40 protein-coding genes and 1 pseudogene are annotated in these 45,855 nt (G+C 69.5%); 10 read left to right on the top strand and 31 right to left on the bottom strand.

The genetic code is table 11. The features are described 5' to 3' along the window. From StrepF001_RS41260 to StrepF001_RS41210, 11 genes are all read right to left on the bottom strand, one after another. Positions 1-916: FAD-dependent monooxygenase (locus StrepF001_RS41260; protein WP_129803213.1), on the bottom strand; the 916-nt coding region annotated here is incomplete at its 3' end. 41 nt (positions 917-957) lie between these two features. Beyond that, positions 958-2,880: an anthranilate synthase family protein gene (locus tag StrepF001_RS41255; protein WP_129803212.1), complete on the bottom strand. Its 1,923-nt coding sequence runs from the start codon at positions 2,878-2,880 to the stop codon at positions 958-960. Further along, entirely contained in the window at positions 2,877-3,539 is a 663-nt protein-coding gene (locus StrepF001_RS41250) for an isochorismatase family protein (protein ID WP_129803211.1), read from the bottom strand. Before StrepF001_RS41250 ends, StrepF001_RS41255 begins: the two co-directional genes overlap by 4 nt. A gap of 48 nt (positions 3,540-3,587) precedes the next feature. Then, entirely contained in the window at positions 3,588-4,364 is a 777-nt protein-coding gene (locus StrepF001_RS41245) for a 2,3-dihydro-2,3-dihydroxybenzoate dehydrogenase (RefSeq protein ID WP_129803210.1), read from the bottom strand. A 4-nt stretch (positions 4,365-4,368) separates the two neighbouring features. Beyond that, positions 4,369-5,790, bottom strand: coding sequence for an FAD-dependent oxidoreductase (locus StrepF001_RS41240; RefSeq protein ID WP_129803209.1), 1,422 nt, complete (start codon positions 5,788-5,790; stop codon positions 4,369-4,371). Further along, entirely contained in the window at positions 5,787-7,673 is a 1,887-nt protein-coding gene (shc, locus tag StrepF001_RS41235; protein ID WP_129803208.1) for a squalene--hopene cyclase, read from the bottom strand. Before shc ends, StrepF001_RS41240 begins: the two co-directional genes overlap by 4 nt. Further along, positions 7,670-8,104: a DUF2834 domain-containing protein gene (locus StrepF001_RS41230; protein ID WP_240797939.1), complete on the bottom strand. Its 435-nt coding sequence runs from the start codon at positions 8,102-8,104 to the stop codon at positions 7,670-7,672. Before StrepF001_RS41230 ends, shc begins: the two co-directional genes overlap by 4 nt. After that, positions 8,091-9,644, bottom strand: coding sequence for an NAD(P)/FAD-dependent oxidoreductase (locus StrepF001_RS41225; protein WP_129803206.1), 1,554 nt, complete (start codon positions 9,642-9,644; stop codon positions 8,091-8,093). The genes StrepF001_RS41230 and StrepF001_RS41225 overlap by 14 nt, the downstream gene beginning before the upstream one ends. Before the next feature lie 26 nt (positions 9,645-9,670). Further along, a complete protein-coding gene (locus tag StrepF001_RS41220) occupies positions 9,671-10,564 on the bottom strand; it encodes a 1,4-dihydroxy-2-naphthoate polyprenyltransferase (protein WP_129803205.1) in 894 nt (297 codons plus the stop codon). Then, positions 10,558-11,268: a bifunctional 2-polyprenyl-6-hydroxyphenol methylase/3-demethylubiquinol 3-O-methyltransferase UbiG gene (ubiG, locus tag StrepF001_RS41215; RefSeq protein WP_129803204.1), complete on the bottom strand. Its 711-nt coding sequence runs from the start codon at positions 11,266-11,268 to the stop codon at positions 10,558-10,560. Before ubiG ends, StrepF001_RS41220 begins: the two co-directional genes overlap by 7 nt. 71 nt (positions 11,269-11,339) lie before the next feature. Next, a complete protein-coding gene (locus StrepF001_RS41210; RefSeq protein WP_129803203.1) occupies positions 11,340-12,428 on the bottom strand; it encodes a polyprenyl synthetase family protein in 1,089 nt (362 codons plus the stop codon). Positions 12,429-12,879: 451 nt separating this feature from the next. On the opposite strand from StrepF001_RS41210, the gene StrepF001_RS41205 reads away from it, so the two are divergent. Next, the gene (locus StrepF001_RS41205; protein ID WP_129803202.1) at positions 12,880-14,283 is read left to right on the top strand and encodes a cytochrome P450; all 1,404 of its coding nucleotides are present in this window, start codon (positions 12,880-12,882) and stop codon (positions 14,281-14,283) included. Here StrepF001_RS41205 and StrepF001_RS41200 read toward each other — a convergent pair. Both StrepF001_RS41200 and StrepF001_RS41195 read right to left on the bottom strand, forming a co-directional pair. Next, entirely contained in the window at positions 14,267-15,823 is a 1,557-nt protein-coding gene (locus StrepF001_RS41200) for a DUF1254 domain-containing protein (protein WP_165396545.1), read from the bottom strand. The two genes, StrepF001_RS41205 and StrepF001_RS41200, sit on opposite strands and share 17 nt — an antisense overlap. 119 nt (positions 15,824-15,942) lie before the next feature. After that, positions 15,943-16,179 carry a hypothetical protein gene (locus StrepF001_RS41195; RefSeq protein WP_129803200.1) on the bottom strand — a complete coding sequence of 79 codons (237 nt, stop codon included), beginning with the start codon at positions 16,177-16,179 and terminating at the stop codon, positions 15,943-15,945. Positions 16,180-16,415: 236 nt separating this feature from the next. Between StrepF001_RS41195 and helR the strand changes: the two genes are divergently transcribed. Continuing rightward, complete coding sequence (gene helR, locus StrepF001_RS41190; RefSeq protein ID WP_129803199.1) at positions 16,416-18,563, top strand: RNA polymerase recycling motor ATPase HelR; 2,148 nt, start codon at positions 16,416-16,418, stop codon at positions 18,561-18,563. A 25-nt stretch (positions 18,564-18,588) separates the two neighbouring features. Here helR and StrepF001_RS41185 read toward each other — a convergent pair whose 3' ends face one another. Continuing rightward, a complete protein-coding gene (locus tag StrepF001_RS41185) occupies positions 18,589-18,936 on the bottom strand; it encodes a VOC family protein (protein ID WP_129803198.1) in 348 nt (115 codons plus the stop codon). A 217-nt stretch (positions 18,937-19,153) separates the two neighbouring features. Between StrepF001_RS41185 and StrepF001_RS41180 the strand changes: the two genes are divergently transcribed. Beyond that, positions 19,154-21,082 (top strand): maleylacetate reductase and hydroxyquinol 1,2-dioxygenase domain-containing protein, encoded by a 1,929-nt coding sequence (locus tag StrepF001_RS41180; RefSeq protein WP_129803197.1) that lies wholly within the window; start codon positions 19,154-19,156, stop codon positions 21,080-21,082. Between the two features lie 17 nt (positions 21,083-21,099). Continuing rightward, on the top strand, positions 21,100-22,863 hold the full coding sequence (locus tag StrepF001_RS41175) for an FAD-dependent monooxygenase (protein WP_129803196.1): 1,764 nt from the start codon (positions 21,100-21,102) through the stop codon (positions 22,861-22,863). 260 nt (positions 22,864-23,123) lie between these two features. Here StrepF001_RS41175 and StrepF001_RS41170 read toward each other — a convergent pair whose 3' ends face one another. The 5 genes from StrepF001_RS41170 to StrepF001_RS41150 all read right to left on the bottom strand — a co-directional run bounded on the left by StrepF001_RS41170 (position 23,124) and on the right by StrepF001_RS41150 (position 28,554). Continuing rightward, positions 23,124-24,428 (bottom strand): AraC family transcriptional regulator, encoded by a 1,305-nt coding sequence (locus tag StrepF001_RS41170; RefSeq protein WP_129803195.1) that lies wholly within the window; start codon positions 24,426-24,428, stop codon positions 23,124-23,126. Between the two features lie 88 nt (positions 24,429-24,516). Continuing rightward, entirely contained in the window at positions 24,517-26,904 is a 2,388-nt protein-coding gene (locus tag StrepF001_RS41165; RefSeq protein WP_129803194.1) for an excinuclease ABC subunit UvrA, read from the bottom strand. A gap of 163 nt (positions 26,905-27,067) precedes the next feature. Beyond that, entirely contained in the window at positions 27,068-27,475 is a 408-nt protein-coding gene (locus StrepF001_RS41160) for a VOC family protein (protein WP_129803193.1), read from the bottom strand. Positions 27,476-27,485: 10 nt separating this feature from the next. Further along, the gene (locus tag StrepF001_RS41155) at positions 27,486-27,929 is read right to left on the bottom strand and encodes a helix-turn-helix transcriptional regulator (RefSeq protein WP_129803192.1); all 444 of its coding nucleotides are present in this window, start codon (positions 27,927-27,929) and stop codon (positions 27,486-27,488) included. 145 nt (positions 27,930-28,074) lie between these two features. Next, entirely contained in the window at positions 28,075-28,554 is a 480-nt protein-coding gene (locus StrepF001_RS41150) for a MarR family winged helix-turn-helix transcriptional regulator (protein WP_240797938.1), read from the bottom strand. 233 nt (positions 28,555-28,787) lie between these two features. Between StrepF001_RS41150 and StrepF001_RS41145 the strand changes: the two genes are divergently transcribed. The 3 genes from StrepF001_RS41145 to StrepF001_RS41135 all read left to right on the top strand — a co-directional run bounded on the left by StrepF001_RS41145 (position 28,788) and on the right by StrepF001_RS41135 (position 31,682). After that, positions 28,788-29,732, top strand: coding sequence for a hypothetical protein (locus StrepF001_RS41145; RefSeq protein WP_129803191.1), 945 nt, complete (start codon positions 28,788-28,790; stop codon positions 29,730-29,732). Positions 29,733-30,013: 281 nt separating this feature from the next. Further along, entirely contained in the window at positions 30,014-30,349 is a 336-nt protein-coding gene (locus StrepF001_RS41140; protein ID WP_129803190.1) for a hypothetical protein, read from the top strand. 169 nt (positions 30,350-30,518) lie between these two features. Next, positions 30,519-31,682 carry an NAD-dependent formate dehydrogenase gene (locus StrepF001_RS41135; protein ID WP_129803189.1) on the top strand — a complete coding sequence of 388 codons (1,164 nt, stop codon included), beginning with the start codon at positions 30,519-30,521 and terminating at the stop codon, positions 31,680-31,682. Here the strand turns inward: StrepF001_RS41135 and StrepF001_RS49075 are convergent. Next, positions 31,664-32,156 (bottom strand): annotated as a pseudogene (locus StrepF001_RS49075) (polysaccharide pyruvyl transferase family protein); the annotation flags it as partial. The gene StrepF001_RS41135 and the pseudogene StrepF001_RS49075 sit on opposite strands and share 19 nt — an antisense overlap. A gap of 130 nt (positions 32,157-32,286) precedes the next feature. On the opposite strand from StrepF001_RS49075, the gene StrepF001_RS41125 reads away from it, so the two are divergent. Then, positions 32,287-33,765 carry a glutamate-cysteine ligase family protein gene (locus StrepF001_RS41125; RefSeq protein WP_129803188.1) on the top strand — a complete coding sequence of 493 codons (1,479 nt, stop codon included), beginning with the start codon at positions 32,287-32,289 and terminating at the stop codon, positions 33,763-33,765. Between the two features lie 173 nt (positions 33,766-33,938). Here StrepF001_RS41125 and StrepF001_RS41120 read toward each other — a convergent pair whose 3' ends face one another. Next, positions 33,939-35,072 (bottom strand): glutathione-independent formaldehyde dehydrogenase, encoded by a 1,134-nt coding sequence (locus StrepF001_RS41120; RefSeq protein WP_129803214.1) that lies wholly within the window; start codon positions 35,070-35,072, stop codon positions 33,939-33,941. Positions 35,073-35,262: 190 nt separating this feature from the next. Between StrepF001_RS41120 and StrepF001_RS41115 the strand changes: the two genes are divergently transcribed. After that, on the top strand, positions 35,263-35,454 hold the full coding sequence (locus StrepF001_RS41115) for a hypothetical protein (RefSeq protein ID WP_129803187.1): 192 nt from the start codon (positions 35,263-35,265) through the stop codon (positions 35,452-35,454). A 39-nt stretch (positions 35,455-35,493) separates the two neighbouring features. On the opposite strand, the gene StrepF001_RS41110 is transcribed toward StrepF001_RS41115, so the two are convergent. The 5 genes from StrepF001_RS41110 to StrepF001_RS49070 form a co-directional block, all read right to left on the bottom strand. After that, entirely contained in the window at positions 35,494-36,108 is a 615-nt protein-coding gene (locus StrepF001_RS41110; RefSeq protein WP_129803186.1) for a GPP34 family phosphoprotein, read from the bottom strand. A 44-nt stretch (positions 36,109-36,152) separates the two neighbouring features. Beyond that, positions 36,153-37,178: an alcohol dehydrogenase gene (locus tag StrepF001_RS41105; RefSeq protein WP_129803185.1), complete on the bottom strand. Its 1,026-nt coding sequence runs from the start codon at positions 37,176-37,178 to the stop codon at positions 36,153-36,155. A gap of 311 nt (positions 37,179-37,489) precedes the next feature. Then, positions 37,490-37,813 (bottom strand): hypothetical protein, encoded by a 324-nt coding sequence (locus StrepF001_RS41100; RefSeq protein WP_129803184.1) that lies wholly within the window; start codon positions 37,811-37,813, stop codon positions 37,490-37,492. 509 nt (positions 37,814-38,322) lie between these two features. Continuing rightward, on the bottom strand, positions 38,323-38,472 hold the full coding sequence (locus StrepF001_RS46040; protein WP_165396543.1) for a hypothetical protein: 150 nt from the start codon (positions 38,470-38,472) through the stop codon (positions 38,323-38,325). Positions 38,473-38,773: 301 nt separating this feature from the next. Beyond that, positions 38,774-38,971: a hypothetical protein gene (locus StrepF001_RS49070; protein WP_240797937.1), complete on the bottom strand. Its 198-nt coding sequence runs from the start codon at positions 38,969-38,971 to the stop codon at positions 38,774-38,776. A gap of 469 nt (positions 38,972-39,440) precedes the next feature. Here StrepF001_RS49070 and StrepF001_RS41090 point away from each other — a divergent pair, with 469 nt between their 5' ends. Next, positions 39,441-40,757 carry a PP2C family protein-serine/threonine phosphatase gene (locus tag StrepF001_RS41090; RefSeq protein WP_346657014.1) on the top strand — a complete coding sequence of 439 codons (1,317 nt, stop codon included), beginning with the start codon at positions 39,441-39,443 and terminating at the stop codon, positions 40,755-40,757. Here StrepF001_RS41090 and StrepF001_RS41085 read toward each other — a convergent pair. From StrepF001_RS41085 to StrepF001_RS41065, 5 genes are all read right to left on the bottom strand, one after another. Further along, complete coding sequence (locus StrepF001_RS41085) at positions 40,724-41,437, bottom strand: CAP domain-containing protein (protein ID WP_129803182.1); 714 nt, start codon at positions 41,435-41,437, stop codon at positions 40,724-40,726. The genes StrepF001_RS41090 and StrepF001_RS41085 overlap by 34 nt on opposite strands. A 492-nt stretch (positions 41,438-41,929) precedes the next feature. Then, positions 41,930-43,171 (bottom strand): cytochrome P450, encoded by a 1,242-nt coding sequence (locus StrepF001_RS41080; RefSeq protein ID WP_129803181.1) that lies wholly within the window; start codon positions 43,169-43,171, stop codon positions 41,930-41,932. Next, a complete protein-coding gene (locus StrepF001_RS41075; RefSeq protein WP_129803180.1) occupies positions 43,168-44,139 on the bottom strand; it encodes an amidohydrolase family protein in 972 nt (323 codons plus the stop codon). Before StrepF001_RS41075 ends, StrepF001_RS41080 begins: the two co-directional genes overlap by 4 nt. After that, positions 44,136-45,023 (bottom strand): NAD(P)-dependent oxidoreductase, encoded by an 888-nt coding sequence (locus StrepF001_RS41070; protein WP_129803179.1) that lies wholly within the window; start codon positions 45,021-45,023, stop codon positions 44,136-44,138. Before StrepF001_RS41070 ends, StrepF001_RS41075 begins: the two co-directional genes overlap by 4 nt. Beyond that, positions 45,020-45,358: an antibiotic biosynthesis monooxygenase family protein gene (locus StrepF001_RS41065; protein WP_129803178.1), complete on the bottom strand. Its 339-nt coding sequence runs from the start codon at positions 45,356-45,358 to the stop codon at positions 45,020-45,022. Before StrepF001_RS41065 ends, StrepF001_RS41070 begins: the two co-directional genes overlap by 4 nt. Positions 45,359-45,855 lie beyond the last annotated feature (497 nt).

Genomic DNA, 45,855 nt, shown 5'->3' with positions numbered 1-45,855 from the left:
GGCAGGCGCCCTGGGCGGCGTACTGGAGCATCGGGTGGGCTGCGTCGCCCATGAGCGCCACCCGGCCGTCCGTCCAGACGTCGACCGGATCGCGGTCGCACAGCACCCATTGCCGCCAGTGCTCACCCAACTCCAGCAGCAGCCGGGCGGTTTCCCCCAGCTCCTGGAAGCGGCTCAGCACGACGGCCCGCCGCACCGGGCGTCCGGAGACGGACTCGTGGGCGCCGTCGTCGAGGGTCGCGGCGAGGTTGAGGTACTCGCCACGGCCGATGATGTAGTGGACGAAGTGCCAGGCGGGGCCCGCCCACAGGGTCACCACGTTCCAGCGCAGTCGCCGCGGCACCTTCTCGATCGGTATCACCGAGCGGTAGATGGTGTGTCCGCAGACCCGGGGAGCGCCGTCGCGCACCAGGTGTGCGCGAACGGCCGAGCGGATGCCGTCGGCTCCCACGAGGAGGTCGCCGGTGAAGGTCCGGCCGTCCGCCGTGGTCACCGTCACGGTTGCCGGGTTCTGTACGTACCGTTGCACGGCGGCGCTCGCGACGAGCTCGATGCCCTCGCTCGCCCGGCATGCCGAGAGCAGAGGGCCGTGGAGATCCCGGCGGTGCACCACGGCGTAGGGGTTGCCGAAGCGCTGTCGGTACCGCTCCCTGACCGGCATGCCGGCGATCTTCTCGCTCGTCAGGCCGTCCATCAGGCGGAGTTCGTCGACGAACACCGCCCGGTCACGCACGTCCTGCCCCACACCGAGCAGGTTGAGGGCGTGGAAGCCGTTCGGAGCGAGCTGGATGCCCGAGCCGATCTCGGCGAAGGTATTCTCGCGTTCGAGGACGGTGACGCGGTGACCGCAGCGCGCAAGCGCCACAGCGGTGGCGAGGCCGCCTATGCCGCCGCCCGCGATGAGTGCGTGTGCCATGTCGCTGCCTGTGTCCCTTCTCGGCTGATGCCGCGGCCGGCCTAGGGGGTGCGCGGCCGCACCAGTCGGGTGAGCAGCGAACCGATGATCCGCGGTCCGTCCTGGGTCAGGACGGACTCCGCGTGGAACTGCACCGAGGCGAAGGACCGTCCGCGCAGGGCATGCACCTCGCCGCTGTCGCGGTCCCTGCTCACCGTCACCCGGCCGACGCCCGGGTGCTCGATGACGTCGGCCGCCGCGCATGCCGTGTACGTGTTGTAGAAGCCCACCCGTTCGCGCCGTCCGAACAGGTCGATCTCGTGCTGCACACCCTGGTTGGGGACCCGGCGGGGTACCAGAGAGAGGCCGAGCAGCGCGCTCAGCACCTGGTGGCTCAGGCACACCGCGAGGAAGGGATGCCTCGCGGCCAGGAGCCGGGACATCGTCGACCTGAGATGTGCGATCTTCGGGTGCCCCAGTTGTCCCGGGTCACCGGGTCCCGGCCCCAGGACCAGCAGGTCGTACGCCGCCGTGTCGTAGGCCTCGTCGAACCGGCACACGGTCGCCTCCACCCCGAGGGAGCGGATCTGGTGGGCGAGCATCGCCGTGAAGGTGTCCTCGGCGTCGACGACGAGTACCCGACGTCCTGCCAACTCGGCCGACGCATGGGCCCTGTCCTCCGGCTCGTCCAGCCAGAATCCCGCGACGGTGGCATTGCGGCCCGCCAGCGCGGCCTGGACGTCGGGATGGGTGGCGAAGCGGCTGGGTGCGGGCTCGGCGAGCGCGGCGAGCAGCCCCGACACCTTGGCCCGGGTCTCTCGGGCCTCGGACTCGGGGTCGGAGTGACGCACCAGAGTTGCTCCCACGCCGATCCGCAGGCGGCCGTCGGCTGTGATGTCGGCCGTGCGGATCAGGATGGACGAATCCAGGGCGCGGTTGCCGCCCGCGTCCCGCCCGATGAGTGCGGCGATCCCGCTGTAGTAGCCGCGCCCGGTCGGCTCGTGGCGGCTGATCACCTTGGTGGCGTTCTCCAGCGGCGATCCGGTCACCGTCGGGGCGAACAGGGTCTCCCGGAGGATGTCGCGTACGTCGCGGTCGGTGTGTCCCTCGATGAGGTACTCGGTGTGTGCGACGCGGGCCATCTCCTTGAGGTAGGGGCCCGTCAGGCGTCCACCGAAGGGGCAGACCCGGGCCATCATCTTCAGTTCCTCGTCGACCACCATGTACAGCTCGTCGGTTTCCTTGCGGTCCGTCAGGAAGGCCAGCACGCCGTCGAGCGTGGGGCCGCCGGGGGGATAGCAGTACGTGCCGCTGATGGGGTTCATGACGGCCCTGCCGTCGCGCACGCTGATGTGCCGCTCGGGGGTCGCACCCACCAGGACGCGGTCGCCCGTGTGGACGAGGAACGTCCAGTAGGCGCCCCTTTCCCGCTCCAGCAGCCGGCGGTAGACCGAGAGGGCTCCGGCAGTCGAGAAGCCCGGTAGCCACGCCGTGAAGGTGCGCTTGATCACGAAGTTCGCGCCCTGGCCGGTGCCGATCTCGTCGGCGATCACGCGACGTACGATGTCCGCGTACGCCTGGTCGGAGACGTCGAACCCGTCCTGGTCGATCTTGACCGGCTCGTTCGGCAGCCGCAGCCGGACATCGGCGAGCGGCAGGGTCTGCTGGGCGGTGACCGTCATCGCGATCAGGGGCTCGCTGTCGTCGTGGGCGGTGAATCCGCGCTCGGTGATCTGCCGGTAGGGGACCAGGGCGAGCAGTTCGTGGCCGCCTTCCGGGGCGGCTTCCCCTGGCAGCGGCAGGTCGGCCAGGGCGGCGCAGTGAGCCGTTTCGGTCAGCAGGACCTCTATGGTCTCCGGGCCGGTGGCCTGCGGGCGGTGCAGCAGGGCGAAGGCGGGCGCGGAGCCGTCCAGAACGCGGGCGAGGAGGTCGCGGGCGTCCTGGGTGTGGGCCGGTCCGGCCGTGGGCGGGTGTTTCCCGGTCACCGCGTTTCCTCCGCCACGGCCGCCATGAGGGTGTCGCACAGGGCCGCCGTGGTGACGACGGCGGCACACCGCTGGGCGGCGTACCGGAGGGCCAGCCGGTGGTGTTCGGCGGAGAAGTCGGCAACGGCGTCGGCGACCAGGAACGGCTGGATGTCGTGGCTGAACGCGTCCATCGCGGTCATCAGCACACCGACGTGCGCGTAGACGCCACACAGGAGGAGTTGGTCACGGCCGGTGGCCCGTATCCGTGCCAGCAGGTCGGTGTTGAAGAAGGCGCTGTAGCGCCACTTCGTGAACGTCCAGTCACCCGGGGCGGGTTGGAGGGGCGCGACGATCCGGCGGTGCTCGGGTGCTGTGCGCATGCCGGGTCCCCAGAAGTCGGCCAGCAGGCCGCGTTGGTGCGGTGTCATCCCACCGGGCTGGGCGGTGTAGGCGACGGGGACGCCGAGGGCGGCGCAGCGCTGCCGCAGCAGTGCCGCGTTACGGATGAGCGGGGTGCGGGGTGAGGAGTCCTGCGGGAACGGTGTGAGGAAGTAGTCCTGCATGTCGTGGACGAGCAGCACGGCACGCCGCGGGTCGGCCCGCCAGTCGACGACCGGTGCGGGGAGGTCGTCCGGCAGCGGCAGCGGATAGGGCTCGATCGGTGGTATGCCGGACATGCAGTGGTTCGTCCTTTCGTGCTGTACGGAGAGGGAAGCGCGGGTCCGCTACGTCGGAGCGCCCAGGGTCGCCCCTCCGTCGACGGTGAGCGTGTGCATCGTGATGTGAGCCGCCTCGTCCGACAGCAGGAAGCGCACGGCGTGGGCGACGTCCTGCGGACGTGCCACCTTGCCCAACGGGATGCCGGTACGGTGTGCGGCCGGGTTCCCGGCGACGGAGGCGGCGACCGCGGCCCCGTCGGTGTGCATGCCGTGCAGCATCGGGGTGTCCGTGGAGCCGGGAGCGACAAGGTTGCAGCGGATGTTGTGCCGGGCGACCTCCAGGCCCAGGCACTTGGTGAAGGCGGTGGCCGCCGCCTTGGACGCGGCGTACGCGGACATCTGCGTACGGGCGGTGCCCGCCGCGTTCGACGCGACGGTGACGAGGGAGCCGCGCCGACGCGGAATCATGCGGTTGACGACCGCCCGGGACATGTAGAAGACGCCGGTGCTGTTGACCGCGAAGGTGGCGTTCCAGTCCTCGTCGCTGAGCTGTCCGGCTTCGGCGAGGCGCAGCACCCCGGCGGCGTTGACCAGGTAGTCGATCGGTCCCGACTCCCCTTCCACCGCGGCCACCACGGCCTCGACCTCGGCGGACGACGTGACGTCCGCCGGCCGGCCCTGCACCAACAGCCCGTCGGCGGTGAGCTTTTCGACCGTGGCGGACAGCCGGCCGCGGTCCAGGTCCACGCCGACGACCGTGGCGCCCTGTTCGGCGAGCAGCCGGGCCACGGCCGTACCGATGCCGCCCCCGGCTCCCGTCACGAGGGCGATCCTGCCGTTCATGCGGTCACCTCCGTCGTCGTGCGCGGCCGGCCAGCGACCGGACGGCCGCGGCGAAGGGGGCGAGCGCCATCCGCAGACCGCGAGCGGCCGACGGGCTGATGTCGCCGATACGATCGATCCGTACCGGGGGCAGTTCGGGCCGCAGTGCTCTGCGGACCGACTCGGCGGCCGTCAGTCCCGACCGCACGGCGCTCTCCATACCGGCCACGCCCGGCGGGGCCGCGCAGAAGTCGCCGGCGATGTGCACGTTGGCCAGTGCGGTGGTGCTCTGCGGCCGGTAGCGACCCGATCCGGGTCCCGGCGCGAAGAACGGTGCCGCGAAGTGCGGCTGGTAGCAGACGTGTTCGATGTCGTCCCAGGTGAGCTCCGGAAGGAAGGTCATGAGCTCGTCCACCAGGATTTTGACCGCGTCCGCCTCGGACAGTTCCGCGAGCCGGGCGGCACGGCCGACCACGCAGTTGAGCACGCTGGTGCGGTGTCGTCCCCATGCCTGGCCCACATCGATGAGCGTGATCGCGTGCGGCGACCCGACCAGGCGGATGTGCTCGTCGGGCAGTCCCGGCAGCCGCCTTCGCAGGTACAGGTGGAGTGCTCCGAGCGGACGGGACGTCAACTCGTCGACACCGTACGGTGGTCGAAGTGCTCCGGTGAGGTCGCCGCCCAGGGCGGACAGGCGTCCGTGCGGGACGGCGAGGACGACATGTCCGGTGACGTCTTCGGTCACGGCGGTGCCGTCGTCGCCGCGTACGGTGAGGGCCTGCAGCCGGTCGGCGTGCACCGACACCTCGATGAGCTCTCTCCCGGTGCGCACCTCCACGCCGTCGGCTTCCAGCCGCTGCCGGAAGGGGCCGATGAACCACTGCTGGAGGTCGCCTCGCGGCATCCGCACCCGGCCGGGGTGCCGGGCGAACGCTGCGATGCTGCCGCGGAAGCCCGCCGCCGACACGGCATCGCTCTCCGCCGCGCTCGAGGCGACGAAGAGGTGCTCGATGTCGGCGATCGCCGCCTCGGTCAGATACCGGCGGCTGCGCAGGAAGTCGTGGAGGGACTCGTCGCGGGCACCGTACTCCTGGGCGAGCAGGTCGATCACGCCGTAGTGGAACAGCAGCCTATCGGCGGCCGGGGTGACCGCGGTGCGGAAGGCGGGGAACTCGCCCGGCAGCAGCTGGTGGAAGTTCTTGGTCTCGCGCAGGTTGCCGGCGATGCCGAGTTCCGCCACGAGCCGCAGGGTGTTGCGGTACCAGGCGGGGAAGATGTGCACCCCGTGATCCTCGACCCGGCCGTCGATCACCCGTGATCCGGCCATCCCGCCGAGCTCGGGCCCGGCTTCGAGCAGCCGTACCGGGAGGCCGAGGCCGCGGATCGTCCACGCCGCCGTCATCCCGGCGAGGCCGCCTCCCACCACGGTCACGCCGGCGCCGGTCATCGCAACTCCGTTCCGTCGACGGCGGCCCGGTAGGCCGACATCGCCATGACGGGATAGATCAGGCGCAGCAGGCTGTCGCGCCAGTACAGGCCGTCGTGGTGCACCACCCAGGTGTGCCAGGGCTCGGCCCAGTCGCCGTCGGCCTGCTGGGTGCGGATCAGAAAGTCCAGGCCCGCGCGCACCGGCCCGCTGTCGGCGCGGCCGCCGGCGATGAGGGCGAGCAGGGCCCAGGCCGTCTGCGAGGGAGTGCTGTCGCCCCGCCCGATCCATGCCGGGTCGTGCAGCGCGCGGATGTCCTCACCCCAGCCGCCGTCGCTCTGCTGGTGTGCGACGATCCAGTCACACGCCCGGGCCATGGCAGGGTCGCTGCCCGGCACCCCGCACGCGGCCATGCCGGTGACGGCGGCGCTGGTGCCGTGCAGGTGGTAGCAGGCCCACCAGCCGGGCCACGACCCGTTCGGCTGCTGGGTGCGGCGCAGCCATTCGATGCCGCGGCGGGCCGCGGGAGTGTGAGCCTGGCCGTCGGCGCCCAGCGCCTCCAGGACGTGCCCGGTGATGTCGGCCGACGGCGCCTCCAGGAATCCGATTCTGGCCAGTTTGTCGCGTCCCGGCAGCCGCCAGCGCAGCGGTTCGAAGGCCGCCCAGCCACCGTCCTCGCCCTGCTGGGACAGCAGCCACCGGCGGGCCCGTTCGCAGGCGGCGTCGACGGCCGGGTCGGTGCCGCGCGGGTGGACGCGGCGCAGTGCGGCGACGGCGAACGCCGTGTCGTCGGCGTCGGGGTTGGCGTTGTTGGTGAACTCGTACGGCCAGCCGCCGGGAACGGGGTTGTCGGTCAGCACCGCCCAGTCGCCCAGTTCGGTGACCTGGTTGGCGAGCAGCCAGCGCACCGCCGGTTCGGCCGCGGCCTTCTCCTCGGGGCCGCCGGCCATGGCGTTCGCGGACAGCGCCAGGGCGGTGTCCATGACCACGGAGGTCCACATCTCGATGCGGCGCTGCCCGTCCTTCTCGACCACGTATCGGTCGAGCCCGGCCATCGCCGCCGTGACGACTGGATGGTCCTGGGGGAAGCCGATCGCGTCCAGACCCATGACGACGTTGGCGGTCTGCGGCCAGTTGCCGCCCCAGCTGCCGTCCTTCTCCTGGGTGCGGATGAGCCACCTCGATTCCTTTCGGATCGCCCGGCGGCGCAGCGGACCGATCGGACGGCGGGCGTACCAGTGGCTGAGGGTGGTCGCGCACCGTACCGCGAAGGACCTCGGCAGCCGCCGGGCGCCGGGCTCGGCGAACAGCTCGCGAATGCCGAATCCTGCGGGGACGACGGGGCGGCGTGCCATGAACAGGCTGTTGGCGACGACGATGCCGCGGGCGGCGGCACCGATCTGGTAGATGTTCCCGGGGCACCAGGTGGGCAGCAGGACGATCTCCGGCGGGATGAGCGGGATGTCGCGCCAGGGCCACAGCCCGATCAGGGCCAGCCACGCCAGCATGATCAGGTTGTCGACCGACTCGATACCGCCGTTGCCGCGGACCGAGGCGGCCGCCGCGCGCATCTCCGGTTCGTCGGGGTCATGACCGGCCAGGCGCAGGGCGACGTAGCAGAAGACGGAGAGCAGCAGCTCGTCAGGGCCCTGGTGGTACGACGCCCAGCCGCCCGTGGGTGTCTGCTCGCTGAGGATCGTCCGCGCGGCGGCGGCCACCGTCTCGTCCTTCGGCAAGCGCAGGTAATGCCGCAGGATGACCTCACCGGACTCACCGATCAGGCTGGTCTCGAAATCGCCCTTCCAGTACCCGGTGGGGTCCTGGCGCTCGCGGAGCGCTTGGACGGCCAGGGCCAGGGAGCGCTCGACTCCCGGGACGAACGCGCCGGCGTCGGTGGTCGTCATCGCTGGGTCCCCCTCGTCGTCGCGTGGGTGGTCATGGCGGTGGATGTGGGCTCGGCGTGTGCGTCGTTCAGGGCCGCGATCTTCAGCTGGCGGACGTACATGAAGACGGAGAAACTCACCACGAGCGCCAGTGCCGGGGCTCCGACGATGTACGCCCACACGTGGCGGATGCCGAGCCGGCGCGCCTCGATGATCATGAATGCCGCCAGCGCCGCCCAGATCAACGCCAGGTCCGCGTAGATGAACTGGGATGCCAGATTCCGTGTCGCGTCGCGCAGGAAGTTCTCGATGACACCGAGCGGTCCCGCGTCGGCGTTGCGCACGACGAAGACGATGGCCAACGTCCCCATGACCAGGCAGCCGCCGACGGCGAACAGCCCGTAGAGGGTGCACAGTGCCCGGTCCCTTCCCTGCACATCACCCAGTCGCATGCCATCGGCCTCCGAAGTGGTGGGGCTCCGTCCGGTCATGTGGCAGCACCGGATCGGCCCGGTCGTAGCGGTAGTCGTCGAGGTCGAAGTGCCTGGCTCGCCAGGCCGCCTCGTAGGTCGACGACGGGCGGACGGCGGGTGCGTCGCCGCGCTCGTCGAAGTAGTAGCTGTGCGTGCCGCGGCAACTGCCGTGGAGGAACACCGTGTTCCGCTGCCGGCGCAGCACCTGGTGAAAGGACCTGTCGTGCTTCTCGGGCCGGACGACGGCCTGTGTGGCACGCCGTCGCCGGGCCTCTCCGATCACCCGCAGGGCATGGGTGACCTGATAGTCGATCATGCCGAACCAGGATCCGCCGGTGAAGGAGTACGGCCCGACGATGAACCAGAGGTTCGGGAAACCCTTGACCGAACTGCCCTCGTACGTCTGGAAGCGCTCCGCTCTCCAGAACTCCTTCAACTCCCGGCCGCCCAGCCCGTACAGGGGAAAGGGCGGCAGGTTGTCCAGGACGTGGAACCCGGTGGCGAGGATCAGCACGTCGAACTTCTGCTCGTCGCCGTCCGCCATGCTGATGCCGGTCTCGGTGATGCGCTCGATGCGTTCGGTGACGAGCTGGACGTTGTCGCGGGTGAAGGCGCGCCAGTAGCCCTTGCCGAAGGACGGCCGCTTGCAGCCCAGTCGGTAGGCGGGCGCGAGCCGGTCCATCAGATCGCGGTCACCTTTGACCTGGCTGCGCAGGTACAGCCGGGAGACCGCTTCCCCGGCCCGCACCAGGAAGGGGAACCGCCGGTAGTGGATCATGGCGATGACGAAACTGAGTTCCGTCACGGTGTCCGTGAGGAGCCGGACGGTGCGCTGAGTCCACGGAGCCGTTCCGAACACCTTGCGGACGGCCCTCGGCACCGGAACGTCCGGCTTCGGGAAGACCCAGGTGGGCGTCCGCTGGTAGACGTGGAGCTGCTGCACCAACGGGGCGATCTCGGGGACCAGTTGGATCGCCGATGCGCCGGTGCCGATCAGGCCCACGCGACGTCCGGTGAGATCCAGTGACGGGTCCCATCGAGCCGTGTGCACCACGTCGCCCGTGAACCGGTCGAGTCCTTCGATGTCGGGTGCCTTCGGCTTGGTGAGCCATCCGGTGGCGCAGATGACGAACCGCGTCGTCATCGAGGTTCCGTCCGCCAGGAAGACCTCCCAGACGTGCTCCGCCTCGTGGTACTCGGCGCGTACGACCCGGGCGTTCAGACGGAGATGGGGCCGCAGGCCGTACTTGTGGACGCAGTGGTCCGCGTAGGCCTTGAGTTCCTCGCCGGGAGGGAAGGCCCTCGACCAGGACGCGAAGGGTTCGAAGGTGAAGGAGTAGGAGAAGGCGCTGATGTCCACGGCGATGCCGGGGTACCGGTTGGCGTGCCAGGAGCCGCCGGCATCGTCCTGCTCGTCCAGCACCACGAAGTCGTCGATGCCGGCCCGCAGCAGCCCGATCGCCGTGCCGATCCCGGAGAACCCGGCGCCGATCACCAGCACTTCGTGCTCCGGAGTCACCTGCACTCCCCTCCTCCCCCGGCCGGTCACAGCGCCAGGCCGATCGCCAGGAGGGTCCCGAACGCCAGCAGCAGCAGGCAGGTGTGCTCGAGGGCCGGTATCAGGTCGCTGCCGCGCGCCCCGCCGAGCACCCGGCGCAGCGGGAAGACGGCGAACGGGACGGCGCCGAGCACCAGCAGCGCCCCAGGGCGGGAGGCTGCCAGGAGCAGTGCGGACGCGAAGGCGAGGGCGAGGCAGAGCACGTAGTACACGCGGGTGCGCCGGTCGCCCAGGCGCACGGCGATGGTGATCTTGCCGGCGGCCGTGTCGGTCGGGATGTCGCGCAGATTGTTCGTCGTCAGCAGCGCGCAGGCGAGCAGACCGATGGACACGGACGCGGCGAGGGCCAGCAGGGGGACCCGGCCGAGCTGGATGTACGCCGTGGCGCACACGGCGATGACCCCGTGGAAGAGGAAGATGCCGACGTCGCCCAGCGAGCGGTAGCCGTACGGCCGGGAGCCGCCGGTGTAGAACCACCCGCCGAGCGCACACACCACCGCGAGCGCCAGCAGCCACCAGGAGATCGTCACCGCCATGACCACTCCGGCCAGGGCGGCCATGCCGTACAGGACCAGGCCGCAGCGCAGCACCTGCCGGGGTGACGCCCGCCCGGAGCCGACCAGCCGGACGGGACCCACCCGGTGGTCGTCGGCGCCCCGCACCCCGTCGCTGTAGTCGTTGAAGAAGTTCGTGCCGAGGACGAAGCCCAGCGCGAACAACAGGGTCAGGGCGGCCCGCCACCCGCTGAAGTGGCCCAGCGAGGAGGCGATCGCCGTGCCGACGGCGATCGGTGCCATGGTGACGGGCAGGGTCTTCAACCGGGCGCCGACCAACCAGGTGCGCACCGCGCTCCCGGCCGGCCACTGAGTACTGGTCACCATTTCTTGCCCACTCCGAGATAGAGAACGCCGGTGGAACCGGTGGGGATCATGCGAACGTCCTCGCGCCGCCCGGCGAGGTACCGCATCCCGTCACGAAGGTGCGGACGCAGGCCGAGCAGTCTGAGCTCCACCCCCTGCGACCGCGCGGTCCGGGTCAGCCGGGCCCGGTTGACGAAGAGCCGGTGGTCATGGGTGCCGCGCGGTGGCCGGCCGGGTAGGGGCGCGTTCTCGGCCAGGGTGATGGCGACCAGCCGGGCCAGCCGGGTGTCGGCGATCGTGTCCACGATCAGCGTGCCCCCGGGGCGCAGCACCCGGCATGCCTCCCTCACCACCACGAAGGGGTCCGGTACGTGTTCGAGGCACTGCCCCGCCGTGACGACGTCGAACGACCCCCGGGCGAACGGGAGTCGGGCGATGTCGGCCCGGACGACCTCGTCGAACCTGTGCTTGCGTGCTTCGTTCAGCGACAGCGCCGACAGGTCCACGCCGACCACGCGATAGCCCTTGCCGGCCAGGTGGGGACCGAACAGCCCGCCCCCGCAGGCGACATCCAGCAGCCGCGCCCCGGTGCGCTCGGCAACGGGGACGAAGCCGGCGCGGGCGCGCGCGATCCAGCCCAGCGGGGCGAGTGGCCCGCGGGGGTCCCACCATGTGTCGGCGAGAACATCGTAATCGGTGATGAAATCGCTTCGCAGCGCTGACACAGACACCCTCCGGAATACACCCGAGTCCAGTTCACTTTCCGGCTAGTGACCAGCCGTGTTTCGCGTTTCGGTCACGTCGCCGAATGCAGGCCTTCAGGTGTCGGTTGCGCGGTGTCCCGCAGTGCCTGGAGGGCGGGATGCTGAGACGCGAAGGTGTCGACGAGATCACGCAGGCACTGCCGTACGACCGGGGCGTGCTTCGCGGTGGCCGGATGGGACTCCACGGCGTACAGGGCATCCGACACATATCGCTGGGCCACGTCAGCGGCCCTGCCGATCCCACCGGACTCGTGCACCAGGGAAATCACTTCCTGACACTGTTCGTCGGAAAGCTGCTGCAGGCGCAGCAGGGATTGCAGGCGATCCCGGAAATCCTTGACGGCGTAGATCACCGGGAGCGTGTACACGCCGTTGAGAATATCTTTCGCCGCTTGCTTTCCCGTTTCCCGGCTGCAGATGTCGAGGATGTCGTCCCAGATCTGGAACGCCATGCCGAGGTTGTGCCCAAAACTCTCCAGCGCCGCCTGGGCGTCCTCGCTCGCTCCCGACTGCAGGGCGCCCATCGCGGCGGCCGTCCGCAGGAGGCGTGCGGTCTTGCCCGAGATGGCGGCAAAGTACTCCTCTTCGGTACGAAAGGGATTGTAGAGCTGGCTGGACTCGAGCATCTGCCCCACGCACACGTCGATCAGCGTGTCCGCCATCGCCGTCATACGGGACATGCCGAGGGACGCGGCGGTCTGCATACAGCGCGCGAGCAGGTAATCGCCGGTGAGCAACGCGACGGCTTCACCGTATTTCGCGTTCGCACTGGGCCTCCCCCGCCGCACCTGCGCGCCATCGATCACATCGTCATGACACAGGGTGGCCAAATGCAGGATTTCGACAGCAGCGGCTCCGTCAATCACCTGCGGGGGCGTGGCCCCCTGCCATCCGTCCTCCAGCAGATACGAGGAAAGCAGTACGAGAGTGGGCCGCAGCAGACGCCCCGTATTCTCCACGGCGTACATGATGGGACCCTGAATCCGGTGATTCGGTGGAACCACAAGAGAGCAGAGCGATTTCCGGACTCTGGACAGGTCTTCCTGGAGTCGCTCCCGGACCTCGGCGATTGCTTCATCGTGCGGAGATTGGTTCCCGACAACAGTTGAAGCTTCCTTCATTCAGGCTTCCTTCCCCCGTGCCCTTGAAGGTCCCCAACAGGCTAGGGCGTCGACCAAGCCACACCAGGGCGCAAATTCAGTCAATCAACAAAGGAGGGGGAATTTCCGGATCCACTCTCACCGAGCGCACGCCAAATTCCGACATAGGGGACGAAAGGCGTAACCACTTGCACGGTCCGCAACTCGGATCAACCATTGGATGTGACTCATGTCACACACAGTGCATCATGTCTCGGCGTGGCGGACAGTGCGTGTCCGGAACGCGGCGTGGACGGGCCGCCATGTGCTCCCTACAGTGAGGCACCGCCGATCACACCAGAGGGCACGAGTGTGTTCCTCGCGGCCGCGGCGGAGGCACTGCACGACCTCCCCGCACCGCTGTTCCCCCCGACCTCACCCCTTCGCCCGGGAGCGGACGCACTCCAGCTGAGAACGAGGAGGAGTTGGTGACATGGAGAGCGTTTCCCCGGTGCCTCGGGCACCTGGCGCCAAACCTGTCGTGGGCCACCTCGCGGCATTCCTGCGCGCCCCGCTGGCTTTCCTGCGCAGCCTGCCCGCGCACGGTCCGCTGGTGGAGATACGACTCGCCAGGAAATCCGTTGTCGTGGTGTGTGACCCCGAACTGACCTCCACGATGCTGGTGCACGACCGGGTCTTCGACAAGGGCGGCCCCCTCTTCGAGCGGCTGCGTGAAGCAGGCGGGCAGGGCCTCGCCACCTGCCCGGCCGCCGAGCACCGTCGCCAGCGCCGGCTCATCCAACCGGCCTTCCACCAGGCGCGCTTCCCCGACTACGCCCGCATCATGACCGAGCGGATGGACGCCGTCATCGGCACCTGGCGCGACGGCCAGACGCTCGACCTGGCCGTGGCATCCCGCAACATCACCGCCGACGTGGTCCTCTCCGCGGTCTTCGGCACCCGCCTGGACCACGGCGTCCATGTGCGCCTGGCCACCGACTTCGACACCCTCCTGGCGGGCTTCACCCGGCACAGTCTCCTGCCGAAACCACTGCGCAAGGTGCCCACACCGGGCAACGTCCGCTACCAGCGGGCCACGCGGCGGGTGCGGCAGTCCATGGCGGACCTCACCACCCAGTACCGAGAGAGCGGCAACACCGGGGAGACGAATCTCCTGTCGATGCTCATCGCCGCCCGCGCCCCGGAGAGCGACGTTCCCGCCCTGACCGACGACGAACTCGTGGACCAGGCTGTGACCATGTACTCCGCCGGGACGGAGACGACGGCAGGCGCGGTGAACTGGAGCCTGTACCTGGCCGCCACACACCCCGCCGTCCGCGCCCGTCTGACGGCCGAGGTCAGCACGGTGCTCGACGGCCGGACCGCGGGCTGGGACGATCTTCCCCGACTCCGCTACACCCGGCAGGTGTTCACCGAGGCCTTGCGGATGTACCCGCCGGGATGGTTCCTCACCCGGCAGACACAGCAGGACACCCACCTGGGGACGTACGCCCTCCCCAAAGGCACGACCATCGCGTACAGCCCCTACCTCATCAGCCACCTGCCGGCCCGCTACCCGGATCCGCAACGCTTCGACCCCGACCGCTGGGATCCCCAGGGAGGCCAACCCCAGGTACCCGCCCTCGTCTTCGGCGGTGGTGCCCGCAAATGCATCGGTGACGAGTTCTCCCTCATGGAAGGCGTCCTGCTGCTCGCATCCCTGCTCAGCCACTGGCACATCGACCTGCACCGCGACAGTCTCACCGCTCCCCGGCTGCCCCGACTGACCCTCAACCCGGGCAGGTTGAGGGCCGCCCTCACCGCACACAACCGGCTGGGAGGCGTGTCGGAGAAGAGTCGGGGCCGGCGCCTGGGACAGGTCAGTCGACGCGGGTGAGCGGAGGGCACTCCCACGCCGCGTCCACGACCTCGCGGTGCGGCCGGTACATGCGAAGGACCACGAACCAGGTGCCGCTTTCGGGCGTGGGCAGCCAGTTGGACTCGCGGCCCTCTCCCGGTGATGCGGGCTGCAGGTGGATCGTCAGGCCACCGTCGGGGTCCATGACGAGCCCGGGTGTGCGGTCCCCGACCGAGTAGCGGCCGGCCGGGTTGGGGATCAGGTTCATGTCGCCGCCGTACGCGGACAGGGACCAGAAGGCATCGACGGGTGGCATCGAGCCCGCGCTGAAGCGCAGTTCGTACCGGCCGGACGACAGCATGTTCCCGTCCGCGTCGTGGTAGTTGAGCAGATAGACCGCTTCGTCGGGATCGTTGGCCATGATGCCCAACAATGACTGGTCGGCAGCGCGCTTGAGGAAGTCGTCGCCGAAGCGGCCCATCTGCGGTGGCGGGTAACGCCACCCGTTCACCGGACGTGCCCACTCCCCGCTGATCATCTGCTGCTTGAGCACCGGCAGACCGACAGCCACAGCCCGGACGAGGTTCTGCTTGACCGCCTCCGGCTGGGCCTCGACATCGAGACCGGGTCCGATCCCGACCTCGGCGAACTGCTTGAGCAGGATCGCGTGGTGCGCCGGTGGCGGGTTCTCGGCCAGCATGGCGTTGAGCGTCTTCCAGGGCCCGAGCGGATCCTGCGCGGGGTCCACCGGCGCGAGCACGTCGCGGCTCGCCGGGAGCTGCGCCGGGTCGACGGGAGCGCCGCCGCTGCGGAAGAAGCTGAGCGGAGTGATCCGGTACTGGGCTTGGAGCGCCTGTACGTTCGGCACGTCGCCCTCGCCGTCGACCAGCGTCCTGCCGAGGATCAGGATCCAGGGGCTCGGCGCGATCGCTACGCGCCGCACACCCTCGGGAAGCTCTCCGCTCCAGTCCGGACCGACGATCGCGAAATGGCCGGCCTTCGATCCCGTGGAGCGCTGACCTATGTAGTCGAAGTTGTCGGAGGTGATGCCCATCAGCTCGAAGGCGAAATAGCGATCACCCATGTCCGGGTGCGAGAGGACAACGGGCTCGCTGCGCAGGTCCACCCATGCGGTCGAGTACAGGGTGTCGTTGTTCGGACATCCGCCGTCCCGGTACGAGGCGTCCAGCAGCCGCTGAGCGTGCCAGAAATGGTTGACCGGGGCGTACGGCACCGTCGCCGGGTCACGCGGCTGTGTCACCCACTGGTGACGCAGCCGGGCGTTGTAGATGTACGGAAAACCGTAGACGAATGCCTGCTCACCCAGCGTGTAGGCGTACTCCCCACGCCAGTCGCGCACCCGTCCGGTCAGGATGGGTGCCACCGCCTGCTGGACCAGCGGCAGCGCCTGAGGCAGCTGCCGGAACCTCTCCACCACGGCCTGGGGGTGCCGTACCGCATCCGCCGCGGCCCGGCCCGCCGCGCCGGCGGCGCTCGCTGCCCGGTTGATGGTGGCCGTGACGCCTGCGGCACCGTCGTGCCTGCGCCGATGCGGACGGTGACGGGTGGCCTGGGACATGATCATGTCCTTCCGCTCATGAACTGCTCGCGGGAAAAGCCTGCGCACCCCTTCTCACCATAGGACTCGTCCGAAGGAGCGCCAACGCGGGCAGCATCCGGTGAACCGCGAGGTTCCCTTCACGGACCGTCGGCGTGCCGATCGGTACTCCATTCATCGGGCTCACCGCCACGCCATTCGACCAGCCCGGACTGTCGCAACCATCCCTCGTCGACATCCTCCAGGCCCCCAAGGCGCAGGAACTCGATGATGTCCAGCAGCCCGTACGCCATCCCGACGAACCGGTCGTTCACACGGACCCGCCGCCCGCCGTCCCCGGCGGGCGGGTAGATGACGATGGGCTGTACGACGGCCATGTCACCAGCGTGCGGTCTGGGACGTCTGGCTGCACGCGGGGCGGTCTTGGCATTCACAGACGTGGCGGGTCATCGGGCGACAAAAACAAAGGCAAGGAGTCATCCACTCCTTGCCACTCTCAAGTTATAGCGCACAGGGGGGCTTGCGGCAAGGCCCCGGTCGTGCCGCAGAATCGCTGGCCGAGGCCAGACGCCGCCGGACTTCGCGGGCGCGGCCTCGGATCGGAGCTGATGACGTGAACCCCCTGACCACCAGTGCGTTCGACCTTCCCGACCAACTCTCCCCGAAGGCCGACCCGACGCTGATCGCCGACGACGAGCAGCACTTCGCGGCCATCGCGGAGAGCCTCGAGCAGGCGATCGCCGAGTTGTCCGACCTCCTCGATGCCGAGCGCAGGGCGCCCGGCGGCGTGGGCCGGCAGGCGATGGACCGGGACGTGGAGATCCACCGGCTGACCGCTCGCCTGCGCGCGCTGCGTCGCTTCGGTCTGGACCTGTGCCTCGGACACATGGTGAGCGCGGACAACCCCGAGCCCGTGTACGTCGGACGACTCGGCCTTACGGACAGCGCGGGCCGTCGGCTGCTGCTCGACTGGCGCTCCCCCGCCGCCGAGCCGTTCTTCGGAGCCACCCACGCCAACCCGATGGGTCTGGCAAGCCGCCGTAGGTATCGCTGGACCCGCGGCCGGATCAGCGACTACTGGGACGAAGTGTTCACCGCCGACGGGCTCGAACGGCACGCCGCGCTCGACGACCAGTCCGCCTTCATCGCCAGCCTGGGCAGCAACAGGTCGGCAAAGATGCGAGACGTGCTCGGCACCATCCAGGCCGACCAGGACGCCATCATCCGCGCGGGATCCCGCGGCGCTCTCGTCGTCGACGGCGGACCGGGTACGGGAAAGACCGTCGTCGCTCTGCACCGCTCCGCCTACCTCCTCTACTCCGACCCTCGCCTCGGTCACCGCCGGGGCGGCGTGCTGTTCGTCGGTCCGCACCGGCCCTACCTGGACTACGTCGCCGACGTCCTCCCCAGCCTCGGAGAGGAGGGCGTGCAGACCTGCATCCTGCGGGACCTCGTCGCCGAGGGAGCCGCAGCTTCGATCGAGGCCGACCCGGACGTGGCCCTTCTGAAGTCGTCCGCGGACCTGGTGAAGGCGATCGAAACGGCCGTCAGGTTCTACGAGGAGCCGCCCGCCGAGGGGATGACGGTCGCGACCCACTGGTCCGACATCTGGCTGAGCGCCGACGACTGGGCCGTGGCGTTCGAAGCGGCAGAACCCGGTACTCCGCACAACGATGCGCGCGACCAGGTCTGGGAGGAACTGCTCACGATCCTGGTGGACAGCCACGACGGCGACGTCTCGCCCGACCTGCTCCGCAAGTCGCTGCGGCAGAACAGGGAGCTGCTCACGGCCTTCAACCGCGCATGGCCGTTGCTCGAAGCGGCCGACCTCGTGGGAGACCTGTGGTCGGTGCCCGCCTACCTGCGGATGTGCGCTCCCTGGCTCAGCCGCGATGACGTGTCGAAGCTGCAACGCGAGGACCCCCAGGCCTGGACGGTGTCCGACCTGCCGCTCCTGGACGCGGCACGGCAGCGGCTCGGCGACCCGGAGGCGTCGCGACGCAAGCGTCGGCACAAGGCCTCTGTCGCCGCCGAACGAGAGCGCATGGCCGGCGTCATCGACAACATCATCGCGGCCGATGCCGACGGTGAGGGCGCGGTGACGATGCTGCGCGGACAGGACCTGCGGGACAGCCTGATCGACGAGAGCGCACTGCCCAGCACCGAACCGGACCTGCTCGCGGGTCCGTTCGCGCACATCGTCGTGGACGAGGCTCAGGAACTGACCGACGCGGAGTGGCAGATGCTGCTGCTCCGGTGCCCGTCCCGGAGCTTCACCATCGTCGGGGACCGCGCCCAGGCCAGGCACGGGTTCACGGAGTCGTGGCAGGAACGGCTCGAGCGGATCGGGCTCGACCGGATCGACCTGGCCTCCCTGAGCATCAACTACCGGACGCCGCAAGAAGTCATGGCGGAAGCCGAGCCGGTCATCCGGGCCGTGCTCCCGGACGCCAACGTGCCGACCTCCATCCGCAGCAGCGGCGTCCCCGTCGTCCACGGATCCGTGTCGGATCTGGACTCGATCCTCGACACCTGGCTCGCCGCACATGCCGAGGGGACCGCCTGCGTCATCGGCGACCCCGCGTTCCGGGCGACATCCCAGGTCCGGTCGCTGACCCCGGAGCTGTCGAAGGGGCTCGAGTTCGACCTGGTCGTCCTCATCGGCCCGGAGGCGTTCGGCGAGGGCATCGAAGGAGCGGTCGACCACTATGTCGCGATGACCCGAGCGACCCAGCAGCTCGTCGTCCTCACCAGCTCCTGACGTCAGCGCGGGAATCGGGGACGGGTCATCGGTGGCTCAGCACGTTGACCACCCGGCCGTTGGGGTCACGGACGAAGAACCGGCGCACTCCCCACTCCTCGTCCTGCAAGGGGCGCACGATCTCCGCGCCGCTGTCTCGCATCACTGCATGGGCGGCATCCACATCGTCCACCTCGACGCTCATGTCGGGCACGACGGGAGCGGTCTTGTCGTGGCTCATGAAGGTGACTTGCGCCGTGGGGTTGGAGGGAGAGGCGAGCGTCATGACCCAGCCAAGGTTCATGACCTCCTCGAACCCCAGGAGGCCGTAGAAGTCCCGGCTCTCCTCCATGGCCTCTGATCGGATGTCGGGCATGACCCGGCGGATGGACACAGGCGACTCCTGGTGGCAGGCGGGAGCAGACGTGTCTCTGATTCTCTCCAGGGGCACCGAGGCGTACCCGTCGCACCTGGAGCGGCAGCCGCCTGGCCCCGATGCGTCATTCGTGCAGCGGAATGCATCGATCGTGCAGGAGTTCACCCGCACGTAACCCGCAGACTCGGTGGCCAGACACAACCGCAGCCCTACCGACACGCGGAGGCGATGCTCCATGCGGACGTTCGTGCACACATCTCATCCCGCACGGGTGGTCTTCGGTTCCGGTACCGTCGGCCGGCTCGCCGAGGAGGTGAGGCGGCTGGGTGGCTCCCGGGTGCTGCTGCTGTCCAGCCCTCCGCTCGCGGAGGCGTCCGCGCGGGTCCGGGACGCACTGGGCGGCCTGGTGGCCGCGGAGTTCGACGGCGCCGTCATGCACACGCCGGTGGAGGTGACGGAACGGGCCCTCGCCGTACTGCGGGAGGCGGGCGCCGACTGCCTCGTGTCCGTGGGCGGCGGTTCGACGACGGGTCTGTCGAAGGCGCTGGCCCTGCGCACGGACCTGCCCCAGGTGGTCGTGCCGACCACGTACGCTGGCTCCGAGGTGACCCCCGTCCTCGGGGAGACACGCGACGGGCGCAAGGTCACTCGGTCCTCGGCCAAGATCCTGCCCGAGACCGTCGTCTACGACGTCGACTTCACGCTTTCCCTGCCACTGCCCATGTCGGTCACCAGCGGTGTGAACGCGATGGCGCATGCCGTGGAGGCGCTGTACTCCGCGGACGCCGATCCGGTCACCGACGGCCAGGCCCTCGACGCGATCTCCCGCATCGCGCGGGCGCTGCCCCGTCTGGCTGCCGACCCGGCCGACCGGGCGGCGCGGGCCGACCTGCTGCAGGCCGCCTGGCTCGCCGGGACGTGCCTGGCCACGGTCGGCATGGGCCTGCACCACAAGCTGTGCCACACCCTGGGCGGCAGCTTCGACCTGCCGCACGCCGAGACGCACACCGTGATCCTGCCGCACGCCATGGCCTACAACGCGCCCGCGGCTCCGGACGCGATGCGCCGCATCGCCCGGGCACTGGACGTGCCCGACGCCGCGAGCGGCGTGTACGACCTGATCGCCTCGCTGGGCGGGCCGACCTCGCTGCGCGACCTGGGCATGCCGGAGTCCGGCCTGGCTCGCGCGGCCGAGCTGGCCGTGGCGACGCCGTACCCGAACCCGCGGGAGCTGACCGCCGAGGGCATCGAGGGCCTGCTGGCCGACGCCTGGCACGGGCGCCGCCCCGAGGGCCCCGCCACCACCGAGTCCACGCTGGCCGAGCTCACCGAGCGCGTCGTGGCGAGCTTCGCGCAGGCGTCCGACGGCCGCGTCCGCACCCTGCTCACCGGCCTCGTACGGCACCTGCACTCCTTCGTGGCCGAGCAGGACGTCACCGACGGGGAGTGGCAATACGCGATCGACTTCCTCACCCGGACGGGACAGCTGTGCGGCCCGACCCGGCAGGAGTTCGTGCTGCTCTCGGACGTCCTGGGTGTCTCCAGTGCCGTGGATCTGCTGACCAACTCCCGCAGCCCCGACACCACCCCGTCCGCCGTCCTGGGCCCCTTCTACGTGGACGGCCCGCCCGAGGCCGCGCATGGCAGCGACATCTCCGGCGGCCTGCCCGGCACCCCGCTGTGGGTGGACGTGACGATCACCGACACGGCCGGTGAGCCCGTGAAGGACACGGTCGTCGACGTCTGGCAGTCCAACGAGGACGGCTTCTACGACGTCCAGCTCCCCGATCTGGACGGCCCCGTCCTGCGGGCGCGGCTGCGCACCGACTCCGAGGGGCGGCTCACGTTCTGGTCGATCCTGCCCTCTGAGTACCCCGTCCCCGACGACGGCCCCGTGGGACAGATGCTCACCGCGGTCGGCCGCCACCCCTACCGCGCACCGCACCTCCACTTCATGATCGACGCGCCCGGCCACCGCCGTCTCATCACGCAGCTGTTCGTTGCGGGCGGCGCCTTCCTCGACAGCGACACGGTCTTCGGCGTCAAGGACCGGCTGATCGTCGACTTCGCCCCGCAGACCGGGCCCGCCCCCGACGGCCGCACCGTCGACGGGGAGTGGCGCCGCCTGGACCACACCTTCCGCATCGCCCGCCTGGCCGACTGACCGAGGAGCAGCCCACCATGCCCCGTACGCATTCCTACGACACCGACGTCCTCGTCGTCGGCAGCGGTCCGGCCGGCGGAGCAGCTGCCCTGCTGCTGGCCACCTACGGCATCCGTACCCTCCAGGTCACCAAATACGGCTGGCTCGCCAACACCCCCAGAGCGCACATCACCAACCAGCGCACCATGGAGGTGCTGCGCGACCTCGGCGTCGAGGCCGAGGCGCTGGCGCAGGGCAGCCCGTCCCACCTCATGGGAGACACGGTGCTGTGTACCGCGCTCGCGGGCGAGGAGATAGCACGGATCCGCACCTGGGGCACAGGACCGCACTCCCTGACCGAGTACACGTCCACCAGCCCCTGCCAGATGATCGACCTGCCGCAGACCTACCTGGAGCCGATCCTCACCACCAACGCAGCGGCGCGCGGCGCCAAAGTCCGCTTCGACACCGAGTTCCTGAGCCTCACACAGGACGAGGACGGCGTCACGGCCCGGCTGCGCGACCGGGTCCGCGGCGACGAGTTCACCGTACGGGCCCGCTATCTGATCGGCGCCGACGGCGGACGCAGCACCGTCGCCGAGCAGATCGGCCTGCCGATGGACGGACGCATGGGCAAGGCCGGCAGCATGAACATCGTCTTCAAGGCCGACCTCGCCCAGTACTGCGCCCACCGTCCCAGCGTCCTGTACTGGGTGCTGCGGCCCGGCGCGGCAACCGGCGGTATCGGCATGGGTCTGGTCCGCATGGTCCGGCCGTGGAACGAGTGGCTGCTGGTGTGGGGCTACGACATCGAGCAGCCGCCGCCCGCGGTCGACGAGGAGGAGGCACGCAGGATCGTACGCGACCTCGTCGGCGCCCCGGACCTGCCGGTGGAGATCACGTCCACCTCCCTGTGGACCGTCAACCACACCTACGCCTCCGCCTACTCGTCCGGGCGGGTCTACTGCATGGGCGACGCCGTTCACCGCCACCCGCCGTCCAACGGTCTCGGCTCCAACACCTCCGTCCAGGACGCCTACAACCTGGCCTGGAAGCTCGCCATGGTGATCCGCGGCGAGGCCGGAGAGGCGCTGCTGGACAGTTACACGGCCGAACGCGCCCCGGTGGGACGGCAGATCGTCGAGCGCGCCAACCTCAGCCGTGACCAGTTCGGCCCCATCTTCGAAACGCTCGGCGTCGGCGCCGACAGCGACGAGCAGACCATCGCCGACGGGCTCGCCGCGCTGCGGGCCGGTACCACCGAGGGTGCCAAGCAGCGCCGCCTGCTGGAGGAGGCCGTCCAGCTCAAGAACTACGAGTTCAACGCGCACGGTGTCGAGATGAACCAGCGCTACGTCTCCGGGGCGGTCCTTCCGGACGACTGTCCTGCCGAGGTCTGGGAGGAGGACCCGGAGTTGGTGGCCCGGCCGACGACCCGGCCGGGCGCCAAACTTCCGCACGCGTGGCTCGTGGACGGCAGCGGCGAGCGGATCTCCACGCTCGACGTCGTCGGCAAGGGCGAGTTCACCGTGCTGACGGGACTGTCGGGCGGGGTCTGGGACACGGCAGCGGACGCATGCCGCGACGAACTCGGCGTACCGCTGCGGTCCGTGCGCATCGGCGACGACAACTCCCGTGACACCTATGGCGAATGGAGCAGGGTGAGCGAGATCGCCGAGGACGGCGTTCTGCTGGTGCGCCCGGACGGCTACGTGGCCTGGCGCCGCTCCACCGCTCCCGAGACCGCGCAGGCGGCGCACGACGCACTGCTCACCGCCCTGCGCCGGGTCCTGGGGCGGTGAGCACGGACAAGCAAGTAGCCACCCCGCAGAGGCGTTGGCCGAGGTGACGGGCGGTCAGTGCTCCGCTGTCGGCACGGCTTCGGACTGAGCGGTGCGCCGGAGGTGCTGGGCGCCTCCGGTGCGCGCATCACGGGCGCCGTCACCCACCAACCGGCCGCGGCCGGCGCGGGCCAGGGACTCGCGGCGCTCTGCATCGGGGCCGGGGGGACAAGCACTGGAGCTGGAACGCCGACCCGGAGAAGTCGCGCTTGCCGCCCCTGTCATCCCTCGCGGCGCACGACGGCCGGTGTGGTGTCCAGGCGGGCGCGCATCACCCTGGTCAGGTGCTCCTGGTGGGAGAACCCGCACTCGATCGCCACCTGCCCGATCGGCGCGGACCCGGTACGCAGCAGTCGGCACGCCTGCTCCAGACGCAGCCCCAGCAGGTACTGGTGCGGCGACTGCCCCGTGCTCGCGCGGAACTGGCGCGTGAACTGACTGGAACTGAGCGAGGCCGCGGCGGCCAGGTCCGTGATCGGCAGAGGGTCGGCGAGCCGCTCCCGCATGAGGTCCCGTACGGCGGCGAGCTGCCGGTCGGAGAGCCCGGAGCGGGCGGGCGACGGCCCGGCGGGACGGGAGGCGTGCCGCCGGGCGAGCTGCGCGGCGAGCATGCCCGTCAGATGGTCCACGTACGTACGGGCCGACGGCTCCCAGCGGCGCACGACACCGTCCAGCGCGATCATGAGCTGTTCGGCGAGCGGATCCGTGACACCCAGTTGTTCGGACAGCTCGACCGGTTGCCCCTCGTTGGCCTCGCGCAGCGCCTGGTCCGTCAGATAGGCGTGCACCGTGTCGAGACCGCCTCCGAGCTCCACGCTCAGTTCCCGGCCGGCCGGCTGCAGGAACAGGCCACCGGCCGGGATCGTCCGTGACCGCGCCGTGCTGCCCTGACCACGCCGTACGGTGACGGGCCCGCTGAGATGAAGGATCAGCAGATGGGTGGGGGCGGGAGCGAACGTCGCCCGGTAGGACTGTTCCTGCTGGGAGGAGACGTAGAGGTGCTCCCATCCGAGCCCCGCGCTGCTGTACCGAGGCCGTACGCCGGGCCGACGCAGGATCCCCACCGTATCGACCAGTCCAAGCTCCCGCACGGTGCGACCTCCTCGTAGCACCACCCCATTAGTTGAACAGTTAACCACAAGGGGGTGGGTACGTCGAGGAGTCAGACCCTTCCATGGACGTCCAGGAGGCGCGCGTCCCTGGTGACACCAGGCGGTGGTCGACGGTGGCGACGGCCGCCAGGACGCCCCCACCAGGGTCATGCCGAGCCGGCCGGCGATGGACACCGTCGCTCCCAGCGGGACCGCGCACACCGCCCCCACCAGGCGGTCGGTGAGCCGTCCGCTTCCCAGCAGGCCCCGGTAGGCCGCGTGGCCCAGGAGGAACACCGCTGTGCCGCAGCCCAGCCACCACCGGTGGGCATGACCGTCGAAGTGGTGAATGGCGTCGGTGATCCCCGCCGCGACCAGGATGACACCGACGATCATCACGAGATGCGCGCCGGTGAACGCGTAGTGGGCGAGCATCTGGTGACGGGCCGGTTCGGCGCCTCCGGCCGGCTGCAGTACGCCGGCCGGAGGACCGTCCTCTCACGGTGTCCGCAAGGGCCCCGCCTCACATGCCGACATAGGCCGCCAGGTGCTCGCCGGTGAGGGTGGAGCGGGTGGTGACGAGGTCGCCGGGGGTGCCCTCGAAGACGATGCTGCCGCCGTCGTGGCCGGCGCCGGGGCCGAGGTCGATGATCCAGTCGGCGTGCGCCATGACCGCCTGGTGGTGCTCGATGACGATGACCGACTTGCCGGAGTCGACGAGCCGGTCGAGCAGGCCGAGCAGCTGCTCGACGTCGGCGAGGTGGAGGCCGGTGGTCGGCTCGTCGAGGACATAGATGCCGCCCTTGTCCCCCATGTGCGTGGCCAGCTTCAGCCGCTGCCGCTCGCCGCCGGACAGCGTGGTGAGGGGCTGGCCGAGGGTGAGGTAGCCGAGTCCGACGTCGGCGAGCCGGTCGAGGATCCTGTGTGCGGCCGGCGTGTGCGCCTCGCCGGAGCCGAAGAACTCCTCGGCCTCGGTCACCGACATCGCGAGCACCTCGCTGATGTCGCGGCCGCCGAGGTGGTACTCCAGCACCGATGCCTGGAACCGCTTGCCCTCGCAGTCCTCGCAGGGCGTGTCGACGCCGGCCATCATGCCCAGGTCGACGTAGACGACGCCGGCGCCGTTGCAGGTCGGGCAGGCGCCCTCGGAGTTGGCGCTGAACAGCGCCGGCTTCACGCCGTTGGCCTTCGCGAACGCCTTGCGGATCGGGTCGAGCAGTCCGGTGTACGTCGCCGGGTTGCTGCGCCGGGAACCGCGGATCGGGGCCTGGTCGACCGCCACCACACCCTCGGCGGTGGGGATCGAACCGTGCACGAGCGAGCTCTTGCCGGAGCCGGCGACGCCGGTGACGACGGTCAGCACCCCGAGCGGGATGTCGACGTCGACGCCCCGCAGGTTGTTCGCCGTCGCGCCGCGGATCTCCAGCGCGCCGGTGGGCTTGCGCACCGACTCCTTGAGGGCGGCCCGGTCGTCGAGATGGCGGCCGGTGACGGTCTCGGAGGCCCGCAGCCCCTCGAGGGTGCCCTCGAAGCAGACGGTGCCGCCCGCCGTACCGGCACCGGGGCCGAGGTCGACGACGTGATCGGCGATCGCGATCGCCTCCGGCTTGTGCTCCACGACGAGCACCGTGTTGCCCTTGTCCCGCAGCCGCAGCAGCAGGTTGTTCATCCGCTGGATGTCATGGGGGTGCAGGCCGATGGTGGGCTCGTCGAAGACGTAGGTGACGTCGGTGAGTGAGGAACCGAGGTGGCGGATCATCTTGACGCGCTGCGCCTCCCCGCCCGACAGCGTGCCCGACGGCCGGTCGAGCGCGAGATAGCCGAGGCCGATCTCCACGAACGAGTCGAGGGTCTGCTGCAGCGCGGTGAGCAGCGGCGCCACCGACGGCTCCTCGAGGCCGCGGACCCACTCGGCGAGGTCGCGGATCTCCATCGCGCAGGCGTCGGCGATGGAGATCCCCTCGATCTTCGACGACCGGGCCCCTGCGCTGAGCCGGGTGCCGTCGCACTCGGGGCAGGTGGTGAAGGTGACCGCCCGCTCCACGAACGCCCGGATGTGCGGCTGCATCGATTCCTTGTCCTTGGACAGGAACGACTTCTGGATCTTCGGGATCAGGCCCTCGTAGGTGAGGTTGATGCCGTTCACCTTGATCTTGACCGGCTCCCCGTAGAGGAAGGCCTGCATCTCCTTCGTGGTGTACTCGCGGATCGGCTTGTCCGGGTCGACGAAGCCGGACTGGGCGTAGAGCTGCACGGTCCACTGGCTGTCCGACTTCCAGCCGGGGATGGTGAACGCGCCCTCGGACAGCGACCTGGAGTCGTCGTAGAGCTGGGTGAGGTCGATGTCGGAGACGGTGCCCCGGCCCTCGCAGCGCGTGCACATGCCGCCGGTGCGTTCGAAAGTCGCCTTCTCGGCCTTGGTCTTGGTGCCGCGCTCGACCGTGATCGCCCCGCTCGCCCGGACCGAGGCGGTGTTGAAGGAGTACGCGCCGGGCGGGCCGATGTGCGGCTCGCCGAGCCGACTGAAGAGGATGCGCAGCATCGCGTTGGCGTCGGTGGCGGTGCCGACCGTGGAGCGGGGGTCGGCACCCATCCGCTGCTGGTCGACGATGATCGCGGTCGTCAGCCCGTCCAGCACGTCGACCTCGGGCCGTGCCAGCGTCGGCATGAAGCCCTGCACGAAAGCGCTGTAGGTTTCGTTGATCAGCCGCTGCGACTCCGCGGCGATCGTGTCGAACACCAGCGAGCTCTTGCCCGAGCCGGACACGCCGGTGAACACCGTCAGCCGGCGCTTCGGGATCTCGATACTGACGTCCTTGAGGTTGTTCTCGCGCGCGCCGTGCACGCGGATCAGATCGTGGCTGTCGGCAGCGTGCAGCACAGGCGACTGCGCGTCCGTCGTCTTGGCCATGCTTGTCTTCGTCTCCATCTCTCACGCGGGGTCGCCTACACGAGGAACAGCGGAACACCGCGCACCCTACGCCGACGTATCCGCCCCCCGGATCTCCTTGCCGAAGGTTGTGCCGGGGGAGTCGATACGCGGGGTCGGTTCCGGACTGCGATCGCCGGACGGCTCAGCTCTTCTCCTGGATGCGGATCAGATTGCCCGCGGGATCCCGGAAGGCGCAGTCGCGGACACCGTACGGCTGATCGGTCGGCTCCTGGACGACCTCGGCACTGGCCTGCAGCCGCTCGAAGGTGCCGTCGAGGTCCTTGGTGGCCAGGAGGAGGCTGGCGTAGGTGCCCTTGGCCATCATCTCGGCGATGGTGCGACGCTCGTCGTCGGTGACGCCGGGATCGGCAGCCGGCGGATACAGGACGATCGACGTGCCGGGCTGTTCGGCAGGGCCGACCGTGATCCAGCGCATCCCTGCGTAGCCGACGTCGTTGCGGACCTCGAAGCCGAGGGTGTCGCGATAGAACGCCAGGGCGGCATCGGGGTCGTTCTGCGGAAGGAAGCTCGCGTGAATGGTGATGTCCATGGCAGCCACGCTAGCCACGGCTCGGGACCGGTGCTTCTCGATTCCTGATCGGTCTGGTCACCTGTTTCGCCACGCACGACGGCATCCCCGCCGTCGTGCGCGCCGCCTCGCGCCGGTAGACGCTGGGCGGTACGCCGACCAGCTCGGTGAAGCGCGTGCTGAAGGTGCCCAGCGACGAGCAGCCGACCGCGAAACAGACCTCGGTGACACTGAGATCGCCACGGCGCAGCAGCGCCATCGCGCGCTCGATGCGCCGCGTCATGAGGTAGCTGTACGGCGACTCGCCATAGGCGCGCCGGAACTCGCGGCTGAGATGGCCGGCCGACATGTGCACGCCGCGGGCGAGCGCCTCGACGTCCAGCGGCTGCGCATACTCCCGATCGATCCGGTCACGAACGCGACGCAGCCGCGCGAGGTCGCGCAGATGCTGCGTCGAGGCGGCTGTGCTGGTCACAGGCCAGATCCTACGCCGCACCGGACCGCCCCACACCGCCGACGACCCGCCTCGTCCCACACCCTCCCACCAGGCCCAACTCCCAGCCCCACCCGGCGCGTTGCTGCTCCTGCTGCTGCCGGCCGGCACCTCCTGCAGCCGTGTCTCACTCGGCCCAGGGCTTGAAGCCGGTGTCGAGAACGGCTTCCAGGGATGCACGCAGCCGGGCTGCCTCGTCGGCGCCGAACTTCTCCTCGAACTGGGCCTGCACGGCTTTCCACAGCGGCAGCGCCGCCTTCAGCCGGGAAAGACCGTCCGGTGTGATGGTGACGATCCGTGCGCGGCGGTCGGCTGCCGACGGCTCCACGGTCACCAGCCCCTCGCGGGCGAGCGGCTTGAGGTTCGTCGCCAGCGTCGTGCGATCCATGGCGATCATTTCGGCAAGGCTGCTGATCGTCACGTCCCCGTGCGCGCTGAGCTTCTGCAGGATGCTGAACTGCGTGGCCCGAAGACCGACCGGGGCCAGCGCCTTGTCGTAGGTCGCGCCGAGGTACCGGGCCGCCTTGCGCAGTGCCAGGTTGTTGCACGCGTGGGCGGGGTTCGTCGGCGTAGCGGTCATGATCTCCTCCAGAGCCTTCTCCACCATGATACGAGCTTATGCTCGTAACTCCTTGCCCTCCCATAAATACGAGCATATGCTCGTAACTGCAGTCGCGGCGCGCGCACCCCTCGTCCCACCTCCCGCACGCCCCGCGCCCTCCGTCAGAAAGCCCCTTCATGGAAACCCCCGCAGCGTCCGCTCCCGAGCGCGACCACACACTCTCGGCAGCGACTGAGCCCTCACCCAAGCCCCACAACACCGCTCACCGTCGGCCGCCGGTGAGGTCCTGGCTCCAACCGACACTGATCGCCCTCGTCGTCGTGGCGGCCTTCATCGGCTGCTACGTCGGCCTGCAGCGCGACCCCCAGCCCCATCAGGTCCCCATCGCCGTCACCACACCGGACCTGCCGGGCGAGATACACCAGGCCCTCGGCGACAGCGTCGACATCCACCCGGCTGCCGACACCGGGGCCGCCCGCGACGCGCTGGAGCGCCACGACGTCGTCGCCGCCCTCAGCACCGACGGCCCGGACGGACTGCGCCTGGAGATCGCGGGAGCCGACGGCGCGTCCACCACATCGGCGGTGAAGAGCCTCGTCGGCACCTACGCCCACGACGCGGGCAAGCACCTCACCACCGAGGACGTCGTTCCCCTGACCCACTTCGACGCCCGGGGACTGGCCGGCTTCTATGTGGCCTTCGGCGTGACCCTGGCCGGCTTCGTCCTCGGCTCGAACGCCCTCGGACTGGCCGGGCACCTGAACCTGCGCCACCGGTTCCGGCTGCTGGCCGGCGCCTCCGTGGCCATCGGCACGGTCGCCGCGATCGTCGCCGGACCTGCGCTGGGAGCAGTCCCGGCCCCGGTCGTTCCGCTGATCCTCACCCTCACGCTCCTGGCAGCAGCCGCCGCCTTCACGACCAAACTCCTCGGCACGTATCTCGGCCCCGTAGGAATCCCCGTCGCCACCCTGCTGCTCCTCACCCTCGGCAACGCCACCAGCGGTGCCATCATCGGCGCCGACCTCCTGCCCGCCGCGGCCCGAGCCGTCTCCGCCCTGCTGCCACCGGGCGCCGCCGTCCGCGCCATCACCGACCTGAGCTACTTCAACGGCGCGCACGTAACAGGCCCTGCGATCACGCTCGCCCTGTGGGCCGCCGTCGCCGCGCTCCTGCTCGGCCTGCGCCCCCGCCTGATGCGACGGCGCGCCGCAGCCGCGGCTTGATCCGTCAGGACGTGTCCGGTGGATCGGGCCGGTCGTTGGAGTCCGGTAGACAGCCCCATCCCGGGTGAGAGCGATCGAGAGGTGCCATGGACAACCGAACCCGTAAGCGGCGTGGCGGCGTGGCTGCCCTTGTGCTGGCCGGCGCGGTCATGGCGGTGGGCTGTACGGAAGGAGGAGGCAGGCTGGACGGGGCCCCGGCCGACGAGAGCAGGACGGCGTCGCCGGCTCGGACCGGGACGCCGAGGGCGTCGGGTTCTCAGCCGTCCAGGAGCCCTGAGGTCGTGCTGAAGGGGACTTGGTTCAATCACACGATCGCCAGCCAGAATTCCTTCTACACGCTCACCGTGGACGACAAGGGGGAACTCGTCAGTCTCGGCAGCCCGGCCGGGCGGGACGGCGACATCTGCGACGGGAGCCTCACCGGGAAGAAGAAGCTGAAACTCGTGCTCGACTGCCTCAACACCAATGACCTCAAAGTCGGGCCCGCACAGGAGGAGAGGGTGTACCGGGCCGAGGTATTCGTGGCGGAGGCCGCGGAGGCAGGGATCGCCGGACAAGGCCCCACCCTCGTGGCGCAGTGGGAGGACGGACGCATCGACTACCTCACCAAGAGCTGATGCACGGCACGTCAACGGCGTTGCCGCTCCGAATCAGCTCAGCAGGCCACTGCCCGCGGGGTTTGCAGCGCCTACTTCCACTCGACTAAAATTCATGATCGTCGGTGCCGACCGGTTTACATGCCCGACCGGTTTACCGCAGCAATGGCCCCACCGATGGAGGACGGCCATGGCAAAGATTATTGCGGTGCTCTATCCGGATCCGGTGGGCGGTTATCCACCTGACTACGCCCGCGACGAGATTCCCGACATCACCGGTTACCCGGGGGGTCAGACCGCGCCCACCCCGCAAGCCATCGATTTCACCCCGGGACAGCTTCTCGGCTGTGTCTCGGGCGAACTGGGACTGCGCCGCTTCCTGGAGGAGCGGGGCCACACGTTCGTCGTCACGTCCGACAAGGAGGGCGCGGACTCCACGCTGGACCGTGAGTTGCCCGACGCCGACGTGGTGATCTCGCAGCCCTTCTGGCCCGCCTATCTGACCCCCGAGCGAATCGCCGCCGCTCCCCAGCTCAAGCTGGCGATCACCGCGGGGATCGGGTCGGACCACGTCGACCTGCCGAGTGCGATCGCCCACGGCCTGACCGTGGCGGAGGTGACCTACAGCAACAGCATCAGCGTGTCCGAGCACGCCGTCATGCAGATCCTCACCCTGGTGCACAACTACCTGCCCGCCCACGAGTGGGTGACCACCAAGAAGGGCTGGAACATCGCCGACAGCGTCTCGCGCGCCTACGACCTCGAAGGAATGGACGTCGGTGTCCTCGGCTCCGGCCGTATCGGCCTGGCGGTGCTGCGCCGCCTCAAGCCGTTCGACGTCACGCTGCACTACTGCGATGTGCACCGGCTGCCCCAGGAGGTCGAGCAGGAGCTGGAGCTGACCTGGCATCCCGACGCCCGGTCCCTGGCCCCCGCGGTCGACGTGCTGTCGATCCACACCCCCCTGCACCCGCAGACGCAGAACCTCTTCGACGACGAACTGATCGGGGCCATGAAGCGGGGTTCGTACATCGTCAACACGGCACGTGCGCTGATCGTCAACCGCGACGCCGTGGTGCGGGCACTGAACAGTGGTCAGCTGGCCGGGTACGCCGGTGACGTCTGGTATCCGCAGCCGCCGCCACCCGACCATCCCTGGCGCACGATGCCGTACGAGGCGATGACACCGCACGTGTCCGGTACGACCCTCTCCGCGCAGGCCCGCTATGCCGCCGGCACCCGGGAGATCCTGGAGAGCTGGCTCGACGGGCGCCCCGTTCGCCCGGAGTACCTGATCGTCGACGGCGGCGGTCTCGCCGGAACGGGAGCGCGTTCCTACACGGTCGCCGGATGACGACCAGGGCGGAGCCGCGGGGCCGACCACCCGACGGAGCAGGGCCCCAGGACCTGAAGCAGCTCGTCCGTACCGTCCCGTACGACGTCGCCCTGCCGGAGCTGCTGCTGGGTCCGCCGGGCGGTCCCGCGCCCCGCTCAGACACCACTCCCACCAGCGGTCCAGCCCTGCTGCGTCGAGTCGTTCGACCGCGCGCAGCGCGGGCCGGCCGCAGGCCCGCGCTGCGCGGTCACCTTCGCCCCGCCCGCGACCGGGTCGACCGCAAGCGCGGGCTCCCCCGCCCGCAATGACAGAACCAGCCCGTGCAGCCGGTCCGTGACGACCACGTCCAGCCGCGAGGGCGGACGACAGCTGGGCCGATGTCGCGAACAGCCGCCAGTCGTGCGTGTCGAGACGGGGCTCCAGCTCCAGGCGCGCACAGTCCTTGCCGGTCAGCCGGCGGGTCACCACGGCAGTGACCTCGGCGTGCCGCCGCAGCGGCCCGGGCGGCGCCCGGTACGAGCCGCCTGTCGCTGCAGTGATCCTCGTCCGCCTGGTCCGGGTCGCCCGGTGGTGCGACGCTGGAGATTGAGAGGTGTCCGAGGACGGGAACCCGGGAGGGCCGATGGGACGGGACGTCCCGGCGTTGGTCTTCACCCGCGAGGACCGCCGCCGGTACCGGATCAAGATGCAGGAGTGCCTCGACGCGTTTGCGCAGATGCTGCGCGAGTCACGGTTCGAGTCCGGGCGGCCCCGGGTGGGACTGGAGATCGAGCTGAACCTGGTCGACGACGAGGCCGAGCCGACGATGCGCAACGTCGATGTGCTCGAGGCGATCGCGGATCCCGCCTGGTCGACCGAGCTGGGCCGCTTCAACCTGGAGATCAACATTCCGCCCCGCCGGCTGACGGCGGGCGGCCCCGACGACTGGGAGTCCGAGATCCGCGGCGCGCTGAACCACGCGGAGCAACGCGCCAGGTCGGTCGGAGCACATCTGATCATGGTCGGCATCCTTCCCACACTGCGGCCTGAGGACGTCGGCGAGGCGGCGCTGTCGGAGAACCCCCGCTACCGACTGCTCAACGACCAGATCTTCATGGCTCGGGGCGAGGACCTGCGCCTCGACGTGGACGGTGTCGACCGGCTGCGCACCTACGCGGACACGATCACTCCGGAGGCGGCGTGCACCAGCACCCAGTTCCACCTCCAGGTCTCCCCGGAGGAGTTCGCCGACTACTGGAACGCCGCGCAGGCGGTCGCCGGGGTCCAGGTCGCGCTGGCCGCCAACTCACCGTTCCTGTTCGGCAAGGAACTGTGGCACGAAACCCGCATCCCGCTGTTCGAGCAGGCCACCGACACCCGTCCGCAGGAGATCAAGGTGCAGGGAGTGCGGCCCAGGGTGTGGTTCGGAGAGCGATGGATCACCAGCGTCTTCGACCTCTTCGAGGAGAACCTGCGCTACTTCCCGGCACTGCTGCCCCTGTGCGACGAGCAGGACCCCGCGGAGACGCTGGACCGCGGCGACATCCCCGAACTGGCCGAGCTCACCCTGCACAACGGCACCATCTACCGCTGGAACCGTCCGGTCTACGCCGTCGCCCACGACAAACCCCATGTGAGGGTGGAGAACCGAGTACTGCCCGCCGGCCCGACCGTCGCCGACACCCTCGCCAACGGCGCCTTCTACTACGGGCTCACCCGCGCCCTGGTCGAGGAGGAGCGGCCGGTCTGGTCACGGATGTCCTTCTCGGCCGCCGAGGAGAACCTGCACACGGCGGCGCGGCACGGCATCGAGGCACGGCTGTACTGGCCCGGCATGGGCGAGGTGCCGGTGCCCGAACTCGTCCTGCGGCGTCTGCTGCCGCTGGCGCACCGGGGGCTGGAGCGCTCCGGCATGGACGAAGCCTGGCGAGAGCCGCTGCTCGGCATCATCGACCAGCGGTGCGTCACCGGCCGTAACGGAGCGGTGTGGCAGAAGGAGATGTTCCACCACATCGATGCCTCCACCCACACCGGCCGCCACGAGGCGCTGCGGCTGATGACGCAGCAGTACATCGACTACATGCACCTCAATGCCCCGGCCCACACGTGGCCGGTCGACTGACGCAGGTCCTGCACGCCTCCCAGGGCACAGCAGGCCCCCGCCGTGCCCGGAGCGCATGGTGATCGGCTCCGACGGCATGACGGGGGCGGGATGGCCCGGTGAGGGCCCGGAAGCACGCACTGGCGGTCTCCGACGAGCTAGTCGAGTCCTCACCAGCGCATGCGGACGGCGCCCTACGGATGCAGGACGACCTTGGTGTAGCCCTCGACGCGCTTGTCGAACTTGTCGTAGGCCTCCGGTGCCTGGTCCAGCGACACCTCGTGGGAGACGACGAAGCTCGGCTTCGCCCGGCCCTCGATGATCATGTCGCGCAGGTGCCGGTTGTAGCGCTTCACGTTGCACTGGCCCGTACCCATCCGCAGGCCCTTCTCGAAGAGCTTGCCGATGGACACGAGGAGCATGCCCTTCTTGGCCTGCTCGTCCGGGCCTCCGGGGTCGGCCGGCACGTACAGGCCCGGCACACCGAGGGCACCCGTGGGGCGAACCGTCTGGACGAGCGAGTTCAGGACCGTCGCGGGCTCCTCGTGGTCGACGTCCTTGGACATCGCCTGGTAGCCGACGGCGTCGACGCCCTTGTCGGTGCCGGCCCCGTCCGTCTGGTCCTTGATCTGCTGCACCGGGTCGCCCTCCGCGAAGTTGATCGGGACGGCGCCGATCTCCCGAGCCTTGTCGAGCCGCTCGGGGATCCGGTCGACGACGAAGACCTTCGCCGCGCCGCGGAGCAGCGCCGAGTACGCGGCCATGAGCCCGACCGGTCCGCCGCCGTACACCGAGACGCTCTCGCCCGGGCGCACCTGGGCGAGTTCACAACCGTGGTAGCCGGTGGGGAAGATGTCGGCGAGCAGAATGAAGTCGGTCTCGTGCTCGTTTCCCGGCGGCAGCTTCAGACAGTTGAAGTCGGCGAATGGAACGCGGAGATATTCCGCCTGACCGCCCTTCCACGGGCCCATGGCGACATAGCCGTAAGCCCCGCCCGAGAAACCGGGGTTGACGGTCTCACAGAAACCCGTGTATCCCTCGACGCAGTTCCTGCAGAACCCGCAGGCGACGTTGAAGGGCATGACCACACGGTCGCCCTCCTTGAGGGAGGTGACGCCCTGGCCGCATTCCTCGATGATTCCCATGTTCTCGTGGCCGAACACGATTCCGGGCTCTGCCGCCGTACGTCCCTCGTACATGTGCAGGTCCGAGCCGCAGATCGCCGTGGATGTGATCTTTACGATCACGTCGTTCGGTTGCTGGAGGGTCGGCTTGTCGACATCTTCGATCGCGACGCTGAAAGGTCCTTTGTAGACGACGGCTTTCATCTCTTCCATCTCCTGACCGGTGATGTGCACGCGGATTGCCCGCGGGAGCGCCCCCGTTTGTGTGACCTACTCCTCATGGTTCTCTTGCCCGCGGGCTGGGGCAAGCCGGTAATCTCGGAAGGACTCATCGCGTATCGTTTTTTTGCGTATCGCGCTTCGCACCGAGACCCGTGAAGGGAGGTCGGGACACGTGATGGCACAGCGGCTCGGAACCTTGCTCGTCCCTGTGCTCGGCCTGTCCGGCACCTCGTACCCGCCCGGCACCACGGTCACCGTCCGCGGCCGTGGCGCAACTGTCGACGGGTTCGTGAACGGCGACTGGCTCCCTCTTGCCTGGTGGGAGTTCTCCGACGGCCTCCGCGAGGACATCGCCGAGCCCTGACAGATCCGTCCCGGTCCCGGCAGGGACAAGCGAGGGTCGTCATTCGCCGCGCCAGATGTTGTCGAACGCGGCCTGCTCGATAGCACGTCGTTGCCGTATGGCCTCCAGTTGCATCAGTGCGTCGTGCACGGCGGCCAGCACGGTGTCCACAGCGCCGTTGTGCGCACTCGGGAAGTCGGCAGAGTCCTCTCCGGCCCGGCGATGAATCCCGATGGCGGCCGCCAGAGCGGCCAGGGTGGGCTCGTCCGAGGCCCAGTGTTGTGCCGCCGCACGGTGGTCCGGTGCATCGGTCGGCACGACACTGCTGGTCCGGAAGGGGTTCCTGCGGTGGTGTTGCCGACGGAGCTGTCCTTCCGCTTCAAGGGCCGCCAGATACGCCGCGGACAGACCGCGACCTCTGCGCCACAGCCAGTCGCCGACCGTCTCGTACGGCGCTTCGCGGACCAGTGACGATGCGGCCTGATCCAGCAGGGAGTCGGGTGCGGTCGGCCGGTGGCCAGGCACGATGTACTCGCCGTCCAGGGTGATGGCCTGGGCATCGAGGAGATCGAGCACCTCGGCTCCTGCGAGAGCGAGCGAAAGGTCACCTTGTTCCACAGGGTGGTGGGGCGCCACGTCGATGGCGATGATCATCAGGTCCCGTGATGTGGTCATGGATCGGCTTCGCCTCGAGATGCTGGAACATGAGTGGGGTGTTTTCAGCGGGGTGTGAGCACCATACGGAACCGTGCGGCGCCGGAGAGCATCTTCTGGTAGGCCTCATCGGCCTGGTCCAGCGGCATGATCTCGGTCATCGGGCGGATCCCGTTCAAGGCGCTGAATGCCATGGTGTCCTGCACATCCTGCGCGGTGCCGGACGGATGACCGCGCACGATCAGGCCTTGCATGATCAGCTGGGCCGGGCTGATGCCCATCGGGTCGAAGGTCGCGCCGATGACCACCAGTTCGCCGCGATGGGACAACCCGTCGACGGTCGCCGTGATCGCGTCGGAGCTGCCGGCGGTGGCCAGCACGACCTTGGCGCCACCGAGGGACTGCAACGCGTCCGCGACGGGGGTGTCCGCAGTGCTGTCGATGTAGTGGTGCGCGCCGAGTTGCTTGGCGAAGTCGGCTTTGGCAGCTCCGCGGGCGATGGCCACGGTCTCGAAGCCCATCGCTACGGCGTACTGCACCCCCAGGTGACCGAGACCACCGAGGCCGAGTACAGCGACCAGGTCACCCGGCTGTCCGGAGCTGCGCCGCAGTCCGTTGTACATGGTCACACCGGCGCAGGCGAAGGGCCCGGCATCCGTGGGCGCCAGCGCGTCGGGGATCCGGGCGAGGGCATCCACCGGTGCGATCACCGCCTCGGCGAAACCGCCGTCGTATGCCCATCCGGGAACCTTCAGATTCACGCACACGATGAAGTCGCCCTGCCGACAGGGCGTGCAGTGGCCGCAGCTACCGCCGAACCAACCTATCGCCACCCGCTCGCCGGCGCGCCAGCCGCGGCTTTCCGCGCCCTCACCGAGCTCTTCGATGCGCCCGGCGATCTCATGCCCGGGAACCAGAGGAAACCGTACGCCCGGAAACGCGGCGTCGACCATGCCGGCATCGCTGTGACAGATCCCGCAGGCGTCCACAGCCACCCGTACCTGGCCCGGACCCGGCTGCGGCACCTCACGCTCAACGATCTCGAACGGCCCGCCAGGGGCCGCGACCTGCGCGACGCGATATGTATTCATATGGATCTCTCCCCGGATCGGGGGCCGCAGCCCTGCACTTCCAGCAGACCAGTTCCGCTCCGATCGCGCGCGCCGGAATGCTGGTCGGCGAGCTGTGCGGCTCGGAGCCGGAGCGACCCACGATCGGCGCTCGGTGCAGCGGCGCTGCTGTTGCCGGCGTTCCTTTCCGGCGCGGCTGAGGCCCGGCGCACTCCGAGCGAGGTTGCTGAGGCCGGGTGCAGGAGGGCGAACGCGATGCGCGACTCCCGGAGAGGAGTCGCGCATTGCGGTGATACAGCTGCCACTGTCAGCGGTGGCGTCCACTGTGTCTGTCAGTGGCCGTTGCCGTGGCCGTTGCCGTGGCCGTTCCCGTTGCCATGGCCGTTCCCGTTGCCATGGCCGTTGCCGTTGTCGTGGCCGTTCCCGTTGTCGTGGCCGTTGTCGTCATCGTCGCCGTGGCCGTTGTCGTCATCGTCCCAGTCGCCGTGGCCGTTGTCGTCGTCATCATCGTCGTGGTCGTCGTCGTCCCACCCGTGATGATCGTCGCCGTTGTAGTCGCTGTAGCTGTGGTCGTAGCTGGTCGGGACGGCCGCCGAGGCCGCGCCCGATGCGCCGATCGCGGCGCCACCAGCCATCAGGATCGTGCTGGCGGACATCGCAATGAGACGCCTCGTGCGGGTTGATCGCATGGCTATACCTTTCCTTCCATCGTCTCGCGCGACTCTCGCGCACGAGATGGATGGCCGCGGCCGCAATAAACGGAGCGTGCGGGGCGCGGTCATTAGGCGTCGCCGCATGACTATGAGAAGCACCTATCGGCCGCCGACGCCACTTGCCAGCCGCGCAATGTTGCGCGGGGCGGCGCTACGGTCGCGGTCCTCACTGTGCAGGTACCTCGCCGACCGGGGGCGTGCCCCGGGATGCGGCTCTCACTTTTAGACCCTAGCTCCGCACCCGTGATGCGGCATCTCGAAACGAGCAAATCCATTGATACCGGCAGAATTGACAGCATAGCGGCCTGGACGCCGATGCCGATCCGGGAGTGTGACAGGCCGTCGTCCGCAGGCCCGCGCCGCACACACTGCACGACGTCACCAGCGACGGATACGCCCTACCACGCCGAAATGGCCGCGTATGCCGACGACGCGGAGAAGGCCGAGCTCCCTCACGTCACTGCTTGCGGCTGCTGCCATGTGCTGACCATGCACAGGTCCGCACCGGGAATGGTCAGGACGTCTTTCCATTCCTGTACAAGACAGTCGAGTTGGCCTCTCAGGCACATGCGGGAGGCCGCGTCCTCGAGATCGGCGGCCATTGACTCCTCCAAGGCGCCCTGTCCGTGGTCGGATTGGACGAGAATCCCAGCGGCATGTGCGGCGCCGCCCCGCCCCGGGGTCGGGCAAGGCTGCGTTTGACGGTCGGGCGGACCTCGGGATCGCCTTGCAGGTCACTGCGCCCTCCCTCCCCGCAAGTACGGGCGACCTGCGGGAGTTCCGCCGCCTGGGTACGGGTCGGCGGCCGGGGACCGGGAGTTGCCGGACGGCGGGTCCGGCCGACACCCCGCAAGTTCAGCACCACCCGCCGCGGCCCCCTGCGCGCGCGGCGGGTGAAGGTGATCAAGAACGCACTTGACGCACCGTGACATCCGAACTCCGCTCGGTCCGCACCGTCGGCCCGGACCGGCGCAGCACGACGTTGTAGAGGCCGAAGCGCAGCGGCGAGAGGCCGAGCACGACCTGGCCGTACCGGGACAGGGCGTACGACATCCTGAAGGCGCAGCTGCCGAACAGGAACACCAGGTTGCTGCCGCTCACCGAGGGTGAACGCAGCAGCCGCAGCGGTACGAAGGGGGCTGTGGACCGGGCCTCGACGAGGGCGTATACGCAGATGACGAGTGCGGCGCCGGCGGTGAGCGCACCGATGGGGTCGTAGGAACGGGAGCCGTACGCCGCGTTCGGTGCCGAGTTCCTCGGCCCAGGGTTCGACGGGGCACGCCCGAAGCGTCGGCGGTCTCGTCGCCGCAGACGAGCAGCATGTACTTCATGGTGCCTCCCAGTACCTCACGAGCTTCCTGCACCCCACCGACGAACGGGGGCGGACGGAATTGACAGGAGACTCGAGATGGTCGGGGTCCAAAGCCCCTGCCTCAGGTTGCGCCCCGAGCCCCGAGCCCCGGGGCATGCTGCGGACTGCTTCGCCGCGGCAGGAGAGCAGACTGTAGGTATGGGTTTGCGGCGGCGCCTTGCGGATCTGTGGCGGCCATGGCAACCGGGCCACGCGCTGGTGACGATTCCCCTTGCGCTGATCGTCGTGATCACGGTTGTGGACGTCATGGCTCCGCGCCACATCCATCTCGGGCCCCTTCTGGTCGTGGCACCCGCCATCACCCCGTCGTTCGCCGGTTCCCGACTCACCGCGTTCATCGGCGCACTGGCCGTGACCGCCCAGACCGTCATCGCCGTGCTGCGTGGCGGGTTCACCCCCAATCACCAGGTGCAGATCGCCGCCCTGGCGGTCATCTCGCTCCTGGTGGTGATTTTCTGTCGGCAACGCGAGCGGCGCGTGCGTCAGTTGGCCCGGGTGCGGTCTGTCTCCGAAGCTGCACAGCGGGTGGTTCTACGGCCGCTGCCGCACAGAATGGGCCCGCTGCGGATGGCCTCGCTGTACCTGGCCGCCGAGGACGAGGCGCAGATCGGCGGCGACCTCTACGCGGCGACGCGCACCGCGGACAGCACCCGACTGATCATCGGTGACGTCCGGGGCAAAGGTCTGCCCTCCATCAACGAGGCCTCACTTCTGATGGGCGCCTTCCGGGAGGCCGGTCACCGGTGCTGCAATCCGGTCGACCTCCCAAGCGCCCTGGAAGGCAGCATCCGCCGGCATCTGTCCGAGCACGCCCCTCACGCCGAGGCCGTCGACGAGTTGCAGGAGCGCTTCGTCACCGCGCTGATACTCGACATTCCCGACGAGGGCTCCCTGGCCCAGATGATCAACTGCGGGCACCCTCCGCCCCTGCTGCTGTGCGGGGACCAGGTGACCACCCTGTACGCCCGCCACCCCGAGCCCCCGCTGGGCATGTGCGAGCTACCCAGGACCGGCTTCACACCCGACCCGTTCACCTTGGAGGACGACGACACGCTGCTGCTCTACACCGACGGCGTGATCGAGGCCAGAGACGCCGACGGGTCCTTCTATCCGCTGACCGAACGCGTCGCCCGGTGGACCGGGAGCGGTCCCGAAGCCCTGCTGCACCACATCCACGAGGACCTCATGGCTCATGTCGGTGGTCTCCCGGGCGACGACGTCGCCATGGTGGTGATCCAACGCGCGCCCATACTCAGGCCGGTCCACCACCTCAGGCACATGATCCACACCAACGGCTTCCACCACGACACAGACCGCGGCACAGACGAAGCACCGGCTCCCGGGACCACCCCGCCTCCCCCTGCTCGCCGGAAGTGGCCCATGGCCGCTGCCGGGACGGGTTCGCTGCCGGTTCCATGCGCCCGCCCCGGGACTGGCCCCGGGGCGGGCGCATGGAACCGGCAGTGGCTCCGGTCGAGCGGTCAGCGGGCCGTGCCGAAGTTCTGCGTCCAGTAGTTGCCGGGCTGGGCGAGACCGACTCCGATCTCCTTGAAACCGCAGTTCAGGATGTTGCGCTTGTGGCCGGGGCTGGACATCCAGCCCGCCATGACCTGCTCGGGGCTGGAGTAGCCGTAGGCGACGTTCTCGCCGTAGGTCCTCCAGTTGTAGCCGGCGCGCGTGATCCGTTCGCCCGGGTCGGAACCGTCGGAGCCCGTGTGCGACATGTTCTTGTGGCTCGCCATGTCCGCGCTGTGGTCCTGGGCGGCCTTCGTGAGCTTCGCGTTCACGGTCACCGGCGAGCAACCGGCCTTGCTGCGCTCGCTGTTGACCAGGGACACGACGCGAGCCACGGCACCGGACGCCGGGGCCGCCGCGTCGGTGGTGCTCGGAGACGCGGAGGTGGACGTCTTTGGCTCCGAGGCTTCCGTCGAGGTCGGCGGGGTGGGTACCTGCGAGCTCGGCGCGGTAGGTGCCTGCGAAGCAGGCGCCGCGGGCCGCGAGGTCCACTCGCGGCCCTGCCACCGCTCCTGCGAGGCCGCGTTCTTCCAGTTCTCCCACTGACCGTAGGACTCGGCGCCCTCGGCGCCCTCATCGTTCAGACAGGCCATGGCGGCGGACGGTACGGCCAGCGCGCTCAGTGCGACGGCAGCGATGGCTATGTGCCGGTGGCGCGTCTTCCTGCGGTGCTTCCTCATGTGGACCTCGCTCGGTCGTCGCGGGGGTGCCTCCGGTGGGGTCAGCTGTGCTCGGACGCTGTGCCTGACCTGCGGTGACGCCTTCTGGGGCCGTCATTGTTAAAACCCGAGTGAAGGAGGGGCAACGAGCGCCGCTACTACCTGGCGTCGTAGTCGCCGAAGGCCCTTGAAACGAGCGCAGGGGTGTGCTGAACCGGCCCACCGGAGCACGGCAAGGTCTGGCACTCCGTCAGGAAGCCGTACATGAGGGGACGGCAGTGTGGAGGAAGCGGGTCACCTTCACGCCATCGGCTCAGGTGCGCCGTATGTCTGCTTCCGGGCGGCAAGTCCCCCTATATCGCCCGGCCGCCTTGTACTACCGCACCACGTTGACGCGCGAAGTCCGCGTGACGGATGTCACTGCAAGCCGCTGCAACCATTTCCGAGAACGCCGAACGGGCCCCTCGGTGGAGGGGCCCGTTCGGCGTGGCTGTGAGCGGATCGGTCTGTCGGTCACCCGGCAGGGTCGAGCACGACCGGCAGCTCCGCGAGGCCGCGGAAGGCCGGGAAGGGAACCTCCATCCACTTCGCCTCGTCCGCGGGGCCGGCCGGCGTCATCCTCGGGAACCGGCCGAACAGGCCGGTGAGAGCCAGCTGCATCTCCAGCCGGGCCAGCGGGGCTCCCAGGCAGTAGTGGCTGCCGTGCCCGAACCCCAGATGGGCGTTCTGCGCGTTCCCCGGCCGCAGCACATCGAGCTCGTCCGGGGCGTCGAACTTCTGCGGGTCGCGGTTGGCCGAACTGAGCGCGACCTGGACCAGGGCGCCCTTCGGGATCCGCGTCCCGCCGTACTCCACGTCCTCGGTCGCGTAGCGGAACGTCGAGGTCTCCACGGAGCCGTCGTAGCGCACCAGTTCCTCGACCGCCGGGCCGACCAGTTCCGGGTTCTCCTGCACGGCGCGGAGCTGTGCGGGATGGGACAGCAGGTGGTGGACGGCATTGCCGATGAGGTACGCGGTCGTCTTGTGGCCCGCGAACATCAGCAGGAACGCCGTGGAGACCAGCTCGTTCTCGGTGAGCCCACCGTCGTTGTCCTGGACTGCGGTGAGCGCGCTCAGCAGATCGTCACCCGGGTGGCTGCGCTTTGCCGCGATGAGGTCCGTGAAGTACGCGTGCAGATCCTCCTCGGCCTTCTGCTGGGCCTGCTTGGACTCCTCGCTGAAACCGGTCTGCGCCACGGTGGTGGACAGGTGCTGCATCAGCGACCGCTCCTGCGCCGGCACCCCGAGCAGTTCGCAGATCACGATGATCGGCAGCGGGAACGCGAAGGCGGGCAGCAGGTCGAAGGGCTCCCTGGTCGGGCACTCGTCGAGCAGGCTCTCGACGATGTCCTGGATCTGCGGCCGCAGCGCCTCCACGCGCCGTGGGGTGAACGCGGAGTTGACCAGCTTGCGCAGCCGGGTGTGCTTGGGCGGGTCGGAGTTGAGCATGTTGTCGTCCAGCGCCACGGACGAGTCACCGAAGATGCTCCGGTAGGCGTCCATGGCCCCGTACATGTCCTTGCTCAACCGCGGGTCCGACAGGGCGGCCCGTGCGTCCTCGTACCGTGTGATCAGGTACGTCTCGTTGCCGTGCGGCGGTTTCATGGGGCAGACCGGCGCCGCTTCCCGGAGCAGGGCGTACACCGCGTGCGGGTTGCGCCGGTACTCCGGGGTGCACCGCTCGGCCGCGGTGACGGCGTCTTGCGTGGTGATCACGGACGACTCCTCAGGTCGAAGACGGCCTCGGCGTTGCCGCCGAGGATGCGCTGCTGGGACACCTTGTCGACCGGCAGCTTCTCGATCATGCGGATGAAGTCCTCCAGCGGCGCCGCCATCGGCGGTGAGTCGGTGCCGAACAGCATCCGTTCGGGCCCCAGCACCTCCGCGTTGAGGCTCAGGTGCGCCGGGCTGAACGGGCTGGTGTCGACGTACATGCGTTTCAGCGCCGCGGCCGGGTCGGCAGCCGGCGGGGCGGTGGCCGGCGCCGCGGCCCGGCCGGGGGGCGGTGCGCCCCCGGCCCAGTGCCGGGGGCGCGCCGCCGTCTGCAGTCGCTCCGGCAGCAGCGCCATCGCGCCGCCGCCGGTTGCGCCGATCAGCCGCAGATCGGGGTACTTCTCCAGCCATCCCGCGAACGCGATCATGGCCATGCCGATGGTGACGTCGCCGAACCGGCCGATCTGCTCGACGAAACCGAGCTCGTCGACCCGTTCCGTGCCGACCGGTTCGGCCGGGGCGTGCACCATGACCGGCACCCCCGCCTCCGCGGCCAGCGCGAAGAAGGAGTCGGCACGCGGGGAGCCGAGCAGCTCTCCGTGGACGCTGGACGTGGTGATCAGCCCGACGAAGGCGGGGTCCGCCAGGGTCTCCGCCACTCCTTCCAGGTGATCGTCGTCGCCGAACGGGTTGGCGTACACGTACCCGCGCAACTGGTCCGGGAACTTGGCGATCAGGCCTGACATCCAGGCGTGGAAGCCGCGCAGCCGGTCGCGTGGTTGCGCGTAGTTGTCCACGCCCGGGACCCGCGCCATCGCGCCGGCACCGACGGGGCTGCCGATGATGGTCAGGTCGATCCCGGCCTCGGCGCGAGCGGCGAGCATGCCGTCGACGTCGGTGAGGCTGGGGGGCATGGGGAAGCGTTCGGCCGCCTCCGGTGGGGACAGATGCCCGTGGATGTCGATGATCATGTATCGCTTCCCGGTTTCGGTGTGAGTGCGCGGACGACCGCGGCACAGTCCTCGTCACCCAGCCCTTGCCCGGCGGCGCGGACGTGGGTTTCGGCTGCGGCGGTCGCCAGCGGCAGACTCAGGCCGACCGCCGCTGCCTGCTTGGAAGCGAGCATGAGGTCTTTGGCCATCAGCCGCAGCCGGAAGTCCGGCTTGTCGAAACGACCGGAGGCCAGGCGCTTGGACTTGAACGCCATGACCGGCGAGGCGAAGCCGCTGCCCGCGATCGTCTTGAGGGCCAGCTGCCGGTCGATTCCGGAGGCGGTCGCCAGCTCGCTGGCCTCGGCCAGGGCCTGCACCTCTATGCCCATCAGCAGGTTGAGGAGCAGCTTCATCCGCATGCCGGAACCGAGTGCGCCCAGATGGACGACCTCCTTGCCCAGCATCTCCAGCAGCGGGCGGCCGGCGTTGAACACCCGCTCCTCGCCGCCGACGAACAGCCGCAGCTCGCCGTCGCGGGCGTGGTCACGGTTGCCGAGCATGCCGACGTCCAGAACGGAGGGGACGTCCCCGGCGATCTGGACGACCTCGTCGGGAGCGACGGTGCTGGCGCAGATCAGGACACCGGGGTAGGGCCCGCCCGCCAGCACTCCGTCCGGTCCGCGCAGCACGGTGCCGAGGGCTTCGCCGTCGGCGACGGAGCAGATGACGGCGCTCGTGCCTGCGGCGGCGTCAGCGGGGCGGGCCGCCGCGAAGGCACCCGCCTTGACGAGCGGTTCGACCCGCTCCGCGGTGCGGTTCCAGACCCGGACCTGCACTCCCTGGTCGAGGAGGCGGGTGGCCAGGCCGGTGCCCATGGCGCCGAGTCCGAGTACGGCTACGGGGCCGTTGGTCGTACGCGTCATGACGCCGCCCCCACGGTCTCCTTGACGACCCGGAACCGGAGCGACTGCGTCGAGTCGACCCACTGGCGCAGCGGAGCGACCAGTTCGCGGTGCTCCTCGCTCTGCTGCCAGGCGAAGAACGCCTCGGGCGTCTCCCATTCACTGGTGATCACCCACTGACGGGAGTCGTCCACGGGTTCTCCCAGCCGCTCGACGATGTGGCCGGGGGTGCGGGCCACGGTCTTGCGGATCTTGTCGTACAGATCCAGGAACCCTTGCTCGCCGCCCTCGATCACTCGGACGGTGAAAACGACGGACAGCTTGTCGGCCGAATGGCCCTTCTGCTTGGTGCCCATGTCTCCTCCTGATGGTGAGATCCGGCAGGACACGACTCCTACCGACTCATGACCCTCGTGCGGCCGCAACTCCGAATGGGGGACGGGCCAGTCGGGACAAGGCCTTTACGCTGCGTTGTTGGTCTGTTGGGGTGAGTGGGGTGGCGTTCCGTTTCGCGACTGCCGGACGCGGATGGCGTCACACGAACGGGGCTCTTCGCGGCCCTTGCGAATCGGGGCGAATTCAGGCGGCGTTCGACGGAAGAACTCAGGAGATAATCGGATTTAGCGATGCTTGCTGGCATAGTGCGGCCATGGAGATCGCGACTGCCGGCAGCCGAGGCACCCACGGGGTGCTCCGGTGAAGGCGTCGTTCACCCGCCCCCCGCGCGAACCGGCTGGGACGGAGCGCCCCCGTCGTGGCCTCCGTACCCGCCGCACGGCCCTCGTCGTCGCCCTCACCGGCGCCGCCGTGATCACTGGTGCCGTCGTGCTCACCGACACCCTCCCCTTCGCGG

Source organism: Streptomyces sp. F001 (assembly GCF_004187715.1).
Lineage (GTDB): Bacteria > Actinomycetota > Actinomycetes > Streptomycetales > Streptomycetaceae > Streptomyces > Streptomyces flavusporus.
This window is presented reverse-complemented; position numbering and strand designations above follow the sequence as displayed.

Bases quoted from the DNA above. Each gene is read 5' to 3' on its own strand.
- StrepF001_RS41150 (WP_240797938.1), bottom strand. From the start codon at position 28,554: ATGGTGGAGAAGGCTCTGGAGGAGATCATGACCGCTACGCCGACGAAC.
- StrepF001_RS41220 (WP_129803205.1), bottom strand. From the start codon at position 10,564: ATGGTGACCAGTACTCAGTGGCCGGCCGGGAGCGCGGTGCGCACCTGG.
- StrepF001_RS41180 (WP_129803197.1), top strand. From the start codon at position 19,154: ATGCGGACGTTCGTGCACACATCTCATCCCGCACGGGTGGTCTTCGGT.
- StrepF001_RS41135 (WP_129803189.1), top strand. From the start codon at position 30,519: ATGGCAAAGATTATTGCGGTGCTCTATCCGGATCCGGTGGGCGGTTAT.
- shc (WP_129803208.1), bottom strand. From the start codon at position 7,673: ATGACGACCACCGACGCCGGCGCGTTCGTCCCGGGAGTCGAGCGCTCC.
- StrepF001_RS41195 (WP_129803200.1), bottom strand. From the start codon at position 16,179: ATGGCCGTCGTACAGCCCATCGTCATCTACCCGCCCGCCGGGGACGGC.
- StrepF001_RS41100 (WP_129803184.1), bottom strand. From the start codon at position 37,813: ATGTCCGCCAGCACGATCCTGATGGCTGGTGGCGCCGCGATCGGCGCA.
- StrepF001_RS41120 (WP_129803214.1), bottom strand. From the start codon at position 35,072: ATGAAAGCCGTCGTCTACAAAGGACCTTTCAGCGTCGCGATCGAAGAT.
- StrepF001_RS41085 (WP_129803182.1), bottom strand. From the start codon at position 41,437: ATGAGGAAGCACCGCAGGAAGACGCGCCACCGGCACATAGCCATCGCT.
- StrepF001_RS41170 (WP_129803195.1), bottom strand. From the start codon at position 24,428: ATGCTCGCCCACTACGCGTTCACCGGCGCGCATCTCGTGATGATCGTC.
- StrepF001_RS41075 (WP_129803180.1), bottom strand. From the start codon at position 44,139: ATGATCATCGACATCCACGGGCATCTGTCCCCACCGGAGGCGGCCGAA.
- StrepF001_RS41070 (WP_129803179.1), bottom strand. From the start codon at position 45,023: ATGACGCGTACGACCAACGGCCCCGTAGCCGTACTCGGACTCGGCGCC.
- StrepF001_RS41250 (WP_129803211.1), bottom strand. From the start codon at position 3,539: ATGTCCGGCATACCACCGATCGAGCCCTATCCGCTGCCGCTGCCGGAC.
- StrepF001_RS41240 (WP_129803209.1), bottom strand. From the start codon at position 5,790: ATGACCGGCGCCGGCGTGACCGTGGTGGGAGGCGGCCTCGCCGGGATG.
- StrepF001_RS41165 (WP_129803194.1), bottom strand. From the start codon at position 26,904: ATGGCCAAGACGACGGACGCGCAGTCGCCTGTGCTGCACGCTGCCGAC.
- StrepF001_RS41160 (WP_129803193.1), bottom strand. From the start codon at position 27,475: ATGGACATCACCATTCACGCGAGCTTCCTTCCGCAGAACGACCCCGAT.
- StrepF001_RS41205 (WP_129803202.1), top strand. From the start codon at position 12,880: ATGGAGAGCGTTTCCCCGGTGCCTCGGGCACCTGGCGCCAAACCTGTC.
- StrepF001_RS41245 (WP_129803210.1), bottom strand. From the start codon at position 4,364: ATGAACGGCAGGATCGCCCTCGTGACGGGAGCCGGGGGCGGCATCGGT.
- StrepF001_RS41065 (WP_129803178.1), bottom strand. From the start codon at position 45,358: ATGGGCACCAAGCAGAAGGGCCATTCGGCCGACAAGCTGTCCGTCGTT.
- StrepF001_RS41105 (WP_129803185.1), bottom strand. From the start codon at position 37,178: ATGAATACATATCGCGTCGCGCAGGTCGCGGCCCCTGGCGGGCCGTTC.
- StrepF001_RS46040 (WP_165396543.1), bottom strand. From the start codon at position 38,472: ATGGCCGCCGATCTCGAGGACGCGGCCTCCCGCATGTGCCTGAGAGGC.
- StrepF001_RS41110 (WP_129803186.1), bottom strand. From the start codon at position 36,108: ATGACCACATCACGGGACCTGATGATCATCGCCATCGACGTGGCGCCC.
- StrepF001_RS41200 (WP_165396545.1), bottom strand. From the start codon at position 15,823: ATGTCCCAGGCCACCCGTCACCGTCCGCATCGGCGCAGGCACGACGGT.
- StrepF001_RS41210 (WP_129803203.1), bottom strand. From the start codon at position 12,428: ATGAAGGAAGCTTCAACTGTTGTCGGGAACCAATCTCCGCACGATGAA.
- StrepF001_RS41125 (WP_129803188.1), top strand. From the start codon at position 32,287: ATGGGACGGGACGTCCCGGCGTTGGTCTTCACCCGCGAGGACCGCCGC.
- StrepF001_RS41230 (WP_240797939.1), bottom strand. From the start codon at position 8,104: ATGCGACTGGGTGATGTGCAGGGAAGGGACCGGGCACTGTGCACCCTC.
- StrepF001_RS41175 (WP_129803196.1), top strand. From the start codon at position 21,100: ATGCCCCGTACGCATTCCTACGACACCGACGTCCTCGTCGTCGGCAGC.